The sequence below is a fragment of the Afipia sp. P52-10 genome (assembly GCF_000516555.1).
In the GTDB taxonomy this organism is placed as follows: Bacteria; Pseudomonadota; Alphaproteobacteria; order Rhizobiales; family Xanthobacteraceae; genus P52-10.
Map to the genome: position 1 here is coordinate 514,046 of NZ_AZSJ01000007.1, position 57,671 is coordinate 571,716.

Sequence of the window (57,671 nt, forward strand, 5' to 3'; positions counted from 1 at the left end):
GACGCCGTTAGCCTTTTGCACGCGCAGAGGGCCGATCTCGGTGGGCTTGAACACGCCCATGCCGCCGCCCTCAATCATCGCAGGGCCCGCCATGCCGATGTTGGAGTCCTTGGTCGCGATCAGGATCTCCGACATGCCGGCGATCGATGCATTGCCGGCGAAGCAGTAGCGAGACACGACGGCGATCTTCGGGACCTCGCCGGACAACCGTGCATAAGCTGAAAAGCTATGCGTGCCGCCGAACCGTCCCGGCTGTTCGCCGGGTCGTCCGCCGCCACCTTCGCAGAACCAGACGATCGGCAGCTTCTGCTCGTAGGCGATGTTGAGGATGCGGTCGGTCTTTAGGTGATTGACGTTGCCCTGGGTACCCGCGAACACCGTATAATCATAGGAGACGGCCACGCAGGCAGCCTTCTCGGGAGCAAACAGCGCACCGTTGACGCTGCCGACGCCACAGATCATGCCATCGGCCGGACTCATCGCTTTCAATTCGTCCAGTGTGCGGCGGTGCCGCTGGTTGGCCAATGCAAACGCGCCGTATTCGATGAACGACCCGGGATCGACCAGATCGTCGATGTTCTCCCGCGCGGTCCGTTGATTGGTCTTGCGGCGGATGGCGACCGCTTGCGGCCGCGCTTCGTCGCGGGTGATGCGCCAGCGCTCGAGGACTTCCGCCAGATCCGGTCGGATATAATCGAGATCGACATCCTCGCCGGCGGTGGTGTCCGCGCCGCTGACGTCCTCGGGAGCGATGAACACCAACGGCTGGTCCGTCAACACCACGTCGCCGGTCGTCGCGCTGATCTTGACCACGCGTCCCGATTCCGTTGCCGTGACGACATGCTCCATTTTCATTGCTTCAAGGATCAGGAGCTGCTGACCGGCTCGGACCAGGTCGCCTACTTTGACGTCGACCGGACCGACCGTCGATTGCAGCGGGGCCACGACGGCAACCGCGCCCTCGACCGTCTCGACCGGTTGCGACACTGCCGCCGCAGCGTCGCCGTCGACCGCGCGGGATGGCAGAGTCTTGGCGACATCGAGCAGTTCGGCCGTGTTGCTCTCGATGAATCGGGTCGTTGCCGTGCCGTCGATCACCGCCGGGTTGACGAGGATCGCCCGCAGCAGGCCGGCATTGGTATCGACGCCGACAATGCGGAATTCAGCCAAGGCGCGGTTGGTGCGCGCGCAGGCTTCCGGGAACGTCGCGCCACGGGCAATCACCTTGGCGAGCAGGGAGTCGTAGTTCGGACTGGTCGTATAGCCGGAATAGCCATAGCCATCGACGCGAAGGCCGGGGCCGGTCGGCGGCTCGTAGGTCACGATGACGCCGCCCGACGGCAGCACTTTGCCATCCGCCGACAGCTTCTCCAGGCAGACGCGAGCCTGCACGGCAAAGCCGCGCGCCGGCGGCGTTTGCGTCAGGCCAAACGCAGACAGCGTCTTGCCTGCTGCAAGTTCAAACTGCGTGCGAACGAGATCAACCCCCGTCACCTCTTCAGTAATCGTGTGCTCCACTTGCAAACGGGCATTGGTCTCGATGAACGCGAAGTCGCCGCTCGCGGCATCCAGCAGGAACTCCACCGTGCCGACGCTGCGATAGGCGACCGCCTCACACAGCTTGACCGACGCGGCATGCAGCTGCTTCCGCACGGCCTCGTCGAGGTTCGGAGCAGGCGCAATCTCGACAATCTTCTGGTTGCGCCGCTGCAGGCTGCAATCGCGCTCGCCGACGGCCACTACATGGCTGCCGTCACCTGCGACCTGCACCTCGATATGCCGCGCCTTCTCGATCAGTCGTTCCGCATAGACCGCGTTGTTGCCGAACGCCGCCTGTGCCTCGCGCTGGCAGGCCGCGAACGCAGCCTCGATCTCGCCGGCGTCGCGGACGATGCGCATGCCGCGGCCGCCGCCGCCGGCGATCGCCTTGATCATCATCGCCGCGCCCTTCGGCAGCCCGCCGAAGAACGCCTTGATGTGATCGAGATCGGCGACGCCGCCGGTGCCGGTGACGATCGGTATACCGACGGCCTCGGCTAGCGTCCGTGCCTTGCCCTTATCACCAAAAGTTTCCAGCACCTCCGGCGATGGGCCGATGAAGACGAGGCCTGCATCCACGCAGGCGCGGGCGAAGGCGGCGTTCTCGCTGAGGAAGCCGTAGCCTGGATGCACACAGTCGCAGCCGCTATCCTTCGCGGCCTTTACCACAGCGGCGATATCGAGATAGGCCCGCGCGCCTGAACCCGGCAGCAACACGGCCTGATCGGCGCCACGCACATGCGCCGACTTGACGTCGTCCTGTGGGTAGACCGCCACGGTCGCGATGCCGAGATCGGCGGCGGTGCGGGCGATGCGGATCGCAATCTCGCCGCGGTTGGCGATCAGAACGCGTGCAAACATCTCGTTTCTCATCCCTTCTTTCGCGCCGGTCCGCGATGACCGAACGTGCTGCCGGCACAGCTTGCCGGTTCTTCCGATCAGGGAAGATGCCGCAAGATGCTGCTGCGGGAGAAGGGGGCCAGACGAATACGGCCGCGCGCGGCGCGCAAGGCGAATGCGCTTGCCTTGACCGCGCGCTTACGTGTTGCTGTCGCTGCTGCGCGTCAAGTCTTTGACCAAATCGGACAGGGCTGGACGCGGCAGTGTCGAGAACGGAAGCGGGCGGATCACGTCCACGGCGGCAAGGCCGAGCCGCGCCGTCAGGAAGCCGTTCAGAATGCCTTCGCCGAGCTTGGACGATAGCCGCGCGGCGAGGCCATGCCCTAGCACCTGCGATATCAGGCTGTCACCGATGGCGACGCTGCCGGTAACGGCGAGATGGGTGATGGCCTGACGGAACAGCCGGACCAGACCGAGCCAGCCGGGGCGACCGCCATAGAGCCTGGCGATCTGCCTGATCAGGCGCAAAGTGGACACGAGTACGAACAGCATGTCGACGGCCGCGCGCGGGCTGACGGCCGTGACGACCGAGACCCGCTGCGCCGCCTGCGAGATCAGGCGCCGCGCTTCGTCGTCGAGCGGCGCCATCAACTCACGTTCGGCAAGACGGATCAGATCGGCGCCGTCGATGATATCGCCGACATGGCTGGTGAGGGCGGTCCGGCCGCGGGCGAGCTTCGGATTCTCCTGTGCGAGCTTCAAGAGGTCCGCGACTACGGCACGCGCCTCGTCACGATCATCGTTGGCAAGCACGGCCGCTGCGCGGGTGTGCAGTTTCTCGATCGCCGCAAGCCGGAATAGTGCGAACAGTTCCCGTCCGACGATGATCAGTAGGGCGAATGCCGCGAGACCCGCAAGCACGGCGCCGATGATGCCGAGCGCCTGCGAGCGCGCGAACAGGTCCTCGATCATGCGCGTAACGGCAAGGCCCGCCGCGAGCGAGACGAAACCGGTGAGCGCCGACCAGAACAGCGTGCCCCAGCGAAATCCCCTTCGCGCTGGCGGCAGTGCATCGACCGGGACCGGCGCTGCGAAGACATCAACCTCCGGCTGCACGCGCACGCTCTTCGGGGACGACAGCGGCGGCGCATTGTCCGCAGGCGAAGCGGTCACGATCACGCCCGGATCGTCCAGCCGGAAGGCCGCTGGCTTGCGCCGCTCGTTGTCAGCACTCATTCGAGCTTGTCTCCGATCAGGAATTGCAACGCGCGATCCATCCGGATGTGCGGGAAGGCAGGCTCGCCGTCAGGCCCGCGTTCGAGCGGCGGCGGCCGGAAGCGCAGGAAGCGATAGTCTGCGTCGTCATGCCCAGTGTGCGACAGTCCCTTGAAGGCGCTGCCTGGCGCGAACAGGGCGGCCGGATCGTCGGGAAGATCGCCGGGGAATGTGGCCACCTCGGTCTTGCCGTCGAACACCGTGCCGTTCGAGGTCTCGCCAGCGGCGGGCGTGCCGATGATCGAGGGCAGGTCCTCACGGCCGCGCTGCACCCGCGCCTCGCGCGTGGCGCGGATCGCCGCCAGCGCCACCACGTCGATGGCCGCACCGGCGGATTGCGAGCGCTCGGTCGCCTGCCTCACCATATGCGCGACGATCGCCTCCATCCGGTCGTGATTGAGGTGATGCAGATGATCCGCCTTGGTGGCCGCAAACAGGATCCGGTCGATGCGCGGCCGGAACAGCGCGCTCAGAAACGAACGTTGGCCGACGCGAAAGCAGTCGTGGATCGCATTCAGCGCCGCCTGCAGATCATGCAGCGCGTCGGGACCAGCATTGAGCGCTCCCAGCGCATCCACCAGCACGATCTGCCGGTCGAGCCTTGCAAAGTGATCGCGGAAAAACGGTCGGACGAGGGCGGAGACATACGCGTCGTAGCGCCGTTGCATCATCGCCCAGAGTGAGCCCGATGGCGCGGAGCCGTCCACCGGGACATCGAGCGGGGCAAACGTCAGCGCAGGCGAGCCGGCAACGCTGCCGGGCAGGAGAAAGCGGCCCGGCGGCAAGAGGCTCATTGCATACTGTTCGTCGCGGCAGGCCTTGAGATAGGCGGTGAACAGCTTTGCCGCCGTGAGTGTGGCTTGCTCGTCGGCGGGGCCGGTCGGCGTCAGCGTTGCCAGATGCGCGTGCCAGTCGGCGGCGATCCGCTTGCGCGGGCCTTCGCGCGACAGCGCCAGGCTTTCCGCCGACCATTGCTCGTAGTTCTTGTCGAGCAGCGGCAGGTCGAGCAGCCACTCGCCGGGATAGTCAGAGATATCCAGTGTCAGCGTTCGCATCGCGCCGCTCCGCCGCTGATAGTCGATCACGAGCCGCAACTCGCTGATATCGACGGTGGAGGCGGGCCAGCGGCGCTCCTCGATCAGGGCCGCGAGATGGTTCTCGTAGTCGAAGCGGGGGATGGTGTCGTCCGGCTGCGGCTCTAGCCGTGTGCTGCCGATCCGGCCGCTCGACAGCGCCTCGAACACGGGAAAGCGGCCGCCGCGCAGCAGGCCATGCACCAGCGCGGTGATGAACACGGTCTTACCGGCGCGCGACAGGCCGGTGACGCCAAGGCGGACGGTCGGATTGATCAGGCTGCCGCTGTAGTCGAGCAGCGCGCTGGCGGCGAGTTTGGTTTCCTCGATCAGGTCGGACAGGCCTGGCGGCATCAAAATCTCAGTTCCACGGGCGCGACAGAGTCGCAGGATTCGGAGAACATAGGCGCTCCCGGGTTCCGGCGCTAACGGCGCTGCCGCTCACAGGACCCTACCGGCGGATACAATCTGCGGAGCCGTGGGTCTGCCGCAACAGCTGGACGCCACCGGCACTCTTGGTACACATCTCGACGTCATTGGCACGGGCCGGCACCGTGTGGGCGCAAATGATCTGCGCCTCGCCGCCCCAGAGCGGGGTTGCGAACTGGCAGGCGACCAGGCACGACCGCGCGACCCGTGCCGGATTGCTGACGGTGATCCGCACCGAGCCGCCGTCTTCCTGGATCGTGCATGTGAATGGGACCGACTCGGCTTCGGCGGTCGCGGGCAGGAAGCCCGAGGCCGGAATCGCGCCCAGCATGGCCATCGCCAGCACGAAGCATCGGAAGCGGAACATGGGCGAACTCCATGCAGGATTCGCAGTGACCGGCTGACACCGGCCAGCGGGCTCACATCGAACCGGGCAAGTATAGGCGCTTGCCTTTGGAATTGCAGCCGAATCGCGTTTCAGAATTTTTCAGGATGCCGGCTGAGGGTTGTTGCGTAAGTCTCTGACACCTTGTAACAACTCTGCTTCCGTGGGGCCACGTGGCGGAGTGGTTACGCAGCGGTCTGCAAAACCGTTTACACCAGTTCAATTCTGGTCGTGGCCTCCATTTTTCCTTCCTCTTTGTTGTTTGCATAGGCTTTTTTGGACATTTCGTCCTTTGCAATCCTCGGGCGCTTTGTTATACGCGGCGCATTGCTGAGGCTGCTTCGCACCGTTCCCCGGTAGCTCAGTGGTAGAGCAACCGGCTGTTAACCGGTTGGTCGCTGGTTCGAATCCGGCCCGGGGAGCCACTCAAGCGCGATTATTCGTGCGCAGCCATTCGAGCTCCACCCTCCAAATGCAATTGTCGAAATGCAATTGTCGGGTCCGCATCTTCAAGCGTGATCACTCGCGCGATCCGCATCGTTGAAGCTGAAGTTGTAGCGACTGTCCGACAGGACGTAGGTAGGCTTTCCCGTCGTCCACAATCGGCTTTCAATGCGGCCGCTCTGTCCGGGAATCTGTCCCTCGCAACTGGCGATATGTCGGAAGTGATCGAACGGCGCAGCGCTTCGCAGCATGAAAATACTCCTAGTCGATCGAATTCGTTTGCGAAGGCCACACAGAGTGCACCTGTGCGTGATCAGCATGACTGACGGTCGGCAAGGCTGTCGCAAACATCATGTCGAGCAATGAAGTTCCATGTTCAATTGCGTATCTGGTCTGACGACGCTGATCATCGCGAGGTGCTACTCGCACCTGCGCAAGCTACGGCTGCAATTATCGGCGAAGTGGAATGGTCTGATATCGAACAATCGATCACAAGACGATGAGTGCGCCACTTCGCCACAACTTCAATGCGGGAAGGCGACTCTAAAACACCCGCGCGAAACGGAATCGCTCGCACTCTTCCACACATTGATCGAGTGCATCGGCGAAACAAAACGGTGAAACCGTGGAGACAAGTGAATGCTCAAGGTGAACAACGCAGCGACAGATTTCCAAACCTCGAGCATTGTTCGGAATATGATTTTGGCGACACTGCCGGAAGTCGAGTTCGAACAGCTTCGGCCGTTTCTGACGCCGGTGGAGTTGAAGCGGAATTCGGTGATCTATGACGCCAACAAGCCGGTCGATGCGGTCTACTTCGTTGAGAGCGGCGTGATCTCGCGCGTGGCCCGCACGCAGCAGGACGGGCCGGTGGAAGTCGCGATGGTCGGCCACTTCGGCTTTGTCGGTGTGTCGGTCGTGCTCGGCACCAACTGCGCGCTTCAGCGCACGATCGTGCAGATTCCGGGCACAGCGCTACGCATCGAGGCGAGCGATCTGCAGCGGATCATGCAGGAGACGCCGTCGATCAAGGATCATCTGCTGCGCTATGTGCAGCTCCTGATGACGCTGAAGGCGCAGGTCTCGTTCTGCAATGCCAAGCACGAGATCGACAAGCGCGTCGCGCGCTGGTTGCTCGCGGCGCAGGATCGAATCGGCGAAGATGAGCTGCCGGTCACGCACAGCCTTGTCGCATCGATGCTCGGCGTGCGCCGTCCCGGCGTCTCCGAGGCGCTGGCTCAACTGGAGGGCCGTGGCGTTCTGGAGCGGCAGCGCGGCTCACTGCGGATCGTCAGCACCGCAGCGCTGCGCGAGCATGCCTGCGAGTGTCACAAGATCATCGACGACAGATTTTCCATGCTGCGTGAGCTGCCGCGTTTCGAGCATCATCTGCAGCGTCGATAAGCGCGCTGCGGCGGCGGGGTCTAACGCCAACCATTCTTCACGCAACATATCTGGACGAACGGGCCGGTGAGGGAGACCTCATCGGCCGTTTGCTTTCGGCCGTCGTGCGAGGCTGGCGCTATCGACTGACGCTGAGGCCGCGCATAAAAAAATCCCCGGCAGGTTGCCTGCCGGGGATCGGAGCTCGTCAGATCGTATCGATCAGAAGAAGCGGCGAACCGAGAACATGCCCGAGAACACGTCCTGATCCTTGACCTCGTAGACGCCCGCCGGCTTGTAGTTGGTGGCGGTCGGCAGGGTGTAGGTCGCGCCCTTGTTGCCGGAGTGGTGGTTGGTCCACATCACTTCCAGGCCGATCGTCAGATCGCGGACCGGGGTCCAGTAGGTGCGGCTGCCGACACCGTAGATGCGGTAGTCCATGTTACAGGTCGTCGCTGCGTTCGACAGCGTGCCCACCGAACGCGAGCAGAGGATCGCATTGGCGGTCGCGTTGTAGTCGATGACCTCAGCGCCACCGAACACCGAGGTCCGCCACTGGGCGTTCCAGCCGTGCTCGAAGGCGATCGTGCCGCCATAGGTCGTGGTCAGCTGCTGACCGGTGCCGGTACGGGTGTCGTACACCGAGTCGAACACGTAACCGCCAACCATGCTGCCATAGGCAAGGTTGCTGTTGCCGAAGATGCCGAAGCCCGAGCCCTGGCCGATGTTGGCGAACGTGTTCGTCGTCGCACCAACGCCGTAGGTACCAGCGATGTACAGAGCGTCGTTGACGCCGGTCGGCAGGTTGAACTTGAACGCCGCGCTGACGCCGCCGCCGATCTTGTCGGACGGTGTCGTGCCGGAGATCTCGGTGCAGCCCGCGATGCCCGCGCAGCCATAGGCGACGTGGTTGTTCACGAGGTTACCGGCGAGGTGGAAGCCACCCCAGGCCTGGTCGATGCGGAGTTGACCGACGATCTCGGGCCAGGTGTTGCCGCCGCGCGAGTCGGTGCCCGGAGTACCGGAGCCCCATGCGGTGAGCGGAGCAGCGCCGTTGTAATTGCCGCGCTTACGCTCCTTGTTGTCTTCGAGCGACAGGGTCGCCGAGATGCCGTTGCCGAACTGATGGGTGTAAGCGGCAACGTAACGGCCACCGGCGGTGTCCGGATTGCCGAGCCAGCCGTTCTGGCCCCACTTGAATGCGTAGGTCCACGGGTTGTCGAAGTACGACGTGCCCGCGCGACCGATCGTGAAGCCACCCCACTGGATGATGCCGGTGTCGATCGCGATCACGCCCGGGTTGCTGGTCGCAGCGCCAACCGGCGTGTTCACTTCAGCGCGAACCACCGAGAACGTGCGCAGCGTGCCGAACGCGGTCTGCGTGCGGGTATCCATGTTCAGGAACACGCGCGAGCGGGTGAAGAACACGTCGCGATCGCGGGTGTTGGTGGAGTTGCCGTTGCCGGTATTCCACGACTGCAGACCCGTGGCACGTGCATTGAAGTTCACTTCGGCGCGGATGTGACCGCCGATGCGAATGCAGGTGTCGGTGCCAGGAATGTAATAAAAGCCCGCGCCATAGAGCGAGCAGATCTTCACGTATTCGACCGGCTTCGCCTTCAAGGGCAGGTCAGCTGCCTGAGCGCCCGTCAGTGCAGCGAGACCCGCCGCAGAGCCGAGCAGCAGGCTCTTAACCATCTTCATATCAAACCTCCAGTTTGTTCGTTCCCGTCGCTTCGCGCTTCTTGGACACCCCCGCGACCTGCGAAAGCGGCTTCAGCGATCCCCCAGACGGGGCGGCTTGGGATGCCCCCCGAGCCGCAGGAACACCATTAAGTCGCCATGGAGAAAGCGCACTCGGCATCACGGTCTGACATCAGACCGATCCCGGTGTTTGGCCTGGAGTGAGGCATGGAAAGCGCATGCTATCGGACCAAAGCCGCGACAGCCTGCGACATCCTGTCAACATTTCGCACACTGATATGCGATCAACGATGCGGTTGCGGCTGCGAGGGCAAGGCCTGCGAATCAGAGCGCGTGAAGGGGCCTTCCATCGCTTGCGGATCGTCTAACGACCCGCGCGGCGCAGTGCCCGGCAGGCCGAGGCGCGCTTCTGCTTCCGGCGGCAAGGTCGATCATGGGGCTAAGACGTCTGGGGATTTGATCTTAGGATCTAAATCCGAGCAGGCGAACTCAAAAAGCAAAAGGCGCTCTCTTGCAAGGACGCGCTTGCAAGAGATGGCGCGCAAGATCATGCACAAACGACGCGCGCTTTGGCTCGTCTGGCGCTCAGGCTGCAGCGCGGCGCAACAACGGATTGTCGATCGCGACGACGGTCCCCGGGAAACGGATCGGCTGGCCGTCGCGATCATAGATCACCTGGCCTGTCGCGCGCACGCGCTGCACGCCACCGGCATCATCGACGAGACGATACTCGATGCTCAACAGCGTGTGCTGTTCGATCGCGACCGTGATCGCCTGTTCGAGACGCTTGCGATCGTCGCGATGAACGCCACGGATGTAGTGTTCGAGCGGCGTGCCGTCGTGGGCGTTGGAAGGGTTGACGCCGAAGGCTCTTGCAAAAGCGGCATCAGCATAGACGCGATCGTTGGGAATATCCCAATCGAAAAAGCCGATCGTCCTGTAGAGCAGATCGCCGGCTTCAGACGGCGGGCTCATCGCTGGGTGATTGTCGCGCGGGGCGGATGGCATCTCGAGCGCCTCGAGGAAGGCCATCCGAAGTACTGTGGAAAGGAAGGGGCGGTTGATCTCCTTGGCAAGATCAGCGAGCTGGTGGGCCATCGCCGCGATGTACTCGGTGTATTCAGTGTTGTTCTTCTTTTTGGTCATGGCGTCTCCTCACGATGTCTGAGTCGCGCCACAATTCTGACACGCGCTCCACAGCTTTGCCACTCTCAGTAGAAGGTTGCCGCCGGTTCAGCTTGGGGAAGGTTGCGGCATAATGCGCGCCGGTGTTGGCTGGGATTCCGGTCGGGCAATAACGATGTCCAAGAAGCCAACAACACCGCATAACGAAACTTATTCCGATCCGTTGAGCGCTGAAGAAGGCCTGCGTTTGCAGCGGGCGTTTGAACGCATTGCCAGCCGGAGAATTCGCGAACAGGTCATCGAGTTCGTCGAGCGGATCGCCAACGACCCCAACCTCAAGGACAGTTGAGCGGTCGGGTGCTCGGCACCTCGGGCGTCTTGTCCTCGCTGTGACCGTTTCCGACCGAGAGCAGTGCGAACTGAGGCGCCCGCATGGCTTGCGCGCGAAACCGCGCTGCGGCACACCCTGGCACCCAGATGTAAGGAGGGCAGGGATGGAAATTGTCAGAACGTGGGGCGGCAAATACTTCGGCTGGATCGAAGAGGGAGGGCTGTTTTCCCGCGACGGGCGCCATGTCGGCGAGTTTCGCAAAGAGAACGTGTTCTCGGAAAACGGTCACTACCTCGGCGAGCTGCGTGAAGGCCGCCTGATCACCAACGAGATCAAGCGCGAGACCCATAGCTCCGTGGGTTTCTGGCCGAACCACCAGGAGGGCGCAGGCCCGACGCCGATCCCTGGCGACGAAGCGGCGAGGGACCTGCCTGAAGGCTACATCGATTTTGCGGTTTGATCCCGACTTGGCGCGCGGCTGAGAGCCTCAGGCAAAAGCCAGCCAAGGAGATAAGCCTGCGTTGCTGCGCCGCACTGTTGATAATGTCTGGGTGCATTCGCCGCCGAGTCGGCGCTGCTGTGTGATGCCCCTCACAGAGCGGGCCCCCAGGAAGCCTTAGCTCAGGGTGCATGACACATGACCACAACCCTCGCTTCCACACCTTCGGCCTCGACGCCTTCGGCAATCGCGTCAGGATCGGTCTGACCTTCGCCGAAACGCTTGAGTTCGAGTATCTCGACTCCCACGAGCCGGTCGATGCCGATGGCAATCCGTTGCCTTGGGAGCTGCAAAGCGACGCGATGCGGCGGGCGGAAGATCGCTGGTTCGAGCTCTATCGCAAGCATGAGGCGGCGTGTCTGGCTCTGGTCGAGGTGCGTCGTCCGCACCTTGCACGCTCGCCCTCGCTGTCAGCGCGGCGCACCCCCACCGCGGGTGCGATCCGCTAATTCACTGTTTCGCTCCGCCGTATCAATCGAAGCTCGCGAAGCATTTAGTGTGCTTCTGCGAATGATGTGTGCGTAGCTGTTTTCTAACCCGACGATCTGCCTCTGAGCTGAGAAAATTATCTCGTATTTTTAAAAAGATACGAGCATCTTCTCGCCGGATGGTGCAGCAGTGGCCCCGCTTCCACTGTGGCTCCAATGTCTCAAGCAGCCAAGTTTCGGTTGGAAGTGGTGGCGAGGGGTTTCGCCGCCTTGCAGCGATGCTTATGGTAAATCGCGCTAGGCCTTGAGTCGGGGCGTTGACCGGCACCCAGCATGGGATAACCGGCCAGCGGAGTTGATGGGGATGTGTCGGGTGGAAGGTTTTAAAGCGATCGTTGGCGTCGCGGCGGTTGCACTTGGGGTTGGACTGTCCAACGTCGGCCACGCAGACACGCTCGAGGCCGCGCTTGTGCGCGCCTATCAGAACAACCCGCAATTGAATGCGCAGCGGGCGTCAGTCCGCGCCACCGACGAGACGGTTCCGCAGGCGTTGTCCGGTTACCGGCCGCGCGTTTCGATCACTGCCAGCGTCGGCACTCAGTACACGGACTCGCTGACCAAGACACAGAGCGCGCTCACCGGCGGCACTGCCGTCTATACCGATGCCCATGGTATCAATGCGCCGCGCAGTGTCGGCGCGACCGTGACGCAGAACGTTTTCAACGGCTTCCAGACCGCGAACCGTACGCGGGCGGCCGAAAGCCAGGTCTCTGCGGCGCGCGAAGGCTTGCGCGTGCTGGAGCAGACGGTGCTGTTGGCGGCCGCCACCATTTACATGGACTACCTGCGCGATGCGGCGATCGTCGAGGTTCAGCGCAGCAACACCCGCGTCCTGGAGCAGACGCTGAAGCAGGTGCGTGACCGCTTCAGCGTCGGCGAAGTGACGCGAACCGACGTGGCGCAGTCCGAAGCGCAACTCGCGGCCGGCCGTTCTCAGTTGCTTGCCGCTGAATCCAATCTGACGACAACCCGCGCCAACTTCCGTCGCATCATCGGCAATGAGCCGGGCCAGCTCGCGCCGGGCACCCCGGTTGACCGTTTCTTCCCCGGATCGCTGCCGTCGGCGGTCGAGATGGGGCTGATCCAGAACCCGAACGTGACGGCGGCGATGCATGGCATCGACGTGTCGTTCCTGAACGTGAAGGTCGCCGAGGGCGCGCTGTTTCCGACCGTGAACCTGGTCGCATCGGTGCAGCAGTCCTATGAAACGACGTTGCCGATCCTGCGCAGCTTCGGTGCGTCGGCCGCAGCGCAGATTTCGGTTCCCGTCTATCAGGGCGGCTCGGAATATTCGCTAATCCGGCAGAACAAGGAAACCTTGGCGCAGCAGCGTCTTGTGCTCGATCAGGTTCGCGACCAGACCCGTGCGACGGTGGTTCAGTCGTGGGGCCAGCTCCAAGCGGCAAAGGCGCAGGTCACCTCGGCCGCGGCCCAGGTCACCGCATCGGAAACCGCATTGAACGGCGTGCGAGAAGAGGCACGGGTCGGTCAACGGACGACCCTCGACGTGCTGAACGCGCAACAGGCATTGGTCAACGCCCGCGTCGCCATGGTGACGGCGCAGCACGACCGCATCGTCGCATCCTACTCGACGCTGGCTGCCGTGGGCCGCCTGTCGCCGTCGATCCTCGGTCTCTCGACCACGATCTACGATCCGAGCGTCCATTATCATCAGGTCCGCGATGCGTGGACCGGTGTGCGGACGCCGGACGGTCGCTAACCGCGGTTCCGGCTGAGTCGAATCTGCTTCCGATAGTGTTGAGCGTTTCACGGTCGTTTGCTTGCAATCGATTGTCGGCGTGAGCTAGCCTTTTCGCTGGCATCGTTGCGATTCGAATTCGATTCGCGAAGCGCTGTGCATCGGGTGGGCTGCTTGGGGATGGGTGGCCGTGGATGGCGTCGATGAAGTGGGTCTCAGCATGACGCAACCGGCGAAAACGCAGGAACCCTCGATGGAGGAAATCCTTGCGTCGATCAGACGTATTATCGCCGACGACGAGGCGAAGCCGGATGCGGCGGCTGCGCCACAGCCGTCCGCGCCGCGCGCGCAAGCGGCACCAGAGCCGGTCACGAGGATCCAGCCACAGCCGGTGGCGCCGCCGCCGGCCGTGGTCGCGCCAGCGAAACCAGTAGCTGCAGCTAAGTCCGCGGCGCCCCCGCCGCCAGCAGCCAGCAACAGTCAGGACGATATCGATGCAATGCTGGCCGGTCTCGATGCTGAGACGGCGGAGGAGGATGTCCGGGCTGCGGCTGCTGCATCGGCGGAGCCCGACGACGTATTCGATCTGACCGAGCAGATGGCCGTCTCGCCGCCGTCGCCGCCTGAGTTCCGCAAGATCGAGCCGCAGAACGACGTCGAATTCTCCGAACCTGCGCCGCGACCGGTCCGCAACTTCGAAGAACAGGTTCGGGAGCGGGTGGTCGAGGAGGTGGCGGCGCCAGCGGCGCGGCCATTGATGTCGCAGTCCACGTTTGCGGCGGTCGATTCCGCCTTCAACACGCTGGCGCAGACCGTGCTCAGCAACAATGCCCGCACGCTGGAAGATCTCGTGAAGGAGATGCTGCGACCACTCCTGAAGACCTGGTTGGACGATAATCTTCCGAGCCTGGTCGAAAAGATTGTGCGTGCGGAAATCGAGCGGGTATCCCGCGGCCGCTGAGTCCCCGACCACCACCTCACGCTCACCGCATCGCCGGCGGCAGCTTGGTTTCATGGGCACAACCATGCCGAACTTGTTGATTTCGCTCGCCTTGACTCGGCACGCGGTCAGGGCTTTCTAGGAAGCCGATTCCGATAGTCGCATGCCTCCTCGGCTGATGTGATGTGAATGTTGGAATCCAACGACCACGCACAAATATAAGTTTCTGATGGCGTTTTGGATTTGATCGTCGCGTGATGCGTGCCCGCCGCGGCTCGCCAAACGACGATCGGACCAACTCCACCAGCCCGTTCCCAAAAATCGGTGCTTGTCCCGGATATGATCGAAAAGAATTACCAGCCCGCGGATATCGAGAGCCGCATGTCCCGTCTGTGGGAAGACGCCAACGCCTTCAAGGCGGGGCGGCCCGCCGTCGCCGGCGCCGAGCCCTTCACAATCGTCATTCCGCCGCCGAATGTCACCGGCTCGCTGCATATGGGGCACGCGCTCAACAACACGTTGCAGGACATCCTGTGCCGGTTCGAGCGGATGCGCGGCCGCGACGTGCTCTGGCAGCCGGGGACCGACCATGCCGGCATCGCCACCCAGATGGTGGTGGAGCGGCAGTTGATGGAGCGGCAGGAGCCGGGCCGGCGGGCGATGGGACGCGAGAGATTCCTGGAACGCGTCTGGCAGTGGAAGGCGGAGAGCGGCGGTACCATCGTCAACCAGCTCAAGCGTCTCGGCGCGTCGTGCGATTGGTCGCGCGAGCGCTTCACCATGGACGAGGGGCTGTCGCGGGCGGTGCTCAAGGTGTTCGTCGAGCTTTACCGTGCCGGCCTGATCTACAAGGACAAGCGGCTGGTCAACTGGGACCCGGCGCTGCTGACGGCGATCTCCGATCTCGAGGTGCAGCAGATCGAGGTCAAGGGCAGCCTCTGGCATCTGCGCTATCCGCTCGAAGGCGTCGCCTTCGATCCGGAGGATCGCTCGACCTATATCGTCGTCGCCACCACGCGGCCCGAGACGATGCTGGGCGACACCGGCGTCGCGGTGCATCCGGACGATGAACGCTACAAGCATCTGATCGGCCAGCATGTGATCCTGCCGCTGGTCGGCCGCCGGATTCCCATTGTCGCCGACACCTATTCCGATCCGGAGAAGGGTTCCGGTGCGGTCAAGGTGACGCCGGCCCACGACTTCAACGACTTCGAGGTCGGTCGCCGCCACGGGCTGCCGCAGATCAATATCCTCGATATCGAGGGCAACCTCGCGCTCAAGGGCAACGAGGATTATCTGCGCGGGCTGCCGGAAGGCGCTTCCGAGTTTGCCGGCGAATTGCATGGCGTCGAGCGCTTCGCGGCGCGCAAGCGGATCGTCGAGCGGCTGGAGAACTTCGGCTTCCTGGACAAGATCGAGCCGCACACGCACATGGTGCCACATGGCGATCGCTCCAACGTGGTGATCGAGCCGTTCCTCACGGACCAGTGGTACGTGGACGCCAAGACCATGGCGCAGCCGGCGATCGAGGCCGTGCGCAATGGCAGCACGACCTTCGTCCCGAAGAATTGGGAGAAGACCTACTTCGAGTGGATGGAGAACATCCAGCCCTGGTGCATCTCGCGCCAGCTCTGGTGGGGCCACCAGATTCCAGCGTGGTACGGCCCGGACGACAAGGTGTTCGTCGCCGAGACCGAGGAGGAGGCCGTCGCCAACGCGCTTGCCTATTACGTCGAGAAGGAAGTCATCACCCCGGAGCAGGGGCACGACATGGCGGTTGACCCTGCCAAGCGCGCAGGCTTCATCACCCGCGACGAGGACGTGCTCGACACCTGGTTTTCGTCCGCGCTGTGGCCGTTCTCGACCTTGGGCTGGCCCGACGACGTGCCGGAGGTGAAGCGGCACTATCCGACCGACGTGCTGGTGACCGGCTTTGACATCATCTTCTTCTGGGTCGCCCGGATGATGATGATGGGCCTGCACTTCATGAAGGACGTGCCGTTCCCGACCGTCTACATCCATGCGCTCGTCCGTGACGAGAAGGGTGCGAAGATGTCGAAGTCGAAGGGCAACGTCATCGACCCGCTGCACCTGATCGACGAGCTCGGCGCCGACGCGCTGCGCTTCACGCTGTCGGCGATGGCGGCGCAGGGCCGCGACATCAAGCTGTCGAAGCAGCGCGTCGAGGGGTATCGCAACTTCGCCACCAAGCTTTGGAACGCGGCGCGGTTCGCCGAGATGAATGCCTGCGCCCTGGAGCCGGGCTTCGATCCGTCGCAGGCCACGCAGACACTCAACCGCTGGATCGCGCATGAGACCGCACGCGCCACCCGCGAGGTGACGGAAGCGATCGAGGCCTATCGCTTCAACGAGGCGGCGAACGCCGTCTACCGCTTCGTGTGGAACATTTATTGCGACTGGTATCTAGAGCTGGCGAAGCCGGTTCTCACTGGCCCCGATGGGCCGGCGAAGACCGAAACCCGGACGATGGTCGCATGGGCGCGCGATGAGATCCTCAAGCTGCTGCACCCGTTCATGCCTTTCATCACCGAGGAACTGTGGGCGGTCGCCGCAACCTCGAAGCGCGACACGATCCTGACGCTCGCCGCCTGGCCAGCCCAAAAGGGGCTGGAGGATGCGCAGGCCGAGGCCGAAATCGGTTGGGTGGTCGATCTGATCACGGCCGTTCGTTCGCTCCGGGCGGAAATGAACGTCGCGCCGGCGACGCTCACCCCATTGGCTCTGGTCAATGCGCCGAAGGAGACGCGCGAGCGTGCCGAACGTTGGAGCGAGGTGATCAAGCGCCTCGCGCGGCTGTCCGAGATCACGATCGCGACAGAGATGCCGCAGGGCGCGGTGCAGCTCTTGGTGCGCGGCGAGGTCGCAGCGTTGCCGCTGAAGGGCGTGATCGATTTCGACGCCGAACGTACGCGCCTGCAGAAGGAGATGAGCAAGGCGGAAGCCGACATCAAGCGCGTCGACGCCAAGCTCGGCAACACCGATTTCATGGCGCGGGCGCCGGAAGAGGTCGTCGAGGAGCAGCGCGAGCGACGGGAGGAGGCCGAGGCCCGCCGCGTGAAGATCGTCGAGGCGCTGGAACGGCTGAAGGGCATTTGACCGGGGCGGACCCGGACCCTTGTCCGGTTCGGTCGTAATCTCCGTCAGCGCGCGGGAAACCGCTTGCTGACGAAGCGCGATCCTTTCAAGCCATAGCGCCAGGGCAGATCGGCAGCTTTGCTGATGCCGATCCGGACGTCGGTGATCACCTCCGGCTTGCTGGTCCGGGCATGGATGGCCAACGGTGCGGCATCGAGCGGCAGCGTGTTGTGCCTGTTCGTGATGCCGAGGGCTTCGCAGAGCTTGCCCGGCCCCGAACACAGCGCCCGCTCGTCCTCCAGCCCACGCCTGAGTCGCATGGCGGCGATGCCGTGCGTCGGCTCGAGCGCGCGCAGCAGCACGGCGCTGGCGGAACCCGCTTCCTCACAGACGAAGTTCGCGCACCAATGGATACCGTAGGAGCGGTACACGTAGAGGAACCCGGCAGGACCGAACATGATGCGGTTGCGCGGGGTCGGTCCGTTATAGGAATGAGCGGCCGGATCGGTGTGGTGATAGGCCTCGACCTCGACGATGATGCCGCCGACCCCGTCCACCAGCAGCGTGGCCCCGATCAGCTCGGGCGCGACCTCGTGCACGCTGCGATCAAAAAACCGTTTGGTCAGGCGTTTGCCCAATTTCGGGGCGGGGGTATGCTGGAGCATCGCGGGCGAATATCGATTATAAGGGCGTCAGGGCAGGTTGCGGCTTGGAGCGCGGCGGATTACCTAAAGGTAACACGAACGGGTCGCCATGGTCGTCGTCATCGATACAGTTTCTGCGCAGCCGCTGCGCCCCCGCCATCCGGAAAAGGCGCATCGGCCGGACATGCCGTCGCCGCCGAAACCGGACTGGATTCGCGTACGTGCGCCGACCAGCCGTGGCTATGCCGATACCCGCAAGATCGTCCGCGACAACGGCCTCGTCACCGTCTGCGAGGAGGCCGGCTGCCCCAACATCGGTGAGTGCTGGGACAAGAAGCACGCCACCTTCATGATTATGGGCGACACCTGCACGCGTGCCTGCTCGTTCTGCAACGTCAAGACCGGTATCCCGGAGGCGCTCGAGGCCGCCGAGCCGCAGCGCGTCGCGGACGCCGTCGCCAAGCTCGGCCTCGCCCATGTGGTCATCACCTCAGTCGATCGCGACGATCTCGCCGACGGCGGCGCCGATCATATCGCCCAGACCGTGCGGGCGATCCGCGCGAGCTGTCCGACTACGACCATCGAGATCCTGACGCCGGACTTCCTGCGCAAGGATGGTGCGCTGGAAGTCGTCGTTGCATCAAAGCCCGATGTCTTCAACCACAACCTGGAAACGGTGCCATCGCGCTATCTGTCGGTGCGGCCGGGCGCCCGCTACTTCCATTCGGTGCGCCTGCTGCAACGGGTGAAGGAGATCGATCCCACCATCTTCACCAAATCCGGCATTATGGTCGGGCTTGGCGAGGAGCGGCACGAGGTGCTGCAGGTGATGGACGACTTGCGTTCGGCAGATGTCGATTTCATCACCATTGGTCAGTACCTGCAGCCGACCCGCAAGCATCACGGTGTCGCGCGCTTCGTCACGCCGGACGAATTCGCGGCATACGAGAAGGTCGCCTACACCAAAGGCTTTCTGATGGTGTCGGCGAGCCCGCTGACGCGCTCGTCCCATCACGCGGGCGACGACTTCGCCAAGCTGCAGGCGGCGAGGGCGGCCACCGCCCGTTGACGCGATGCAACGGGTCCTCGTTCTCGGCTCGTCGGGTGCGGGCAAATCGACCTTTGCGCGCCGACTGGGCGCGATTACCGGCCTGCCTGTCGTCCACATCGATCAGTTGTTCTGGCTGCCCGGCTGGGTCCAGGCCGAGAAAGAAATCTATCGTCCGCGTCTTGCGCAGGCCGCAGCGGAGCCGCGCTGGATCATCGACGGCAACTATCTCTCGACTATCGACGAGCGGTTACCGCGGGCAGATCACGTGATCCTGCTCGACCGCACGCGCTTCGCCTGCCTCGCACGGGTCGCGAGACGGATTGCACGCTCCTATGGCCAGGTGCGCCCGGACATGGCGGAAGGATGTCCCGAGCAAATCGACTGGGCGTTTCTGAAATACATCTGGGATTTTCCGAACACGCAATGGCCGCAGATCATCGCCGCGATCGGCCGCCACAAAGCCTGGGATCGCACCACGACGCTTAAAAGCGATCGCGCGGCGGAAGCCTTCCTACGCAACGTCAGCGTCACGCGGATGAGAAGCTGAATACGGCCTGAACAGTGAAGCCATTGGGGCAACGCTTCCGCGTTGCGAAGGCGCATCCGCTTGGTTAGCTTCGCGCCGTCCAGCAGGGACGGGACGGTGGGTATGAATCGCCATGAGTAGCGAAACCAAAGTGGCGCTCGATCCGCCGGGCCTGCGTTCGCTGTCCACCATCGCCGTCTATACGGCCGCCATCTTCCTCAGCGCGGCACTGCTGTTCGCCGTGCAGCCGATGTTCACCAAGATCGTGCTGCCGCGGTTCGGCGGCGCGCCGTCGGTGTGGGCCGTCGCGATGGTGTTCTTTCAGGGCGTGCTGCTGCTCGGCTATGCCTACGCCGATCTGCTGACGCGCTTGGGCGGCCCGCGTGTCGCCTTGCCGCTCCACCTCGGCGTCATGGTGGCCGGAGCGATGGCGCTGCCGCTGGCGATCCCTGCGGGATGGGGTATGCCGCCGTCAGGACACGAGGCGCTGTTCTTGATCGGCTTGTTTACAACATCGATCGGTGTACCGTTCTTCGCGCTGTCGGCGAATGGACCGCTGCTGCAGGCGTGGTTCGCACGCTCCGGTCACCCCGATGCAAGTAACCCGTACTTCCTCTATGCGGCAAGCAATGTCGGCAGCCTGCTAGCTTTGTTTGCCTATCCGTTTATCGCCGAACCACTCTCGACGCTGAGCCTGCAGGGCGAGATCTGGCGCGTCGGCTATCTCGTGCTGATTGCGCTGATTGGAGGCTGCGGCGCGCTGGCGGTTTTCGCGCGCGGCACCAACGAAACCGCGCGGTCGGAACATGCGGAGGCAGCGCCGACGTTGCCGCGCATGGCCTTATGGGTGGCGCTCGCCTTCGTTCCGTCGGCGCTGATGGTGGCAGTCACGACCCACATCACCACTGACATCGCAGCCGCGCCGTTCCTGTGGGTGCTGCCGCTGGCGCTGTATCTGGTCACCTTCATTCTGGTGTTCAGCGACCGGACTTGGATTCCGCAACGCTGGTTGCTCGCGAGCCAACCGGTGTTGACGGCGCTGGTCGTGCTCAATCTCGCCCTCGACATCCGCAGTTGGCTGACGATCGACGTTACCCTGCACATGCTGTTCTTCTTCGTCACGGCGATGATCTGCCACGGCCAGCTCTCGACCACTCGTCCAGCGGCGGCTCATCTGACGCGTTTCTATTTCTGCCTGTCGCTCGGCGGCGTTCTGGGCGGCACCTTCTCGGGGCTGGTGGCTCCGAACGTCTTCGCATGGATCGCGGAGTACCCGATCCTGATCGTCGCGGCGATGCTGGCGCGGCCGGGTTTGATGCGGCCGCGGCTGCTGGAGGGGGCTCTCTATACAGCGCTCGCTCTGCTGATCGTGCTGGTGGTCGCTCCGGGAATACGCGAAGCGGTGCCGGTGGTGCCGCCCTACAATGCGCTTGTCTGGGCGTGCGCCATCGTCTTGACGATCGCTGCGGCATTACTGCTGCGCTGGCGTCCGCTCGGTGCCGCGCTGTTGATCGCCGCGGTCTTTCTCGTCACCCGCGTCTATCCGCCGAATGTGCGCCAGCTCGAAACCGTGCGCAGCTTCTTCGGCGTCCACAAGATCGAGGTGACGCCGGACGGACATTACCGCACGCTGCGCCACGGCATGGAATTACACGGCGCCCAGCGGATCACGACCGATGACGGCAAGCCCGTCACCGGCGCGCCGGAACTGACGACCTACTACCATCGCAAGTCGCCGATCGCCGAAGTGATCCGCGCCGTGCAAGCGAGGACTGGCGGCTCGATCGACATGGCGGTGATCGGCCTCGGCGCCGGGCTGATGGCCTGCCTTGCCCGCCCGGAGGACCGGCTCGACTACTATGAGATCGACGCCGACATCGTCACCATTGCCCGCGACCCGAAGCGCTTCCGCTTCCTGCACGATTGCAAGCCCGATGCGAACATCATCCTCGGCGACGCACGGCTCACGCTCGCGGCCAACGCGCGGGCCCGCTACGATGTGATCCACATGGATGCGTTCTCGTCCGACTCGATTCCGGTGCATCTGCTGACACGGGAGGCGCTGCGCGTGTATCTGTCCCGCCTCAAGCCCGGCGGCATCATTCTGACCCACATCTCCAACAACCACCTCGATCTTAGCGGCGTGGTAGCGGCGACGGCGGCGGCTGAAGGGCTGGTTTGGCGCATCTGGGACGAAGACGAGGTTCCCGGCGCCGATTCGATGATCCGGTTCTCGACGGTGATGATCCTGGCAAGGTCCACCGCCGATTTTGGAACCCTCAACGACTGGGACACGCTGGCGCTGCAACCGGGACAGAGAGCCTGGACCGACGATGAGTCGAGCCTGCTCGGGCCGTTGATCAGGAAATTCAGACAGGGTGACTGAAACTGGCGCCCGGCATATCCCCAACGCTGGAATCCCCGGTTGCGCCGCAGCGCCCGCATGTCTATGTGGGGCGCATCGTTTTCGAACCCCGATCAGGCCTAATGCCCAGTTTCTCCAACAAGCGGCGCGTCAGCCACACGGCCTCCGAGATGTTCGACCTCGTCGCCGATGTCGAGCGATACCCCGAATTCGTGCCGATGTGCCAGTCGCTGAAGGTGCGGCAACGCACGGCCAAGCCCGACGGTACCGAAGTCATCGTCGCCGATATGACCGTGTCGTTCAAATTGATCCGCGAAACCTTCACAAGCCGCGTGACGCTGGACCGGACGAACCTGACGATACTGGTCGAATACCTGCGCGGCCCGTTCTCCAGTCTGGAGAATCGCTGGACATTCGAGCCGCGTGGCGAGAACGCTTGCGAGGTCGGCTTCTTTATCGCCTACGAGTTTAAGAGCCGGATGCTGGCGATGCTCATGGGCGCGATGTTCGACGCCGCGTTCCAGCGGTTTGCCGGGGCTTTCGAGCGGCGCGCGGACGCAATCTACCCGCGGCGGGCGCCGGCCGCTTGACCGCTTTGGCGGAACGGGCCGGCCCGCGCGCCAGCTCCGTCAGCAGCTTCAATGCTTCCACCACCGAACGCGTGCGCACCGCCGTCCGGCCGATCGCACCGAAGCGCTTCTCGCGGGTGATAACGCGGCCGTCGCGGGCGGCGGCTGCGAAATGGACGAGCCCCACCGGCTTGCCCGGCGTCGCGCCGCCAGGACCCGCAATTCCGGTCACTGACACAGCAAGGTCTGCCTTACCCTTCTTCAGCGCGCCCTTGGCCATGCCAATGGCGGCTTCCTTGCTGACCGCGCCGAAAGTCGCGAGCGTTTCGGAACTGACGCCGAGCAGGTCGTGCTTGGCTTCGTTGGAGTAGGTGATGAAGCCGCTCGCCACCACGGCGGAGGAGCCGGGGATATCGACGAGCGCGGCGCAGACGAGGCCGCCGGTGCAGGATTCGGCGGTCGCCACCATCAACTTGCGCATCTTGCACAGATCGAGCAGCGAGCGCGCCAGGGAACGGATTTCACTGGCACTCACGTTATCGGCCCCACATAAGTCATCGGCTGCCCCAAGCCTTGTTCCAGTGTTCTTGCGCTGCGTGCGCTACACATCACCCCACGGCAGGCGGATAGTCGCGCTCGCCGTCGCGGCCATGCCTTCCTCTCGGCCGGTGAAGCCGAGACGTTCGCTGGTGGTTGCCTTCACCGATACACGCGAAACCGGCACGTTCGCAATCTCCGCGATGCGCGTGCGCATAGCGTCGCGCCATGGGCCGATCTTCGGTCGCTCGCAGATCAACGTCACCTCAAGGCTGGCGACCCGGCCGCCGCGCTCGCGCACGCGCCGCACCGCATCCTCCAGGAAGCGGTCGGACGATGCGCCCTTCCACTTCGGATCGCTCGGCGGAAAGTGCGCGCCGATATCGCCGTCAGCCAGCGCGCCGAGAATCGCATCCACCAATGCATGCAGGCCGACATCGCCGTCGGAATGCGCCAGGAAGCCGCGCGTGTGCGGCACGCGCACGCCGCAGATCATCAGGTGATCGCCCTCACCGAAGGCGTGCACGTCGTAGCCGGTGCCGGTGCGGATATCGCCGAGCGCTGCGCCAAGGCGCGCTTCCTCGCGCGCGAAATCTTCCGGAGTGGTCAGTTTCATGTTCAGATGATCGCCTTCAAAAGTCGCCACCGTCAATCCAGCCCATTCGGCCAGCGCGGCATCGTCGGTGAAATCGTCGCGGCCCTCGCGCGCTGCGCGCTCGTGAGCGGCCAGAATCTTGTCGAAGCGGAACGACTGCGGCGTCTGCGCGATCCGCAGGTTGGCCCGTACCGGCGTTCCGACCACGGCACCTGCGCCATCGACCTCCTTGATGGTGTCGGCCACCGCAACGGTTGGAATCGCCGCGCCCGTCATGCTGGCCGCAGCGATCGCACGGTCGATCACCGCGGACGAGACGAACGGGCGGGCAGCATCGTGAATCAGCACCACGTCGGGAGCGATACCGGCTAGGGCCTTCAGTCCGGCAAACACGGAAGCCTGCCGGGTCGCACCACCGGCGACCGGCGTGAGATAAGTTAGTCCCTGCGTCGCTTCGGCGAATGGTACGCTGTCGTCGGCATGGCAGACCGGCTGGACCCAGGTGACGTCCGGATGCTGACAGAAGGCTTCGAGCGCGTGGGCGACCACGGTGCGGCCGCCGATCGAGCGAAATTGCTTGGGACCGCCGGGGCCGGCGCGAAGACCGCGACCGGCGGCGACGATAATAGCTGCTGTACGAAGAGACATTCGATTCTTGAGACGGAGCGGGAGGGAGCCGGTTCAACCGGAGGTTCAATTGTTCAATGCCATGAGCATGATGGATCGTGCAAATGCATGATTCTGAAACGCTGTGGGCGCATAGCAACTTTTGCTGCACTGCACTTGCAATGACGAAAAAATTGGCTAATGTGTAGGCAGATGGTTCCTGTGCCTAAAAAATGCGCGAAATCAACTGCAATGGCGCAGTTGATTGGAATCAAAGCGGACGTCCAGTGACCAATTCGGTGTCGCCACAGCTGAAGCCCTTGTCCATCGACGGTATCGCCGTGAGCGTGCCGGTTGTGCTCGCGCCGATGTCCGGCATCACCGATGCGCCGTTCCGTAAGCTCGCCGCTGAACTCGGCGCCGGTCTCGTCGTTTCGGAGATGACCGCCAGTGACGATCTCGCCCAGGGACGGCCAGTGGCGCAGTTGCGCTGTGAGGCGTCTGGGGTCGGACCGCATGTGGTGCAGCTTGCCGGATGCGAAACCCGCTGGATGGCGGAGGGGGCACGGATCGCCGAGGCCGCCGGCGCCGACATCATCGACATCAACATGGGCTGTCCCGCGCGCCACGTCACCAGCGGCGAAGCCGGTTCGGCGCTGATGCGCGATCTTGATCACGCGCTGACGCTGATCGAGGCAACAGTGAATGCCGTCTCGGTACCGGTCACGCTGAAGATGCGGCTTGGCTGGGACCACAATTCCATCAATGCGCCCGAACTTGCGCGACGAGCGGAGGCCGCCGGTGTTCGCCTCATCACCGTGCACGGCCGCACCCGCTGCCAGTTCTACAAGGGGCGCGCCGACTGGAGCGCCATTCGCGCGGTGAAAGAGGCGATCGGCATTCCGCTCGTCGTCAATGGTGACATTCTATCGTTCGATGATGCACGCGCAGCGCTGGAAAAGTCCGGGGCCGATGCGGTCATGATCGGTCGCGGCGCCCAAGGCCAACCATGGCTGCCGGGGCAGATCGGCCGACGCTTCGTCTCCGGCAAGATCGAGGCCGTGCCCTCACTCGACCGGCAACTCGACTACGTCCGCATGCTCTATGAAGGCGTGCTCGCGCATTACGGCATACGGGTGGGGCTCCGTCATGCCCGCAAGCACCTGAGCTGGTCGCTGAACGTCGCCGCCGAAACCAGCGGCGCATTGCCGGAGACGCTGACGCGCTGGCGGCAGACCGTGCTGACCTCCGAACAGCCCGCTGAAGTGCACCGTTCGCTTGCCGATGCATTCGACGATTTCGCCGAGAGGGCCGCCGCATGAACCTGCATGCCGAACCGCGTCCGCAGCCTGCGGCCGACAGCGACGCGATCCTCAACGCGCTGCCCAATCCCGTGCTGCTGGTCGGGCCTGACGGCAAGATCGTCGATGCCAACATCGCCGCCGAATCGTTCTTCGAAATCTCCGTGCATCTGCTGCAACGGCATTTCCTCAAGGAACTGATTCCGTTCGGCAGCCCGTTGCTGGCGCTGGTCGAGCAGGTGCGCACCAACGGCTCACCGGTAAACGAGTACAAGGTCGATCTCGGCACGCCGCGGATCGGCAGCGATCGCCAGGTGGATCTGCACGTTGCGCCGCTGTCGGAGCGGCCCGGCCATATCGTCGTGATGCTGCAGGAGCGCACCATCGCCGACAAGATGGACCGGCAGCTCACCCATCGCAGCGCCGCCCGCTCGGTGATCGCGCTCGCGGCCATGCTCGCTCACGAGATCAAGAATCCGTTGTCCGGCATTCGCGGGGCGGCGCAGCTGCTCGAACAGTCGGCGCCGCCCGAAGATCGCCAGCTCACACGACTCATCTGCGACGAAGCCGACCGCATCGTCACGCTGGTCGATCGCATGGAAGTGTTCGGCGACGAGCGGCCAGTGGCGCGCGGGCCGGTCAACATCCACTCGGTGCTGGATCATGTGAAGCGGCTGGCGCAGTCGGGCTTTGCCCGCAACATCAAGATCGTCGAGGATTACGATCCGTCCTTGCCGCCGGTGCTCGCCAATCAGGATCAGTTGATCCAGGTGTTTCTCAACCTCGTGAAGAACGCCGCGGAAGCGACGGCCGACATGGATCAGGACGCCGAGATCCAGCTCACCACCGCATTCCGGCCCGGCGTCCGATTGTCGCTGCCGGGCACCAAATCCCGCGTTTCGCTGCCGCTTGAATTCTGCGTCAAGGACAACGGTCCCGGCGTGCCGGACGATCTGCTTCCCAATCTTTTCGATCCATTCGTCACCACCAAGCCGACCGGCAGCGGCCTCGGGCTCGCGCTCGTCGCCAAGATCGTCGGCGATCACGGTGGGATCATCGAATGCGAATCGCAGCCACGCAAAACAGTCTTTCGGGTTCTGATGCCGATCTACAGTGCGGCCAAGGACCAGAACAGGGGCGTCAGCGAACCGGGAACGCTGCCGCAGGCCTCACAGGTGAAGCGATGAGGAAGTAAAAAAATGCCCGCAGGAAGTATTTTGGTCGCTGACGACGACACGGCGATCCGCACGGTTCTCAATCAGGCGCTGTCGCGCGCAGGCTATGAGGTCCGCCTCACCGGTAACGCCGCAACGCTCTGGCGCTGGGTCAGCCAGGGGGAGGGCGATCTCGTCATCACCGATGTCGTCATGCCGGACGAGAACGCATTCGATTTGTTGCCTCGCATCAAGAAGATGCGTCCCAACCTTCCCGTCATCGTCATGAGCGCGCAGAACACGTTCATGACTGCGATCCGCGCATCCGAACGCGGCGCCTACGAATATCTGCCGAAGCCGTTCGACCTGAAAGAGCTGATCGCGATCGTCGGCCGCGCGCTGTCCGAACCGAAAGAGCGTCAGTCACGTTCGGCGGACGAGACGGAGTTCGATGCCATTCCGCTGGTCGGCCGCTCGCCGGCGATGCAGGAAATCTACCGCGTGCTGGCGCGGCTGATGCAGACCGATCTGACCGTGATGATCTCGGGCGAGTCGGGCACCGGCAAGGAGTTGGTGGCGCGGGCGCTGCACGATTACGGCAAGCGCCGCAACGGCCCGTTCGTCGCCGTCAACATGGCGGCCATCCCGCGCGACCTGATCGAGTCCGAGCTGTTCGGCCACGAGCGCGGCGCCTTCACCGGTGCCAACAACCGCGCGTCGGGACGGTTCGAGCAGGCCGAAGGCGGCACGCTGTTTCTCGACGAGATCGGCGATATGCCGATGGAGGCCCAGACCCGCCTGCTGCGCGTGCTGCAGCAGGGCGAGTATACCACCGTCGGCGGCCGCACCCCGATCAAGACCGATGTCCGCATCATCGCCGCGACCAACAAGGACCTGCGCATTCTGATCCAGCAGGGCCTGTTCCGCGAAGACCTGTTCTTCCGCCTTAATGTCGTGCCGCTGCGGCTGCCGCCGCTGCGCGAGCGGATCGAGGATCTGCCCGATCTGATCCGTCATTTCTTCTCGCTGGCGGAAAAGGACGGACTGCCACCGAAGAAGCTGGACGCGCAGGCGCTGGAGCGGATGAAGCAGCACCGCTGGCCCGGCAACGTGCGCGAGCTGGAGAATCTCGCACGCCGGCTGGCCGCACTTTATCCGCAGGAAGTCATCACCGGTTCGGTGATCGAGGGCGAACTGGCGCCACCGGCGGTGATGGCGAGCAGCAGCGCGCCGCAGACCATCGACAATCTGGGCGGCGCAGTCGAACTCTACCTATCATCGCATTTCGCCGGTTTCCCGAACGGCCTGCCGCCGCCAGGGCTGTATCACCGGATCCTGAAGGAGATCGAGATTCCGCTCTTGACGGCGGCGCTCGCCGCCACCCGCGGCAACCAGATCCGGGCCGCGGACCTTTTGGGCGTCAACCGCAACACGCTGCGCAAGAAGATTCGTGACCTCGACATTCAAGTCTTCAGGTCAGGAGGCTGAAGGTCTGGCGGCTGAGCGGTTTCCGATGGCGCCATTGGGTGCCGCCGGTGCGCGAGGGCATTGAGAATCACCGTTGCGGCGATGTCACAACGCTGCAACGTGTCCGCCTTCGTACCAGACAGCCGAAAATGACTACGTGACGCACTAAAATCTGGGTAATCGACAGGCTCGCAGCAGGTTGTGCCGCGGAATTGTCGTAATTGGGCAACAATTGTTGTACGATTGCATCAGTGCAGTCGTGCCAAACGATTAGTGCCGTCGACGGTCGTTATATCCAGCCTAGTGCCCAGCCTATGACCACCGCAGACGCGGCCACCGCCACGTTGGAAACCCCAGCAGAACCCACAAGCTGGTCGCGCCGCCGCCTTCTGGCCGGCGTGGCGGTCGTGCTCGCGCTGATTTCCGCGTTCCTGACCTTCGTGGTGCTGAACGGCCTGTCGCCGATCGTGCCTACCCATGAAATGGTCATCACCTTCCTGATGATCAACACGGCGACGATCCTGGTGCTGCTCAGCATCATCGGCGCCGAGGTCTGGCAGGTGATCCAGGCGCGCAGGCGGGGCCGGGCGGCGGCGCGTCTGCATGTGCAGATCGCCGCACTGTTCTCGATCATCGCGGTGCTGCCGTCGGTGCTCGTCGCCGTCGTCGCCAGCGTGACGCTCGATCGCGGCCTCGATCGACTGTTCTCGACCCGCACCAAGGCGGTGATCGAGAATTCGGTCGTCGTTGCCCATGCCTATCTGGAGGAAAATGCCCGCCAGATCGGTGGCGACATCATCGGCATGGCGAGCGATCTGGCTCGGGCGCGGCCGCTGTATGACCAGGACCGCGACAGCTTCCGCCGCTATCTGACGTCGGGTGCGCAGGCCCGCAACCTGCCGGGTGCGATGCTGATCGACAAGGATCGGCATGTACTGGAAACGGCCGAGACCGGCATCCGCCAGACCTTCACGGCGCCGGAGCCGGAATTCCTGAGCAACGTCACCGAGGACAAGCCGGAAATCGCCGTCTTCATCGAACAGAATTACGTCGCCGCCGTGATCCGGCTGCGCGCCTATCAGGACACGTTCCTCTACGTCGCCCGGCTGCTCGATCCGCGCGTCGTCAATCGCGTGCAGATGACCCAGGAGGGCGCCACTGAGTTCGCCGAACTGGAATCGCGCCGGCTCGGCATCCAGGTCGCATTCGCGCTGATGTTCACGGTCATCGCACTGACCGTGCTGATGTCGTCGGTGCTGATTGGCCTCAATTTCGCCAACTGGCTGGTAGCGCCGATCCGCCGCCTGATGGCAGCCGCAAACCTGGTCTCGACTGGCGATCTAAAGGTGCAGGTGCCGGTCAACAAGTCGGAGGGCGACCTTGCCAATCTTGGCGAGACCTTCAACAAGATGACCAGCGAACTGCGCACCCAGCGTGACGATCTGGTGCGCGCCAGCGACATGATCGACAGCCGGCGCCGCTTCATCGAAGCGGTGTTGTCGTCGGCCAGCGCCGGCATCATCGGCGTGGACGAGGAGGGCAAGATCGGCATCCTGAACCGCTCGGCAGAAAAGCTGATCGGTCATCCGGAATCGGAGGCGCTCGGCCATCCGCTGGCGGAGATCGTGCCGGAGCTGAACGAGATGATGGACGCTGCCCGCGAGGGCATGCAACGCCTCGTTCAAGGACAGATCAGCGTCAGCCGCGGCGGTAAGGACCGTACGCTGTCGGTACGCGTCAGCGCCGAACAGAGCGGCCACACCCAGGACAGCTACATCATCACGCTCGACGACATCACCGAGCTCGTGTCCGCGCAGCGTACGTCCGCATGGGCCGATGTCGCCCGCCGCATCGCCCATGAGATCAAGAACCCGCTGACGCCGATCCAGCTGTCGGCGGAGCGCATCCGCCGCAAGTATGGCAAGGTGATTACTGAGGATCGCGCCGTGTTCGACCAATGTACGGACACAATCGTCCGTCAGGTCGATGACATCCGACGCATGGTCGATGAGTTCTCCCGCTTCGCGCGCATGCCAAAACCCGTGATCGAAAACGAAGATGTTGCCGATATGGTGCGTCAGGTCGTGTTCCTGATGCGGGTCGGGCATCCGGACATCGATATCGAGACCAATATCGCTGAAGATCCGATGCCCGCACGGTTCGACCGCCGGCTGATCTCGCAAGGGCTGCAGAACATCATCAAGAACGCCTCTGAAGCGATCGGCGCGGTGCCGCCGGATACGCTTGGCAAGGGACGGATCGATGTGCGCGCATCGCGCGACGGCGACGAGATCGTCATCGATGTCATCGACAACGGCATAGGCTTGCCCAAGGAAAGCCGTTCTCGCCTGCTTGAGCCATATGTGACGACGCGCGAGAAGGGGACCGGACTTGGTCTCGCGATCGTCGGCCGCATTCTCGAAGATCACGGCGGCCGGATCGAACTCAACGATGCGTCGCAGGCCGTTCCGGGCCAGCGCGGCGCCTGGATGCGACTGAGATTTTCCGCCGCCGGACACACGGAATCCGCGGCATCCGAAGCCAACGAACCGACACCAGCATCTGCGAACGCACAGTGAACCACGACCATGCCGTATGACATTCTGATCGTCGATGATGAGGCTGATATCCGCGATCTCGTCGCCGGGATTTTGGAAGACGAGGGGTTCGGGACCCGCACGGCGCGCGACAGCGACACCGCGATCGCGGAAATCTCCAACCGACGTCCGAGCATGGTGTTCCTGGACATCTGGATGCAGGGCAGCAAGCTCGACGGCCTGCAGCTGCTCGAGGTGATCAAACAGGACCACGCCGACGTCCCGGTGGTGATGATCTCCGGCCACGGCAACATCGAGACCGCGGTCGCGGCGATCAAGAAGGGGGCCTACGACTTCATCGAAAAGCCGTTCAAGGCCGACCGGCTGATCCTCGTCGCCAACCGCGCGCTCGAAACCTCCCGCCTGAAACGCGAGGTGAAGGAGCTGAAGCAGCTCGCGCCGGTCTCCTCCACCATGGTCGGCCGCTCGCCGAGCATGAACCAGTTGCGCCAGACGGTTGAACGGGCCGCCAAGGCCAACAGCCGCATCATGATCGTCGGCCCCTCTGGCGGCGGCAAGGAACTCGCCGCGCGTACGCTGCACGGCATGTCGTCCAGGGCCGACGGGCCGTTCGTGGTTATTAACGCCGCCGCCATCGTGCCTGAGCGGATGGAAGTCGAGCTGTTCGGCGTCGAGCAATCGAACGGCGAATATCAGCGCAAGGCCGGCGCGCTGGAGGAGGCGCACGGCGGAACGCTGTTCATCGACGAAGTCGCCGACATGCCGAAGGAGACGCAGAGCAAGATCCTGCGGGTGCTGGTCGATCAAACCTTCCAGCGCGTCGGCGGTTCGACCAAGGTCAGCGTCGATGTGCGGATCGTGTCGTCCACCACGCGCAACCTCGAAACCGAGATCGCCGAGGGCCGATTCCGCGAAGACCTCTATCACCGCCTGTCGGTGGTGCCGATCCGGGTGCCGCCGTTGTCCGACCGCCGCGAGGACATCCCGGAGCTGGTCGAATACTTCATGGACCAGATCTCGCATGCCACCGGCCTGCCACGACGGAAGATCGGCGACGACGCCATGGCGGTGTTACAGTCGCATATCTGGCCCGGCAACGTTCGCCAGCTCCGCAACAACGTCGAACGGCTGATGATCCTCGCCGGCGGTGATCCGGATGCGATCATCACCGCCGACATGCTGCCGCAGGATGTCGGCTCGATGGTGCCGGCTATGCCGACCGGCCACAACGGCGAGCACATCATGGGACTGCCGCTGCGCGAGGCGCGCGAGGTGTTCGAGCGCGATTACCTGATCGCGCAGATCAGCCGCTTTTCCGGCAACATCTCGCGGACCGCCGAATTCGTCGGCATGGAGCGCTCGGCGCTGCATCGCAAGCTCAAGGCGCTCGGCGTCGGCTAACTATGGGGTCAAGGGGCGACCAGCATGTCTCGATTTGCCTATGTCAACGGACGCTATCTTCCGTCGCGCGACGCTTGCGTGAATGTCGAGGATCGCGGCTACCAGTTCGCCGATGGTGTCTATGAGGTGTGCGAGGTCCGCGGCGGCCGGCTGGTCGATGCGCCGCGTCATCTGGCGCGGCTGCAGCGATCGCTCAGCGAGCTGCGGATCGCGATGCCGATGCCGCTCGTTTCGATCGAATTCATCATGCACGAGACTGTGCGCCGCAACCGGGTCGACTACGGATTGGTCTATCTGCAGATCACGCGCGGCGTTGCCCGCCGCGACCACGCGTTTCCGGTTACGGCGGTCAAGCCGAGCATCGTCGTAACGGCCAAGAACCTCAGCTACGAGAAGAACCAGGCCGCGGCCAAGTCCGGCATCGCCGTCATCACCACGCCGGAGAATCGCTGGCCGCGTGTCGATATCAAATCAGTGTCGCTGCTGCCCAATGTGCTTGCCAAGCAGCAAGCAAAGGAAAAGGGGGCCTCGGAAGCATGGTTCGTCGATCGTGACGGATGCGTCACCGAAGGCTCCTCCAGCAACGCCTGGATCATCACCCGCGACGGACGCGTGGTGACCCGTCCCGCCGACAACTACATCCTGTCGGGGATCACGCGCGCCGTGCTGATGAATGTGCTGGAGGCGTTGCAGCTCCGCCTCGAGGAGCGCGCCTTCACGCCCGAAGAGTCCTATGACGCTGCGGAAGCCTTCATCACCTCGGCGAGTCAGATCGTGATGCCGGTGATCAAGATAGACGATCGCATAATAGGCGATGGCAAGCCGGGTTCCGTTTCGCAGCGGCTGCGCGATGAATTCCATCGCTTTGCGTATTTTTCCTGACTTCGCACCAATTATTCGGCCCTCCCCACAACAGTAGTCTTGCCTAAGTGGGCGGCCTGCCATCTAATCGGACGGTCGGACCGCCGGACGGGACATTCGGAGGTGCGGCGGCACGTGGTTTCGACGTGCGAAATTTGGAAATCACGGGTCAAAACGAAAAAAGACAAAAGGCAATCACGGGACAATAACAATGGCCGCTGAACGCGCACAAAACCTCCAGGACACATTCCTCAATCACGTTCGAAAAACCAAGACGCCACTCACCATCTTCCTGGTCAACGGAGTGAAGCTGCAGGGCATCGTCACCTGGTTCGATAACTTCTGCCTGCTGCTGCGGCGCGACGGACATTCCCAGCTCGTCTACAAGCATGCGATCTCGACCATCATGCCAGGCGCTCCGATCCAGCTGTTCGAAGGCAGTGAGGACGCTCCAGCTTGAGATACATCTGATTGGAACCCCGACAACGACACGAACGCGAAGCCGACCGTCCAGGTTCGGCAGGGGGCAAGGCGGCGGGGCGGGTGCTGGTCATCGGCCCTTACCTAAGACAACGGCCGGGCGAGGGCGGTAGCGCGGGGGATGCGGTCTCCTCACGCAGCGCGTCCGCGCGCCTCGATGAAGCGACCGGCCTCGCCCGCGCGATCGATCTCGATGTCTGCGAAGCGCTGATCGCGCCGATCAGCCAAATTCGTCCAGCGACCTATCTCGGTAAGGGCAAGGTTGAGGAAATCGTCGGCCTCGTCACAACGCACAAAGCCGATCTCGTGGTGATGGACTGCGCGCTGTCGCCGGTGCAGCAGCGTAACCTTGAGAAGGCCTGGAATACCAAGGTGCTCGATCGCACCGGGCTTATCCTCGAGATCTTCGGGCGTCGCGCCCGCACCCGCGAGGGCACGCTACAGGTCGAGCTTGCGCATCTGACCTATCAGCGCAGCCGTCTCGTGCGCTCATGGACTCACCTTGAGCGCCAGCGCGGCGGCTTCGGCTTCCTTGGCGGGCCAGGCGAAACACAGATCGAAGCCGACCGGCGCATGATCGGCGAGCGCATCGTGCGGATCGAGAACGAATTGAAAAAAGTGCAGGCCGCGCGGCGGCTGCATCGTGCTGGTCGCCAGCGCGTTCCATACCGGATCGCAGCACTCGTCGGCTACACCAACGCCGGAAAATCGACCCTGTTCAACCGATTGACCCGGGCCAACGTGCAATCCGCCGACATGCTGTTTGCGACGTTGGATCCCACCTTGCGCGCGCTGACGCTGCCGCACGGCGGCAAGGCGATGCTGTCGGATACGGTCGGATTCATCTCCGACCTGCCGACCATGCTGGTCGCGGCCTTCCGCGCGACGCTCGAGGAGGTGCTGGAGGCCGATGTCATCGTCCATGTGCGCGACATCTCGCAAGGCGACAGCGAGGCGCAGAAGCGCGACGTCGAAACGGTGCTGCGTCAGCTCGGTATCGAGGAGGACGGCGGCGGCCGCATCATCGAGGTCTGGAACAAGATCGACCGGCTCGATGAAGCCGGCCGCGAGCGGCTCGCCAACATCGCCGCACGCCAGCCCACGGGCAGAGCGTGCTACCTGGTCTCGGCCGAAACCGGCGAAGGGCTCGACGCATTGCTGGCGGCCATTGAGGAACGCCTGGCCGCGGCGAAAGTGACACTGCAACTCGACGTCGATGCCGCGGACGGCGCCGGCATGAGCTGGCTACACCGCCACACCGAAGTTCTGGAAAAGCATCTCGACGAAGGCCGCTATCGCGTCACCGTACGCGTCGATGGCGATCGCAGCGAGGGCGTTCTGCGCAAATTCGCTGATGATCCGCAAAGCCGCCGACACTGATATGACGGCGTGGCTGCCTCAGCCTGCATGAAATCCTTGACCGAACCGCCATCGAGACGGTTTCATCGCACCGCCCACCAACCAAGAACTCAAGAACCCTCAAGGAGCTTCCCGTGACCTATTCGGACGTTCTCTTGCATATCGATGGCACCTGGCGCGGCAGCCGTTCCGGCAAAACCATCCCGATCCTCAATCCGGCCACGGAGGATACGATCGCCACAGTCGCGCATGCTGACGAGAGCGACCTCGACGAGGCCCTTGCTGCTGCCGAAAGGGGCTTCAAGGTCTGGCGCGCGGTTGCGCCGTTCGAACGCGCCAAGCTGATGCGCAAGGCCGCCGACATCCTGCGCGAGCGCGCCGACATCATCGCGCCGCTGATGGTGCAGGAGCAGGGCAAGACGCTGGTGGAGGCGAAGATGGAAACGCTCGCCGGCGCCGACGTGATCGACTGGATGGCGGAGGAGGGTAAGCGCACCTATGGCCGCGTGATCCCGCCGCGCATGCCAGGTGTCTATCAGATGTCGCTGCGCGAGCCGGTTGGCCCGGTCGCAGCCTTCACGCCCTGGAATTTCCCGATCAACCAGGTGGTGCGCAAGCTGTCGGCCGCGCTCGCCTCCGGCTGTTCGATCATCGTCAAGGCGCCGGAAGAAACCCCCGCATCGCCCGCCGAACTGATCCGCGCCTTCATCGACGCAGGGATTCCGAAGGGTGTGATCAATCTCGTCTACGGCGTACCGGCCGAGATTTCCGAGTACCTCATTCCTCATCCGTCCATCCGCAAGATTTCGTTCACGGGCTCCACCAGCGTCGGCAAGCAGTTGGCCGCGCTTGCGGGATTGCACATGAAGCGCGCGACCATGGAGCTTGGCGGCCATGCGCCGGCGATCGTGTTCAACGATGCCGACGTGGCAAAGGCCGCAGCGGTGCTGTCGGGTTCGAAGTATCGCAACGCCGGTCAGGTTTGCGTATCGCCGACGCGGCTGTTGGTGCAGGACAAGGTCTACAGCGAGTTCGTTGAGAAGTTCGTCGAGGGCACCAAGGGCGTGAAGGTCGGCAACGGCCTCGATCCGGATTCAAAGATGGGCGCGCTCGCCAATCCGCGCCGCATCACCGCGATCGAAGGGATGGTGCAGGATGCGGTCGCCAAGGGCGCCAAGCTGAAGACCGGCGGTCACCGCATCGGCAACAAGGGCTACTTCTTCGAGCCGACCGTCATCACCGACGTTCCGAAGGACGCGCGGGCAATGAACGAGGAGCCGTTCGGACCGCTGGCGCTGATCTCGCCGTTCTCGACCTTCGAGGAGGTCGCCGAAGAAGCGAACCGCCTGCCGTATGGCCTGGCATCCTATGCCTTCACCAGCTCGACTAAGACGGCGACGGCGCTGGGCTCTGCGATCGAAAGCGGCATGGTGGCGATCAACGGCGCGCCGCTGGCGCTGCCCGAGGTGCCGTTCGGCGGCATCAAGGATTCCGGCTACGGCTCGGAAGGCGGTACCGAGGCGCTCGAGGGCTACCTCAACATCAAGTACATCACCCAGGCGTCGGTCTGATCGTACTCCGCTTGCAGCCATGACCATGCGGGCGGCCCACACGGCCGCCCGTCTTTATTTCGCGTCTTTGGTCTTCTCTTGCATCTTGGCCTCGTTCCAGAGCCCGTCCATCTCCTCCAGCGACGACTGCGCCAGCGTGCGGCCGCGCGCGCTCAGCGTCTGCTCGATATAGCCGAAGCGGCGCTCGAACTTGGCGTTCGCCGCGCGCAGTGCCGCTTCCGGATCGACGTTCGCGTGCCTTGCGAGATTGGCGACGACGAACATCAGATCACCGATCTCCTCGGCCACATGGTCTGCGTCGCTTGTGTCGAGTGCCGCTTCGATCTCGTCGGTCTCCTCGCGCATCTTGGCGAGCACCGCATGAGCGTCATTCCAGTCGAAGCCGACCGTGGAAGCCTTCTTCTGCAGCGCGACGGCGCGGGCGAGAGCAGGGGCGCCTGCCTTGACCGAGCTGAGCAGGGAGGAGTCCCGTTGCGCGGTCGCGGGCCTGCGTGCGGCGCGCTCGGCCTTCTCCTGCTGTTTGATGATGTCCCAGGTGCCCTTGATCTGGTCGTGGGTCGTGGAACCCGCGTTCTCGCCGAACACATGCGGGTGGCGGCGGATCAGCTTGGTCGTGATCGCCTCCACCACGTCGCCGAAGTCGAACGCGTTCTCCTCCTCCGCCATCCGCGCATGGAACACGACCTGCAGCAGCAGATCGCCGAGTTCGTCGCACAGGTCGCCGAGATCGTTGCGGGCGATGGCATCGGCAACCTCGTAGGCCTCCTCGATGGTGTAGGGCGCAATCGTGGCGTAGGTCTGCTCTACGTCCCAGGGACAGCCTGTCACCGGGGTCCGCAAGGCGGCCATGATCTCGATCAAGCGGGCGATATCGCGGGAAGGGGTCATAGGCACCTCAAACCGGGTTCGGGTTGGGCCTGCTTATGCCCGAATGGACGGGCTCGGCCCAGCCGGGTCGGGGCCATTGGCCCGATTGCGCACAGGTGCTAAGCCCGCTCTGCAAAGGAGAGTTGCGTGGACCAGCAAAGCGCCCTCGTGTTGTTTTCCGGAGGCCAGGATTCCGCCACATGCCTGGCCTGGGCGCTGGACCGCTTCGGCCGCGTCGAGACCGTCGGCTACAGCTACGGCCAGCGGCACACGATCGAACTCGACTGCCGCGCGCCGCTGACCGCCGGAATCTCCGCGCTGAAGCCGGACTGGGCCGTCCGGCTCGGCGAGCATCACACGTTGGACATTCCGACCCTCGGCGCGGTATCAGACACCGCGCTGACCCGCGACGTGGCGATTGCGATGGGCGACAACGGCTTGCCGAACACCTTCGTCCCCGGTCGGAACCTGATCTTCCTCACCTTCGCCGCTGCGCTGGCCTATCGGCGCGGCATCAAGAACCTGGTCACCGGCGTCTGCGAGACTGACTATTCCGGTTATCCGGATTGCCGCGACGACACCATCAAGGCGCTGCAGGTAGCCCTCAACCTCGGGATGGAACGCCGTTTCGTACTGCATACGCCGCTGATGTGGCGTGACAAGGCCGAGACCTGGGCGCTGGCCCATGATCTCGGCGGACCGGCGCTGGTGGACCTGATCCGCGAACAGTCGCATTCCTGCTATATCGGCGACCGGACCCATCGGCACGATTGGGGCTATGGCTGCGGCGAATGCCCCGCCTGCCGCTTGCGTGCGGATGGCTGGAGCCGCTATGCACCGCGGGCACCGAAACAGGACTGATCATGACCGCTCAGGATGGCCGCGAGGCCGAAGGATTCGTGTTCCTCGCCGCCTATATTGCCAGCATTCCGGTCGCCAACTGGCTGATCGGCAATGTCGGCACCGTCTGCGTGCCGCAGGGGCCGTGCCTCATTCCGGTGGCGCCGGGGCTGATGGCGCCGTCGGGCGTGCTGATGGTGGGACTGGCGCTGGTGCTGCGCGATCTGGTGCAGCGCCGGCTCGGCATCGGCTTCGGGCTCGGTGCGATCGTCGCTGGAACCGCGCTGTCCGGCATGCTGGCGCCGCTGCCGCTGGTGGTGGCCTCGACCACCGCATTCCTGCTGTCGGAGCTCGCCGACTTCGCCGTCTACACGCCGCTGCAGAAGCGCGGCCTCGTGCTCGCGGTTTTGCTGAGCGGAATTGCCGGATTGATCGCTGACTCGCTGATCTTCCTGTGGCTCGCGTTCGGAAGCCTGGATTTCCTGGCCGGACAGATCGTCGGCAAGCTTTGGACCGTGCTGCTGGCGCTGCCGGTGATTGCATGGCTGCGGCGGCGAGATCAGCGTTTGGGTTTGGCCTAACGCTTCCGCATGATGCTAGCTTCGCATGATCAAAACGATCATCGGGAGGCAGCAATGAGCGAGCAGGCGCAGGTCCTTGTCGAACGCGATGGCCCCGTCACCATCATTTCCATCAACCGCCACGAGCGCCGGAACGCCGTCGACGGCCATACCGCGCGGCTGCTGTACGACGCCTTTCTCGTCTTCGACGCCGACGACAGCGCCTCCGTTGCCGTGTTCACCGGCGCCAACAATGCGTTCTGTGCCGGCGCCGACCTGAAGAAAGTCGCAACAGGCGATCCGGAAAAGAAGCGCGAGCCGGGCGGGCTCAACACCCTGGCGCCGATGGGGCCGAGCCGGTTGCGTCTGAGCAAGCCGGTGATCGCCGCGGTCGAAGGGCACGCGGTCGCGGGTGGTATGGAGCTCGCACTATGGGCCGATATGCGCGTGGTCGGCGAGGGCGCGGTGTTCGGCATCTTCTGCCGCCGCTTCGGCGTACCGCTGATCGATCTCGGCACGATCCGTCTGCCACGCCTGATCGGCCACTCACGGGCGATGGACCTGATCCTCACCGGCCGGCCGGTCGAAGCGCAGGAGGCCTTCGCCATCGGTCTCGCCAACCGCCTGGTGCCGAGGGGTGAGGCGCTGGCACATGCCGTCGCCCTCGCCAAGGATCTCGCCGCATTTCCCCAGGCCTGCCTGCGCAACGACAAGCGTTCGGCGCTGGCGCAATGGGACCTCGACGAGGAGGCGGCGATCATCGACGAGATGAACGGCGGCCTGAAGGTGATCGCGTCCGGCGAAACGGTGGCCGGCGCCACCCGCTTTGCCAGCGGCGCCGGCCGTCACGGCCGCTTCCGGGAGTGATCAAGCCGGTTCAATGAATCGACGCAGATGCCTGCTGCTGTTCTGGAATCTTCGGGTCCACCTCCGGCAAGCCTTGGCTACTGAATTCGGCTCTGAGTGCTTGGATGTTAAACAATCGCCGTTCAAGATGAGGCCACGCACGCGCAACGAATCCGGGGCGCTGAACGAACCAACAACAACGAAGGGCAGGACCTTTGGCGGACTTTGTAACGATAGAGAGGGGCCTTGGGCCGGACGGCCGGGTTGCGGTGGTCCGCTTCGACCGTGGCGATGGTATCAATGCGCTGTCGCCGCAGGCGATGCGCGAATTGACCGACGCCGCACGCAGCTTCGAGGATGACACCAAGACTACCGCGGTCGTGCTGACCGGGACGGCAAAGGCGTTCAGCGCCGGGTTCGACCTGAAGAACGAGGAGCTGCGTGCCCGCAACACCATGGACACCGGTACGCTTCGCCACCATCTCAAGCTTGGGCCGCGGCTGACCAAGGCCTGGTACGACATGGAGCAGGTGACGATCGCGGCGATCGAAGGCTTCTGCGTCGGCGGCGGTATCGCGCTCGCCGTCGCGCTGGATTTCCGCATCATGGCCCGCGATGCGCATATCCGCGTGCCGGAAATCGGCCTCGGCATCAACATGAGCTGGCAGACCGTGCCACGCATGCTGCACCTGATCGGGCCGGCGCGAACCAAGCAGGCGGTGATCCTGGCCGACCAGCGGATAACGGCGGAGCGAGCTTATGAGTGGGGGCTGGTGGAGCAGGTGGCCGAACCCGGCAAGGCGTTCGACACCGCCTACAGCTTCGCCGAAAGTGTCGCCGCGCAGCCGCCGCTTCCGGTGCTGATGACGAAGCAGACGGTGAACCGGCTGACCGGCGCGCTCGATGATCTCACCAGTCACATGGAAATGGATCAGTATGCGCTCGCGTTGAAGACCGACGATCGCGTCGAAGGCGTCGCCGCGTTCCTCGAAAAGCGCAAGCCGCGCTTCAAGGGGCGGTGACCGGCGCTTGATCGGCGGGGCCGAGGTGAGACAAAGGGAGAGGCGGCATGCATGGAGGCGGCCACGGCACGGCGGCCGGCAAACACGCCGGGCGGCTCACCTGGGCGTTCATTCTGACGGCCAGCTACATGGTCGCCGAGGTGATCGGCGGTCTCATCACCGGCAGCCTCGCGTTGCTGGCGGATGCCGCGCATATGCTGACCGATGCGGGCGGGCTGCTGCTGGCGCTGATCGCCATCCGCTTCGCCCAGCGCGAGGCGACGCCGCAGCGGACCTACGGCTACCTGCGCATGGAAATTCTCTCGGCGCTGGCCAACGCCATCGTGCTGCTGCTGTTGACCGTCTATATCCTCTACGAGGCGGTGCAGCGCTTTCTCGCGCCGCCGGAGATCATGAGCCTGCCGATGCTGATCGTCGCCGTGATCGGCCTCGGCGTGAATCTCACCAGCATGTGGCTCTTGGCCGGAGGCTCATCGGAAAGCCTGAACGTGAAGGGCGCCTATTTCGAGGTGCTGAGCGACATGCTCGGCTCGGTCGGCGTCATCGTCGCAGCGCTCTTGATGATGTGGAAGGGCTGGACCATCGCCGACCCGATCATCGGTGCGGGCATCGGCCTGTTCATCGTGCCGCGCACCTGGATTCTGCTGAAGCAGGCGCTGCATATCCTGATGGAAGCCACGCCGCCGCATGTCGATATGGCGGCGCTGGAAAAGGAGCTTGCGGGCATCGACGGCGTGACCGCGGTGCATGACCTGCATGTCTGGACCATCACCTCGGGCTTCGACGCGCTGAGCTGTCATCTGGTCGTGCGGACCATGGACAACAACGTAGCGATCCTGCGCGAAGCGCGGCGGCGCATGAAGGACGGCTTCCACATCGACCACGTCACGATCCAGATCGAGGACGAAGCGCTGCGGGCGGAGGAGGCGGTGCTGCACGTCTGAAGAACGAGGAGGGCGCTGGCGCCCTCCTGACCCTCGGCCATCGCGCGTCCGGACGCCCTGCCCGGAACGCCGGAACGCGACGATCGGGCGTCAGCGGCCCTTGAAATCGGCCGGACGCTTCTCGACGAACGAACGGATGCCTTCGCGGAAATCGTCCGTGCGGAACAGCGGCAGCAGTTGCAGGTAAACGCGCTCGACGTGCTCGTTGAAGCCTTCCGACAGTCCCACGCGCATCATGCGCTTGGCTGCCTGCACGGCAAGCGGCGCGTTGGCGGCGATTTCGGCGGCGAGGGCGCGGGCACGCGGCATCAGTTCGGCGTCCGGCACCACGTCGTTGGCGAGCCCCATGGCGAGGCTTTCCTTGGCCGACAGGGTGCGGCCCGAATAGATGATCTCGGCTGCCTTGGCCCAGCCGATCATCCGCGGCAGAAACCAGGTTCCGCCGGATTCCGGCACAATGCCGCGCTTGACGAACGCCGCCGCCAGCTTGGCGCTTTCGGCCATGATGCGGATGTCGCAGCCGAGTGCCGTGTCCATGCCGTAACCGGCCGCCGCGCCGTTCAGCGCACAGATGGTCGGCTTGTCCATGTTGAACAGCACCGTCGGCGGGATCTTCTTGATGTCGATGGTGGTGCGGACGGTCTCGGTCGGCGCACCGATACCTTTGCCGCCGGAAGCGCTGACCAGATCAAGCCCGGCGCAGAACATCCGGCCCTTGGCCGTCAGGATCACCACGCGCACCGCCGGGTCGGCATCGGCCTTGAGCAGGAGCTGCGCCAGCAAGTCGAGCATCGGCCGCGAGATCGTGTTCATCCGCTCTGGACGGTTGAGCGTGATCACGGCGATACCATCATCGACCGCATACAGAACCTCGGGCTCGGTGGCGCTGGCAGCTTGAGCGTGGGCGGTCTGCGACATGGGAGTTCCTCGGGATTTCCTCGGGGATTGGTCGTTGTTTTGTGGGCGCAGCTAAGAGGGAAAGCGGCAAACGCGCAAGCGGCGCGCTGGCTGGCGGTCATGCAAGGGCACGGCCACGCTCATATCAAGAATTCGCATAAGACATATTATGGAATATTTTGTATGCCAAAGTTATGCTGACGGGCCAAGGGCTTGGCGAATAAACCTGAAGCCTGGACGCAAGCCGCGGCCGGATTTGTCTCTGGCAGATACTTCGCCCGCATGGATTGATCCAGCGCTTGGCGTCGCCAGCCGATCGCGCGTAAAGAAAGACCGGGACTACAACCAAGAAGACCGTTCGAGGACGCCATGGACAAGATCGTCAGCCAATATGACATGGGGCTCGACAAGACGCCCGCCAACTTCGTGCCGCTGTCACCGGTGAGCTTCCTGGAGCGCTCGGCGCACGTCTATCCCCGGCTCACCAGCGTCGTCCATGAGGCCCGTCGGTTCACCTGGGCTGAAACCTACGCGCGCTGCCGCCGGTTCGCGTCTTGGCTCGCCCGGCAAGGCATCGGCCAAGGCGATACCGTCGCAGCGATGCTCCCAAACATCCCGGCGATGTATGAGGCGCATTTCGCCGTGCCGATGGTCGGCGCTGTGCTGAACGCCCTGAACACCCGGCTCGACGCCGGCGCGATCGCGTTCATGCTCGAACACGGCGGCGCGAAAATCCTGCTAGTGGACCCAGAATTTTCCACCGTGATCGCCGATGCACTGGCGCGGATGACCGGGCCGAAGCCGCTGGTGATCGACGTCGATGATCCGGCGTTTGCCGGTGGCCAGCGGATTGGACAAATCGAGTACGAGGCGATGCTGGAGACGGGCGATCCAGCCTTCGCCTGGTCGCTGCCGAACGACGAATGGAACGCCATCGCGCTGAGCTATACGTCCGGCACCACCGGCAACCCGAAAGGCGTCGTTACCCATCATCGCGGCGCGTATCTGAACGCCGTCAGCAACATTCTCTCCGGCAATCTCGGCCAGCATCCAATCTATCTCTGGACGCTGCCGATGTTCCATTGCAACGGCTGGTGCTTCCCATGGACGATTGCGGCCTCAGCCGGCGTCAACGTCTGCTTACGCAAGATCGATCCGGTGAAGATCTTCGAGCTGATCGCCAAGCACGGCGTCACCCACATGTGCGGCGCGCCGATCGTTTACACGACGTTGATCAACGCGCCGTCGGCGCCGCGCGGCGAGGCGGCGAAGCAGGTGGACGGCCTGGTGGCTGGTGCTTCCCCGCCGGTCGCCATGATCCAGGGTGCGGAAGAGATCGGCATCAAGCTCACCCACGTCTACGGCCTCACCGAGGTCTACGGCCCCGCCTCCGTCTGTGCCGAGCAACCCGGCTGGGACGACCTGCCCGTTGCCGAGCGCGCCAAGCTGAAGCGGCGCCAGGGGGTTGCCTATCATCTGCAAGAAAACGTCACGGTACTCGATCCAAAGACGATGCAGGAGGTGCCGCGCGATGGTGAAACCATCGGCGAGGTCATGTTCCGCGGCAACATCGTCATGAAGGGGTACTTGAAGAACCCCGCCGCCACCCGCGAGGCCTTTGCCGGCGGCTGGTTTCACACCGGCGATCTCGGCGTGCTCGATGCCGAAGGCTACGTCATGATCAAGGACCGCTCCAAGGACATCATCATCTCCGGCGGCGAGAACGTCTCGTCGGTGGAGGTCGAGGATGTGCTGTGCCAGCATCCGGCCGTGCTGTTCGCAGCCGTGGTCGCCAAGCCCGACGCGAAATGGGGCGAAGTGCCCTGCGCGTTCCTCGAACTGAAGGACGGTGCCAGCGCAACCGAAGCCGAAATCATCGCCTTCTGCCGCGATCAGTTGCCCGGCTTCAAGACGCCGAAGGCGGTCGTGTTCGGCGTGCTGCCGAAGACTTCGACCGGCAAGATCCAGAAGTTCGAGTTGCGCAACCAGGTGAAGTCGGCGTCGGCGATCGCAAACTGACACGTGACGCGCAGTCTGCGTCTACGTGATCGCCTTCTGCATGAACACACTAAGCGGATCGGGCGCATAGTCCGCAAACGGCCCGCAGGACTCAAACCCTGCGCGTGCGTAGAGCGCGAGCGCGGCATCGTTTCTGATGCCGGTTTCGAGCCGGAGCAGGGACACGCCCTCTTCCCGCGCCCTGCTCTCCAGATCATCCAGCAAAGCTTTCGAGATGCCCTTGCCGCGTTCCGCCGGCACCACCCACATGCGCTTCACTTCCGCCCAATCGCCGAACAACACCAACGCCGCCGTACCAATGACAGCGCCCTTGTCCTTGCGCGCGACAATGAAATGGACGTTGGCCGCACGCAGCGCCTCGACCGGCCGGATGTGATTGCTTTCGGCCGGATAGAGCGAAGCACTGTAGCGCTCGCCATCCAGCAGCAGCGGCAGGATTTCGACACTGCCCGGATCGGCCCGTTCGATCGTGATCGTCATCGCCGTGGTCCAACAGCGCCGCTAATCCACGGTCAACTGCATGCCGTCATAGGCCGGCACGATGCCCGGCGGCAACTTCTGGCGCAGCACCTCGTAATCGATGTCGGTATGCATGTTGGTGATAACGCCCCGCTCTGGCTTCATCAGCGCAAGCCACGACAACGCCTGCTCGACATTGGTGTGGCTCGGATGCGGCATCCAGCGCAGGCCGTCGATGATCCAGAGCTTCAGGTTCTGTAGTTGCGCCAAGCTCGCGCGCGGAATGTCGTTCATGTCCGGCGAGTAGGCGATGTCGGCGAAGCGATAGCCCAGTGCCGGGATGTTGCCGTGGTCGACCAGAAATGGCTGCAGGGTGAGGGGACCGCCCTTTCCTTCGATCGTCCGCTCCTCGCCTGCCTCCACGAAGCGACTTTCGAGGATCGGCGGATAGTCGCTGCCCGGCGGCTGCACGAAACAGTACGAGAATCGCGATAGCACATCGCGCGCGGTCGATTGATTGAGATAAACCGGAATGCGCGAGCGCTGGTGCATCACCACCGAGCGCAGGTCATCGATGCCGTGGGTCTGGTCGGCATGCTCGTGTGTCAGGAACACGGCGTCGAGGTGATCGACATTGGCGTCGATCAACTGCTCACGCAGGTCCGGCGATGTGTCGATCAGGACGCGGGTGATGCCCGCATCGGACTTGCGCTCGATCAGGATCGAGCAGCGGCGGCGGCGGTTCTTCGGATTAGCCGGATCGCAGGCGCCCCATCCCAAAGCCGGGCGCGGCACGCCGGACGAGGACCCGCAACCGAGGATCGTGACAGTCACGCTCATGCGGCAGCCTGACCCGCGTTCGGCACTTTATCAAACAGGCGGAAGAAGTTCTCTGTCGTCTGCCGCGAAATCTCCTCCAGCGACACGCCGCGCGTGTCCGCCAACACTTTCGCGGTCTCGACCACGAAGGCCGGCTCGTTGCGCTTGCCGCGCTGCTTGCCCGGCGCCAGATACGGCGCATCGGTCTCGACCATGATGCGGTCGGCGGGCAGTTCGGCGGCGAGGTCACGCAGCGTCTGCGAATTCTTGAACGTCAGGATGCCGGTGAACGAGATCGACAGGCCGAGCTCGATCGCCCGCATCGCCAACGCGCGCCCGCCGGTGTAGCAATGCAGCACCGCCTTGAACGGTCCGTTGCTGGCGAACTCGTCCTCGAGGATACGCTTGCAGTCGTCGTCAGCTTCGCGCGTATGGATCACCAGCGGCAGCCCGGTCGCCCGCGCCGCCGCGATGTGGGCGCGAAAGCCCCTCGCCTGCGCCTCCGGCGAACCGTTGTCATAGAAGTAGTCGAGCCCCGCCTCGCCCAGCGCCACCACCTTCGGATGCTTGGTCAGTTCGATCAGTTCCTGCGCGGAGATGCCGTCTTCCTCGTCCGCGTGGTGCGGATGGGTGCCGACCGAGCAGTAGACGTTCGGAAAGCGCGTGGCGATCGCGAGCAAGCCCGCAAGCCTACGCACCCGCGTCGAGATCGTCACGATACGGCCAACGCCGGCGGCCTCGGCGCGCGCAACGATCGCGTCGAGGTCGTCCTTGAAATCCGGAAAATCCAGATGGCAGTGGCTGTCGACCAGCATCGTCACGTCGCCTCGGGTTCGACATAGCGTGGGAACACCGGCGCCGGTGGCGGCAGTTGCGTGCCAGCCTGCAGCCGCATTCCGAGCGAGGCGAAGTCTCGCGCATCCGCCGGCAGTGCCAGCAGGTCGAGCAGCTTCGCCGCGGATGCCGGCATGAACGGCTGCGCCAGGATACCGATCTGACGGATCACCTCCGCCGTCACGTACAGCACCGTCTTCTGCCGCGTCGGGTCAGTTTTCGCCAGCGCCCAGGGCGCCTCGCCCGCGAAATAGCGGTTGGCTTCCGCCACCACCGCCCAGATCACGTTCAGCGCCTGATGGAGCTGCTGCGTCTTCATCGCCTCGCGTGCGAGCGCCAGCATGGCATCGGCCTGCGCCAGGATCGCCTTGTCGGTGTCGGAGAAGTCGCTCGGCTCCGGCAGCACGCCACCGAGCTGCTTGCCGATCATCGACAACGAGCGCTGCGCCAAGTTGCCGAGATCGTTGGCGAGGTCGGCATTGGTGCGTGCGACGATCGCCTCGTGATTGTAGTTGCCGTCCTGTCCGAACGGCACCTCGCGCAGCAGGAAGTAGCGCAGCTGATCGACGCCGTACTGATCCGCCAGATTGAACGGATCGACGACATTGCCGACCGATTTCGACATCTTCTCGCCGCGGTTGAACAGGAAGCCGTGCGCATACACCCGCTTCGGCAGCGCAATGCCCGCCGACATCAGGAACGCAGGCCAGTACACCGTGTGGAAGCGGATGATGTCCTTGCCGATGATGTGCACATCGGCCGGCCAGTACGACTTCCAGCTCTCCGTGGTTTCATCCGGAAAGCCGACGCCGGTGATGTAGTTGGTCAGGGCATCGACCCACACATACATGACGTGGTCGGGATCGTTCGGTACCTTCACGCCCCAGTCGAAGGTGGTGCGCGAGATCGACAGATCCTTCAGCCCGCCTTTGACGAACGAGATGATCTCGTTCTTGCGCGAGTCCGGGCCGATGAAATCCGGCTGCTCGGCATAGAGCTTCAAAAGCCGGTCCTGATAGGCCGACAGGCGGAAGAAGTAACTGCGCTCCTCGACCCATTCGACCGGCGTGCCCTGCGGACCGCGGCGCACCTTGTCCTCGCCGACGACGGTCTCCTCCTCCGCGTAATAGGCTTCATCGCGGACCGAGTACCAACCGGAGTAGGCGTCGAGATAGATGTCGCCGTTCTGCTGCATCCGGTTCCAGATCGCCTGGCTGGCGCGGTGATGCGCCGGCTCCGACGTGCGGATGAAGCGGTCGAACGACACGTTCAGCCGCTCGTCCATCTCCTTGAAACGCGCGGCGTTGCGGGTGGCGAAATCCGCCGTCGTCATGTTCTCGCGCGCTGCCGTCTGCACCATCTTGAGCCCGTGCTCGTCGGTGCCGGTCAGGAAGAATACGTTCTTGCCATCGAGGCGCTGGAAGCGGGCCAGCGCGTCGGTGGCGAGCGCCTCATAGGCGTGGCCGATGTGCGGCGTGCCGTTCGGATACGCGATGGCGGTGGTGATGTAGTAATGCGGACGGGATGCGGTGTTTTCGGTCGTCATGACGTTCAACTGATGACTGATTGTCGGAAGGAGCACGGGCCTTTGTGGACGCAAGTCGATGCGCTGCGTTCAGCGCATGGCCTCAGCAAGCATTCCGAACACCGAAAAAACCAGCGGTTTGCGTTCCAAGTTATAGTCCTGAGCATCGCGCACGGCGCGTGTCACTTTTTCCCACACCTCGGACAGCCGCGCAAGCCGGGGCAGATCGGCCTTCGGGCTGGCGGTCGCGAGCTGGTGGCCCATCCAGCGTTCCACGGTGTCGGCGAAGGTCAAAAGCGCCACCCGATCGGTGCCTGCCAGCGCCTCGCCCAGGCCATGCAGCGCCTTCGGATCGACCTTCGGCAGGGCATTCAGCATGGTTTCGGTCCGCTGCTGCAAACCGAGCGTCGCGCCGCCGAGCAGCATCAACGCCCGCGCCACGCTCCCCTCAGCCAGCGATGCGGCCTGATGCAGCGAGGCATCGGTTGGCTCGAGATCGGCGGCATCCGCGGCCGCCCGCACCACATCGGCGGCGTCGAGCGGGCGGAGTTTGAGTTTGCGGCAGCGCGACTGGATCGTCGGCAGCACCCGCGCGGGCGCATTGCTGACCAGCAGGAACAGCGAGCGCGCGGGCGGCTCCTCCAAAACCTTCAACAGCGCGTTGGCCGAGTTGGCGTTCAGCTCCTCCACCGTATCGACGATGCAGACGCGCCAGCCCCCGGCCGCCGCCGTCGAGCCGAAGAAGGCCACGGTCTCGCGCACGTTGTCGACGGAGATTTCGGTGCGCAGCACGCCGCGGTCGTTCAGTGTCCGCTCCAGCACCAGCAGGCCGCCATGCGTCCCGGCAGCGATATGGCGTGCGACCGGATGGTCCTGATCGACCACCAGCGACATTGCGTTCTGCACCGAGGATGCCTGCGGCAGCGGCTGGGCCAGTACGAAGCGCGCCATCCGGTAGGCCAGCGTCGCCTTGCCAATCCCCTGCGCGCCACCGATCAGCCAGGCGTGCGGACATTGGCCGCCGCGATAGGCATCGAGCAGCGTGGTCTCGGCCTCGCCGTGGCCGTAAAGGGACGTGGTTTCACGCGGCGCGCGCACCAGGACGTGCGACTCTTCGGATTTCTTGCTCATGCGCCGTTGGTCTCCAGCGAGCGTGCCTTCGAACGCACTTTCGAACGCTGTTTCGAATGCGGCTTAGAATGTGCCTTGGCCAGCTCCGGAAAACGCTCCTTCACGACCTGCCAGACCGCCTGCGCGGTGGACTTGACCGTGGCCGTCGCCTCGATCAGCACACAGCGTTCCGGTTCGTCGATCGCCACCTGACGGTAGGCTTCGCGCAGCTTGCGATGGAAATCGATGTCCTCCGCCTCGAAGCGGTCGGGCGCGTCGTTGCCGCGGCGCTTGGCGGCTCGCGCCATGCCGATCTCGACCGGAACGTCGAGAATGAGAGTCAGGTCCGGCTTGAGCGAGCCGATCGTCACACGCTCGAGTGCGTGGATCAGGCTGAGATCGGCGCTGCCGAGCTTGCCCTGGTAGACGCGGGTGGAGTCGGTGAAGCGGTCGCACAGCACCCACTGCCCGGCCGTGAGTGCCGGCACGATGACGCTGTGCACATGATCGTCGCGCGCGGCTGCGAACAATAACGCCTCGCCGCTGGCGCCGAGGATCTTGCCCATGCCCGAGAGCACCAGATGCCGCACGATCTCCGCGCCCGGCGAGCCGCCCGGCTCCCGCGTCACCAGCGGACGGACGCCGCGCTTCTGTAACTGCTCCGCCAGCAGCTTGATCTGGGTCGATTTCCCGGCCCCCTCGCCGCCCTCGAAGGTGATGAAGCGGCCGCGTTTTGGTTGTCCGTCCGTCATCACGCTCATGGCTCTTTCGGCGGTTTGGGCGGCTTGCTCAGCGCCTTATCCACGCCGGCGCGCAGCAGTCCGATGACCATTTCGCCGGCAGTATCGAACGCCTTGCGCGTCATCGAGCCGCTCGCAACGCTGTTCTCCGCAAACAGTGGAGTCTCGACCGCGATGGTGTCGCCGCGCCAGACCTTGACCACTCCGACCGGCTGCCCGGCTTGCACTGGCGCCCGCACCGGGCCGAGATAGGTGATCTTTGCGACGATCTTGTCGCCACCGCTACGCTGGACCATCAGCATCACTGGAACCGGACTCTTGAGACCAACCGACGTGCTCTCGCCGCCGAACACCTTTGCCTGGCCGATCACCTGATCGGCAGCAAACAACGTGCGCACCTCGAAGTTCCGGAACCCCCAATCCAAAAGCTTCTTCATTTCCGTCAAACGGTCGTCGATATCCTCGACGCCATTGACCACGGCGATCAGGCGCGTGCCGTTCTGCACCACCGAGGCGACCATGCCGTAGCCGCCCTCCTTGGTGTAGCCGGTCTTCAATCCGTCGGCGCCCTGCATAACGTTGAGCAGCGGGTTGCGGTTGAGCTGGCGGATCTTGTTCCAGGTGAATTCGCGCTCAGAGAACAGCGGATAGAACTCGGGGCGGTTCTTGATGATGTGCATGGCGAGCCTCGCCAGTTCGCGCACGCTCATCTTGTTGTTCGGGTCCGAGATGCCGCTGGCATTGCCGAACGTCGATTGCGTCAGCCCGAGTTCGCGAGCGCGCTTGGTCATCAGTTCGACGAAGGCGGCTTCGCTGCCGGCAATTCCCTCCGCGAGGATCATGCAGGCATCGTTGGCGCTCTGAATAGCGAGCCCGCGCAGCAGATCTTCCACCGGCACCTTGCTCTTCAGCGCCGCGAACATAGTCGAGCCACCGGATGGCGCACCGCCCTTGCGCCAGGCATTCTCGCTGACCGTGTATTCGTCGGTCGGCTTGATCGTGCCCTGCTTCAAGAGCTCGAACACCACCTCCGCCGTCATCAGCTTCAGCATGCTGGACGGCGGCGCAAGCTGATCAGCGTTCTTCTCGAAGAGAACGCTGCCGCTCTCGGCCTCGATCAGGATCGCGTAAGGGGCGTCGACGTCGAAGCCGGACTCCTTCTTCGGCGCGCCCTGAATGCTGTTGTTGGCCGCGAACGCCGCGTTTAGCAACACCACCAGCCCGATCGTCGCGACGAGCACGGCGGAAAATGTCCGGAGCAAGCCGCTGGACAAGCCTTGATACACGTCTCGGCCTCGCGTAACGCGACGCCGAACCCGTGCTCGGAAACTGCGGCTGAGGTGAATCGTCTGCATGGGCCGTGATCTCGATCGGCCGGTTTTTTAGCAGTTGGGTCAAAGGCTAACAACAAACCGCAGGCTCATGGAACCAGCTTGTTCACGCCAATTCCGTCAAGCGTGCGGCAACCGCGTCTGCCTCAGTACAACCCGCGTGCGGACAGACCATCCGAGGAGACGCCACTCTGCACCGGCGCATAGGCCGAGGCCGGGCTCTGCGCGGGCGCGGTATAGCCGGTGTTATAAGATACCGCGCGCGGATTGACCGTCTGGCTTGCATCGGCGTGCCGCCGGCGCGAGGCGGTCATCTCCGAGGTCGCCGACAGCGATGCCACATCCGCCGACGTGTTGCCGAGAGAATATGGCCGCCCTTCCGGCAGCGGCACCTCGCCGCGGATCGGCTGGCCGCGCAAGGACGATCCGAGATCAGGCACGAACGGCTTGGCGGAGGCCACCATGACGGTGGACGGCGGCGGCGCCGGTTCGTTGGTGCGCAGCGTCGCGAGCAAGCGGCGATCGTCGGATCCGTCGAGTGACGCGCGCCCGACATATTCCACCCGCACCCGCGCGGTCCCCCGGCCATCAAATTCGAGCAGCTTGGCTGCGCGATGCGAGACATCGATGACGCGGTTCGCATGGAACGGACCGCGATCGTTGACACGGACGATCAGCGACTTGCCATTATGCAGATTGGTGACACGCGCATAGCTCGGCATCGGCATCGTCGGATGCGCGGCCGAGATCGAGGTCATATCGAAGACCTCGCCGTTCGCAGTCTGCCGGCCGTGGAAGTCGTCACCATACCAGGAAGCGAGCCCCTCGGCGCGGTAATTCCAGTTTTCTTCAGGAACGTAGGTGCGTCCAGCCACTACGTAGGGCCTGCCGACACGGTACGTTCCCCCACCCTTCGGCACCGGTTCGCCGGATTGCACGACGCGTGGCGATGCCGACACGCCATATTTTGGGTCGAGCTTGTTGGTGAGTTTGGTCGCCGAGCCGCATTGGGCCAGTGCGAGACACGACCCCGCAACGGCAGCGAATCGTGCCGCACGGCTAAACCGTTCGCCCGACAATGACCCCATATTCCCCAACAACCCAGTCCAAGCCTCTGGCAATTCAAGTCTTTAGCAGTCCATACCGACCTGCGAGCCGATACGATCTGGTGCCAAGCACTGCGGTTGCCAAAGCCGCAAGGCTACCCACATGCCTTACGATACACTGTTATCGTCCCGTGAAGGAGGCAGAAATGGGGCATACCCTACGGTGGTGAACGAGAGGTTGCCGAGCCCTGCCTCAGCGTCCGCCGGGCTGCTCCACGACTGCGCGACATACATAATGGGTTTTGATCATTCGGCAGTTTGATGAAACCTTTACAACGTGAGAGGGAGAGGAAGCTTGGCTTTCCGAGGCTGGTCGCCAGGCCATTCGCAGACGACGAACGTCCGGAAGCGATCGAGAGCCCGATCTTGAGGACCAGATCATGAGTATCGCTGAAGTTCTGAGTCCCACCCGCCCGCCGCTGCAGCCGCCGCGTCCCGAGCCCGCGCCACCGGAGATGTCGACGTTCCGCCGAATCCTGGCGATGCGACGCAGCACGATCGGCACCTGGGGCCCACGCGCCTACGAGGAAGAGATCCTCAAGGGCACCTTCCTCGGCAAGAGCAGCTTCACGGTCAACGCTCCCGACGTCATCAAGCATGTGCTGATCGACAACCACGAGAATTACGGCCGCACCCATGTCGGCGTTCGCGTGCTGCGGCCGATCCTTGGCGAAGACGGGCTGTTGCTGGCCCACGGAAAGTCCTGGCGGCTGCAACGTCGGACACTTGCGCCGGCCTTCTCCCCACGCGCAGTGGCGCTGCTCGTGCCGCACATGCTGGCGGCGACCGATGCGATGGTGGGCGGCGAGCTTGGCGATCATTGCGGAGAGCCGTTCGACCTGCGCGAGGCGATGCAACGGCTGGCTCTCGACATCGCCGGGCGGACGATGTTCTCATTTTCCCTGGACCGGCATGGTGCGACCTTGCGTAATTTCGTCAATGATTACGGCAACCGCCTGGCCCAGCCACACTTTTGGGACGTCATCCTGCCGCTGAACTGGCCGAGCCCGCGCGACTTCGCCCGCCGCGCCTTCCGCCGCGAATGGACCCAATTTCTGAGCGTCCTGATTGCCGAACGACGCACGCTCGGCACCAGTGACGGTGCGCCACGCGACCTGTTCGATCTGATGGTCGCGGCTCGCGATCCGGAGACCGGCGAGGCGTTCTCCGATGCGCAGCTTGCCGACCAGATCGCTACCATGATCCTGGCCGGTCACGAGACCACCGCCACCGCGTTGTTCTGGTCGCTCTATCTGCTGGCGCTCGATCCGCACACCCAGGACGACCTGGCCGACGAGGCGCGGGCGCAGGGCGCTGGCCGGCCGGGTGCACTCGAAACTGGAGCACTGACCTTCACCCGCGCGGTGCTCGACGAGACGCTGCGGCTTTATCCGCCGGCCTACCTGATCGCCCGCGAAGCGCTCGGCCCGGATACCATTGCCGGCACGCCGATCGGCGCCCGCGACGTGATCCTGATCTCGCCGTGGCTACTGCACCGGCACGAGAAACGCTGGGACAATCCGCACGCCTTCATTCCGCAGCGCTTCATGCCCGGCGCTCCCGTACCAGATCGCTTCGCCTACCTGCCGTTTGGTGTCGGACCGCGGGTCTGCATCGGCGCGCAGTTCGCGCTCACCGAAGCGACGCTGGCCCTCGCGAAGATCGTCGCGACCTATCGGGTGGAGTTGATTGACCGACAACCTGCAATTCCGATGGGGATTGTGACGACCCAGCCGGACCATTCACCAGTCTTCCGCCTGACGCGCCGCTAGCACCCGGCCCAGAACCTCCGTGGCGGCGTACCAGCGCGAGCCGCGGCGCTGCGGTCGTAAGACGCGTTGTCCAAAACCCATTGCCCAAGCTCCGTTGCCAATGACAACGCTCGTGATTGAACAGCGGGGGACTTCGCGCGGTTCCTCGGATAAGCAGGTGTTCGATGAACGCGGCGTGCGGGCCCGTCGCTTCAGGCGGCAACGCGGATAGGACGGAGAACGGTTTTCTGCCGCCGCTGCAACTGACTCATCAGCGCCGCCGGCGCCCGCGTGCTTCGGCAGATGTCGTCCGCTCGCAACCAGGCGACCTCCTCCATTGCATTGACAAGGCCTTGCAGCCATTTGTCATTGCACGAGATTTCCCTGATTACACAAGCGTCCATCGCACCTACCCTGAGCCTCGATAACGCACCATTCGGCGGCTTGTTCCGTCTCCCATGAGGGGCGGCCAGCAGCCTTATGTTGTCAGCTCTCGCAGCCGCAAGGTTCACGCGGTCTGCGACAGTTGAAGCAAAGGATCGGGAAAAAGAACCAGCGCCCGCCGCAGCCGCATTGCGGATGACGGCGGCAGAGACACCAGGGCCCCGCAGAAGCCGCATTATTGATTGGATGCGGACGTCTGCGACCCGGGTAATCGAATCAGAAGCGACGGCTCAAGGCGCGCCGCTCACTCCGTCAGGCGGCGGAGCGATTCTTGACGGCACCGATAAGCGCGGTGAGGAGCGCCCCACCCGCACCGCCACCGATCACCTGGGCGATGATGTTGCCGACGCTCAGGTTGCCGGTTGCCGCGGCGCTCGTGATCGCCGGCAGCAGCAGCGATACGATCTGTCCCAGCACACCGCCGCCGACCAGACCGGCGATCGTGTTGCCAAGCGTTCCCAGATCGAATGTCGACGAGCTCTTGCCGGCTGCGTTACCGCCCAGAGCACCTGCGACAAGATTGATTAAAATCTGTTCCATGATGTTACCCCCGGTTGCGAGATTCGCAGCTTGAGACCAGAGGTAGCGGCATACAAGCCGAAAATTGCGCAACCCACCGTTCAGTTCGCTGGATGGCTTCTAAGGCCCAGCCGTGGCCGGCTTAAAACGACTAAAAGGAGAACTGTGTTTGAACGGGCTTGATGCGAAAACATTGGTACCGAGCCCGCTTGAGACAGATGCCGTTCCGCCCGATAGCGGCCTCAGACGGTTTCCGCGTGCGGATTCGCTATGGTCGAAGGAACTGAGACAGATGCCGAGAGGCAAAGGCCCACTATGAAACCTCGCATTTCCGTTCTCACGCTCGGCGTCGCCGATCTCGAACAATCGCTGGCCTTCTACCGCGATGGCCTCGGCCTTCCGACCGAAGGCATCATCGGCCGCGAATTCGAACACGGCGCGGTCGCCTTCTTTGAGTTGTCGGGCGGGCTGAGGCTGGCGATCTGGGCGCAGGACGATATCGCCCACGACAGCGGACTACCGAAGCATCCCGTTTCCTCCACGGCCTTCACGATCGGGCATAACGTCCGGCACCGGCAGGAGGTCGACGAGACGATCGATGCCGCACGACGTGCGGGGGCGGAGATCATCAAGGTGCCGCAAGCGACGTTCTACGGCGGTTACGCCGGGTATTTCCGGGACATCAACGGACACCTGTGGGAGGTCGTCTGGAACCCTCAGATGCTGCCGCCGGAGGATTGACAGATTTCCTAACCGGCAAAATGTATCGCGGTGAAAAGTGAGAAGTGGCGCCAAGAACGACGTACCTTAATCGCTTTGGCGGAAGGGGTGGGATTCGAACCCACGGTACCCTTGCAGGTACGCCGGTTTTCAAGACCGGTGCCTTAAACCACTCGGCCACCCTTCCATGCCGGGCCCTTGTCCGGCGGCGCTGTGCCGGTCCGAAGACCCCTTGCTCCCCCAACCTAACGGCCCACGCAGGAGATGGACGCCTGTTTAGGGTGCGCAGCCTCGCATCGTCAACAGCGCTGGCGCCGATCCGGACGTCTTTGTTATCGCGACCAAAATGCCTTCGGCCGAATGCTCAGGGCCGATTCTGGATTGATATCGTCGCTCCAACGCCAGCGAACGTCATTCGGCGCTCTTCCCGCGCCGGGATCGCGATCGAGCCTTTGGCTCGCAAACCGCTGGCGAAACCTTGGCTCACCAAAATTGCCACGCGGCGCCTTGCTTCCGGAGCCTTGCCTCACGAAGAGCCTTGCCTCACGAAGAGCCCTGCCGCACGAAACCTTGGCGCCTAATTGGCAATCAGCGGCGGGCTCTCACAGTAACTGGCCATCAAAGACTTGACGACTGACGAACCGTGAAACGCAAGGCGATCGCTGGTCGCCCCCTGCGGATGGGAAGTCGCGGACAGCGTCCGCCGCGCGTTGGATGCGTTCAGCCTGGCCCCAATCCCGCCGTCAGATCACCACCACCTTGTCGGGCAGTTCGTTGGTGTCGGTCGCGCTGCGCGGAAAGTGGTTCGCTAGGAGCGGCGCACACAGCGCGATCGCGCCGGTCATGCCCGCGGCCGGCCGCCCCTCGCGCAAACCATCCGCCAGACAGGCCAGCGCCTCGCGCCAGGCGTCGTTATCCACCTTCGCGGCGATCCCGTCGTCGACCAGGATTTCGGCATAGTGCTCGGCTTCGGCGACGAAGATCAGCACACCCGAGCGCTCCTTCGTCCGCCGCAGTCCTTGCGCGAAGAACTGCTCGCGCGCCGCCTGCCGCGCGCGGCGCCGCTTCACCGGCCGCGGCACCAGACGGAAGCGCCAGGCCGAGAACGACAACACGATCGCCAGCAGCGCGAACACTACGAGCTGGGTGACGTGGATCGTGTGCGCGCTGAGCGACGTCCATGCGATCAGCGGCCACGGCCAGGCGAGCGCCAACAGCGCCGCCCACAACAGCGGCACCGAGCGATAGTCGCTCGCAGCGCGCATCACCACGCAGACGATCTCGCCCGACGTCGTGGCTTCCGCGGCGCGAATGGCCTCGGCGATCTGCCGGCGTTCGTCATCGGTGATCAGGGACATCGCGCCTCCTCCCCAGTCGCCAGAGCCGCCGCCGGACCAACCACCGCCACCACCGCCCCAGGTCGGCCCGGGAACGATGATCCAGCGGCCGTTACGAGTGCGGTGATAGGTGCGCGTGCCGCCCTGCTGGGCCGCGCGCCGCGCTGACATCATGAAGAACACGAGGATGAAGGCGATGACGATCAGCGGGACGATCATGTCCTGATACGAACCGGCATCGCTCTCCTCGCGGACCTTCGCCCGCTCCTGCCATTCGGTGTCGCCGGCGAGCGTGCCGATCACCGCGTCGGTGCCGGCCTCGATGCCGCCGGCGAAATCGCCGGCCTTGAATTTCGGCGCGATCGCCGCCGTGATGATCACCTTCGACAGCGCGTCGGTCAGCGTGCCCTCGAGGCCATAGCCGACCTCGATCCGCACCTTGCGCTCGTTCGGTGCCACCAGCAGCAGCACGCCATTGTTGGTCTTCGCCTGACCGAGCTTCCAGGCGCGAAACAGCTGATTGGCGTAGTCCTCGATGCTGGTGCCTTGCAGGCTGCGCACGGTTGCGACCACTAACTGGTTCGAGGTCAGGTCCTCATGTGCGGCAAGCTTGCTCTCGAGCTTCGTCTTGGCCTCGGGGCTGATGATCCCGGCCTCGTCCACCACCCGGCCGGTGAGTTGCGGAA

Annotated in this window: 49 protein-coding genes, 3 tRNA genes and 1 pseudogene (2 of these 53 running past the window's edge); 30 read left to right on the plus strand and 23 right to left on the minus strand. The window is 64.0% G+C overall.

What is annotated here, in order from left to right; all coding sequences use genetic code 11:
• From X566_RS19695 to X566_RS19710, 4 genes are all read right to left on the minus strand, one after another.
• On the minus strand, positions 1 to 2,400 hold the 5' portion of the coding sequence (locus X566_RS19695) for a carboxyl transferase domain-containing protein (protein WP_034472525.1). 852 nt of this gene lie to the left of the window's left edge; only the first 2,400 of its 3,252 coding nucleotides appear in the window; the start codon lies at positions 2,398 to 2,400; its stop codon lies beyond the left edge, outside the window.
• A gap of 177 nt (positions 2,401 to 2,577) precedes the next feature.
• Positions 2,578 to 3,615: a YcjF family protein gene (locus X566_RS19700; RefSeq protein ID WP_034470793.1), complete on the minus strand. Its 1,038-nt coding sequence runs from the start codon at positions 3,613 to 3,615 to the stop codon at positions 2,578 to 2,580.
• Positions 3,612 to 5,081, minus strand: a complete 1,470-nt coding sequence (locus X566_RS19705) for a YcjX family protein (protein ID WP_034470795.1) — start codon at positions 5,079 to 5,081, stop codon at positions 3,612 to 3,614. Before X566_RS19705 ends, X566_RS19700 begins: the two co-directional genes overlap by 4 nt.
• Positions 5,082 to 5,178: 97 nt before the next feature.
• On the minus strand, positions 5,179 to 5,523 hold the full coding sequence (locus X566_RS19710; protein ID WP_051444372.1) for a hypothetical protein: 345 nt from the start codon (positions 5,521 to 5,523) through the stop codon (positions 5,179 to 5,181).
• A 185-nt stretch (positions 5,524 to 5,708) separates the two neighbouring features.
• Between X566_RS19710 and X566_RS19715 the strand changes: the two genes are divergently transcribed.
• A tRNA-Cys gene (locus tag X566_RS19715) sits at positions 5,709 to 5,782 on the plus strand.
• A gap of 109 nt (positions 5,783 to 5,891) precedes the next feature.
• Positions 5,892 to 5,966, plus strand: a tRNA-Asn gene (locus tag X566_RS19720).
• Positions 5,967 to 6,050: 84 nt separating this feature from the next.
• Here X566_RS19720 and X566_RS24830 read toward each other — a convergent pair.
• Positions 6,051 to 6,236: a hypothetical protein gene (locus X566_RS24830; RefSeq protein WP_152539996.1), complete on the minus strand. Its 186-nt coding sequence runs from the start codon at positions 6,234 to 6,236 to the stop codon at positions 6,051 to 6,053.
• A 445-nt stretch (positions 6,237 to 6,681) separates the two neighbouring features.
• Between X566_RS24830 and X566_RS19725 the strand changes: the two genes are divergently transcribed.
• Positions 6,682 to 7,389, plus strand: coding sequence for a Crp/Fnr family transcriptional regulator (locus tag X566_RS19725; RefSeq protein ID WP_160170498.1), 708 nt, complete (start codon positions 6,682 to 6,684; stop codon positions 7,387 to 7,389).
• 201 nt (positions 7,390 to 7,590) lie between these two features.
• Here X566_RS19725 and X566_RS19730 read toward each other — a convergent pair whose 3' ends face one another.
• Both X566_RS19730 and X566_RS19735 read right to left on the minus strand, forming a co-directional pair.
• Complete coding sequence (locus X566_RS19730; protein ID WP_034470797.1) at positions 7,591 to 9,072, minus strand: porin; 1,482 nt, start codon at positions 9,070 to 9,072, stop codon at positions 7,591 to 7,593.
• A gap of 585 nt (positions 9,073 to 9,657) precedes the next feature.
• Positions 9,658 to 10,218 (minus strand): PAS domain-containing protein, encoded by a 561-nt coding sequence (locus X566_RS19735; RefSeq protein ID WP_034470799.1) that lies wholly within the window; start codon positions 10,216 to 10,218, stop codon positions 9,658 to 9,660.
• A 154-nt stretch (positions 10,219 to 10,372) separates the two neighbouring features.
• On the opposite strand from X566_RS19735, the gene X566_RS24835 reads away from it, so the two are divergent.
• The 6 genes from X566_RS24835 (at position 10,373) to X566_RS19760 (ending at position 17,271) form a co-directional block, all read left to right on the plus strand.
• The gene (locus X566_RS24835; RefSeq protein WP_160170499.1) at positions 10,373 to 10,546 is read left to right on the plus strand and encodes a hypothetical protein; all 174 of its coding nucleotides are present in this window, start codon (positions 10,373 to 10,375) and stop codon (positions 10,544 to 10,546) included.
• Positions 10,547 to 10,691: 145 nt separating this feature from the next.
• Positions 10,692 to 10,988 carry a 4-fold beta flower protein gene (locus X566_RS19740; RefSeq protein ID WP_034470801.1) on the plus strand — a complete coding sequence of 99 codons (297 nt, stop codon included), beginning with the start codon at positions 10,692 to 10,694 and terminating at the stop codon, positions 10,986 to 10,988.
• 170 nt (positions 10,989 to 11,158) lie between these two features.
• The gene (locus X566_RS19745) at positions 11,159 to 11,476 is read left to right on the plus strand and encodes a hypothetical protein (RefSeq protein WP_051444374.1); all 318 of its coding nucleotides are present in this window, start codon (positions 11,159 to 11,161) and stop codon (positions 11,474 to 11,476) included.
• Between the two features lie 343 nt (positions 11,477 to 11,819).
• Positions 11,820 to 13,235, plus strand: a complete 1,416-nt coding sequence (locus X566_RS19750) for a TolC family outer membrane protein (protein ID WP_081740355.1) — start codon at positions 11,820 to 11,822, stop codon at positions 13,233 to 13,235.
• A gap of 199 nt (positions 13,236 to 13,434) precedes the next feature.
• On the plus strand, positions 13,435 to 14,175 hold the full coding sequence (locus X566_RS19755) for a PopZ family protein (protein WP_034472536.1): 741 nt from the start codon (positions 13,435 to 13,437) through the stop codon (positions 14,173 to 14,175).
• 318 nt (positions 14,176 to 14,493) lie between these two features.
• Complete coding sequence (locus X566_RS19760; protein ID WP_034470806.1) at positions 14,494 to 17,271, plus strand: valine--tRNA ligase; 2,778 nt, start codon at positions 14,494 to 14,496, stop codon at positions 17,269 to 17,271.
• A 44-nt stretch (positions 17,272 to 17,315) separates the two neighbouring features.
• Here the strand turns inward: X566_RS19760 and X566_RS19765 are convergent, their stop codons facing one another.
• Positions 17,316 to 17,915, minus strand: coding sequence for a DNA-3-methyladenine glycosylase (locus X566_RS19765; RefSeq protein WP_034470808.1), 600 nt, complete (start codon positions 17,913 to 17,915; stop codon positions 17,316 to 17,318).
• Positions 17,916 to 18,003: 88 nt separating this feature from the next.
• Between X566_RS19765 and lipA the strand changes: the two genes are divergently transcribed.
• The 4 genes from lipA to X566_RS19785 all read left to right on the plus strand — a co-directional run bounded on the left by lipA (position 18,004) and on the right by X566_RS19785 (position 22,426).
• A complete protein-coding gene (gene lipA / locus X566_RS19770) occupies positions 18,004 to 18,963 on the plus strand; it encodes a lipoyl synthase (protein ID WP_034470810.1) in 960 nt (319 codons plus the stop codon).
• Positions 18,964 to 18,967: 4 nt separating this feature from the next.
• Positions 18,968 to 19,492 (plus strand): hypothetical protein, encoded by a 525-nt coding sequence (locus X566_RS19775; RefSeq protein ID WP_034470812.1) that lies wholly within the window; start codon positions 18,968 to 18,970, stop codon positions 19,490 to 19,492.
• Between the two features lie 112 nt (positions 19,493 to 19,604).
• On the plus strand, positions 19,605 to 21,857 hold the full coding sequence (locus tag X566_RS19780) for a fused MFS/spermidine synthase (RefSeq protein ID WP_034470815.1): 2,253 nt from the start codon (positions 19,605 to 19,607) through the stop codon (positions 21,855 to 21,857).
• Positions 21,858 to 21,958: 101 nt separating this feature from the next.
• Positions 21,959 to 22,426: a type II toxin-antitoxin system RatA family toxin gene (locus tag X566_RS19785; protein WP_034470817.1), complete on the plus strand. Its 468-nt coding sequence runs from the start codon at positions 21,959 to 21,961 to the stop codon at positions 22,424 to 22,426.
• Here the strand turns inward: X566_RS19785 and X566_RS19790 are convergent.
• Positions 22,329 to 22,940 carry a CinA family protein gene (locus X566_RS19790; RefSeq protein ID WP_034470820.1) on the minus strand — a complete coding sequence of 204 codons (612 nt, stop codon included), beginning with the start codon at positions 22,938 to 22,940 and terminating at the stop codon, positions 22,329 to 22,331. The two genes, X566_RS19785 and X566_RS19790, sit on opposite strands and share 98 nt — an antisense overlap.
• 66 nt (positions 22,941 to 23,006) lie before the next feature.
• On the minus strand, positions 23,007 to 24,185 hold the full coding sequence (locus tag X566_RS19795) for a bifunctional 2-C-methyl-D-erythritol 4-phosphate cytidylyltransferase/2-C-methyl-D-erythritol 2,4-cyclodiphosphate synthase (protein WP_034470823.1): 1,179 nt from the start codon (positions 24,183 to 24,185) through the stop codon (positions 23,007 to 23,009).
• A 245-nt stretch (positions 24,186 to 24,430) separates the two neighbouring features.
• On the opposite strand from X566_RS19795, the gene dusB reads away from it, so the two are divergent.
• From dusB to X566_RS19840, 9 genes are all read left to right on the plus strand, one after another.
• Positions 24,431 to 25,465 carry a tRNA dihydrouridine synthase DusB gene (gene dusB, locus X566_RS19800; RefSeq protein ID WP_409337839.1) on the plus strand — a complete coding sequence of 345 codons (1,035 nt, stop codon included), beginning with the start codon at positions 24,431 to 24,433 and terminating at the stop codon, positions 25,463 to 25,465.
• Entirely contained in the window at positions 25,462 to 26,631 is a 1,170-nt protein-coding gene (locus tag X566_RS19805) for a nitrogen regulation protein NR(II) (RefSeq protein WP_034470825.1), read from the plus strand. Before dusB ends, X566_RS19805 begins: the two co-directional genes overlap by 4 nt.
• A gap of 12 nt (positions 26,632 to 26,643) precedes the next feature.
• On the plus strand, positions 26,644 to 28,086 hold the full coding sequence (gene ntrC / locus X566_RS19810; protein ID WP_034470828.1) for a nitrogen regulation protein NR(I): 1,443 nt from the start codon (positions 26,644 to 26,646) through the stop codon (positions 28,084 to 28,086).
• A gap of 293 nt (positions 28,087 to 28,379) precedes the next feature.
• Complete coding sequence (locus X566_RS19815; protein ID WP_034470831.1) at positions 28,380 to 30,644, plus strand: PAS domain-containing sensor histidine kinase; 2,265 nt, start codon at positions 28,380 to 28,382, stop codon at positions 30,642 to 30,644.
• Between the two features lie 9 nt (positions 30,645 to 30,653).
• Positions 30,654 to 32,024 carry a sigma-54 dependent transcriptional regulator gene (locus X566_RS19820; RefSeq protein WP_034470833.1) on the plus strand — a complete coding sequence of 457 codons (1,371 nt, stop codon included), beginning with the start codon at positions 30,654 to 30,656 and terminating at the stop codon, positions 32,022 to 32,024.
• Between the two features lie 24 nt (positions 32,025 to 32,048).
• Positions 32,049 to 32,906 carry a D-amino-acid transaminase gene (locus tag X566_RS19825; protein WP_034470834.1) on the plus strand — a complete coding sequence of 286 codons (858 nt, stop codon included), beginning with the start codon at positions 32,049 to 32,051 and terminating at the stop codon, positions 32,904 to 32,906.
• A 190-nt stretch (positions 32,907 to 33,096) separates the two neighbouring features.
• Positions 33,097 to 33,345, plus strand: coding sequence for an RNA chaperone Hfq (gene hfq / locus X566_RS19830; protein ID WP_034470836.1), 249 nt, complete (start codon positions 33,097 to 33,099; stop codon positions 33,343 to 33,345).
• An 11-nt stretch (positions 33,346 to 33,356) separates the two neighbouring features.
• A complete protein-coding gene (gene hflX / locus X566_RS19835; protein ID WP_034470838.1) occupies positions 33,357 to 34,745 on the plus strand; it encodes a GTPase HflX in 1,389 nt (462 codons plus the stop codon).
• Between the two features lie 113 nt (positions 34,746 to 34,858).
• Entirely contained in the window at positions 34,859 to 36,295 is a 1,437-nt protein-coding gene (locus X566_RS19840) for an NAD-dependent succinate-semialdehyde dehydrogenase (protein ID WP_034470840.1), read from the plus strand.
• A gap of 54 nt (positions 36,296 to 36,349) precedes the next feature.
• Here X566_RS19840 and mazG read toward each other — a convergent pair whose 3' ends face one another.
• Complete coding sequence (gene mazG / locus X566_RS19845) at positions 36,350 to 37,183, minus strand: nucleoside triphosphate pyrophosphohydrolase (RefSeq protein WP_034470842.1); 834 nt, start codon at positions 37,181 to 37,183, stop codon at positions 36,350 to 36,352.
• 126 nt (positions 37,184 to 37,309) lie between these two features.
• On the opposite strand from mazG, the gene queC reads away from it, so the two are divergent.
• The 5 genes from queC (at position 37,310) to X566_RS19870 (ending at position 41,374) form a co-directional block, all read left to right on the plus strand.
• On the plus strand, positions 37,310 to 38,023 hold the full coding sequence (queC, locus tag X566_RS19850) for a 7-cyano-7-deazaguanine synthase QueC (RefSeq protein WP_034470844.1): 714 nt from the start codon (positions 37,310 to 37,312) through the stop codon (positions 38,021 to 38,023).
• Between the two features lie 2 nt (positions 38,024 to 38,025).
• The gene (locus tag X566_RS19855; protein WP_034470846.1) at positions 38,026 to 38,583 is read left to right on the plus strand and encodes a VUT family protein; all 558 of its coding nucleotides are present in this window, start codon (positions 38,026 to 38,028) and stop codon (positions 38,581 to 38,583) included.
• Positions 38,584 to 38,637: 54 nt separating this feature from the next.
• On the plus strand, positions 38,638 to 39,429 hold the full coding sequence (locus tag X566_RS19860; RefSeq protein WP_034470850.1) for a crotonase/enoyl-CoA hydratase family protein: 792 nt from the start codon (positions 38,638 to 38,640) through the stop codon (positions 39,427 to 39,429).
• A 194-nt stretch (positions 39,430 to 39,623) separates the two neighbouring features.
• On the plus strand, positions 39,624 to 40,430 hold the full coding sequence (locus X566_RS19865; protein ID WP_034470852.1) for an enoyl-CoA hydratase/isomerase family protein: 807 nt from the start codon (positions 39,624 to 39,626) through the stop codon (positions 40,428 to 40,430).
• Between the two features lie 47 nt (positions 40,431 to 40,477).
• Positions 40,478 to 41,374 carry a cation diffusion facilitator family transporter gene (locus X566_RS19870; RefSeq protein WP_034470854.1) on the plus strand — a complete coding sequence of 299 codons (897 nt, stop codon included), beginning with the start codon at positions 40,478 to 40,480 and terminating at the stop codon, positions 41,372 to 41,374.
• 90 nt (positions 41,375 to 41,464) lie between these two features.
• Here X566_RS19870 and X566_RS19875 read toward each other — a convergent pair whose 3' ends face one another.
• Positions 41,465 to 42,292, minus strand: coding sequence for an enoyl-CoA hydratase/isomerase family protein (locus X566_RS19875; protein ID WP_034470856.1), 828 nt, complete (start codon positions 42,290 to 42,292; stop codon positions 41,465 to 41,467).
• Between the two features lie 348 nt (positions 42,293 to 42,640).
• On the opposite strand from X566_RS19875, the gene X566_RS19880 reads away from it, so the two are divergent.
• Positions 42,641 to 44,290 (plus strand): acyl-CoA synthetase, encoded by a 1,650-nt coding sequence (locus X566_RS19880; protein WP_034470858.1) that lies wholly within the window; start codon positions 42,641 to 42,643, stop codon positions 44,288 to 44,290.
• A 21-nt stretch (positions 44,291 to 44,311) separates the two neighbouring features.
• On the opposite strand, the gene X566_RS19885 is transcribed toward X566_RS19880, so the two are convergent.
• From X566_RS19885 to X566_RS19920, 8 genes are all read right to left on the minus strand, one after another.
• Entirely contained in the window at positions 44,312 to 44,770 is a 459-nt protein-coding gene (locus X566_RS19885; RefSeq protein WP_034470860.1) for a GNAT family N-acetyltransferase, read from the minus strand.
• A gap of 21 nt (positions 44,771 to 44,791) precedes the next feature.
• Positions 44,792 to 45,589 carry an MBL fold metallo-hydrolase gene (locus X566_RS19890; protein WP_034470861.1) on the minus strand — a complete coding sequence of 266 codons (798 nt, stop codon included), beginning with the start codon at positions 45,587 to 45,589 and terminating at the stop codon, positions 44,792 to 44,794.
• A complete protein-coding gene (locus X566_RS19895) occupies positions 45,586 to 46,383 on the minus strand; it encodes a TatD family hydrolase (protein ID WP_034470863.1) in 798 nt (265 codons plus the stop codon). Before X566_RS19895 ends, X566_RS19890 begins: the two co-directional genes overlap by 4 nt.
• A 2-nt stretch (positions 46,384 to 46,385) precedes the next feature.
• Positions 46,386 to 47,948, minus strand: a complete 1,563-nt coding sequence (metG, locus tag X566_RS19900; RefSeq protein ID WP_034470865.1) for a methionine--tRNA ligase — start codon at positions 47,946 to 47,948, stop codon at positions 46,386 to 46,388.
• A 69-nt stretch (positions 47,949 to 48,017) separates the two neighbouring features.
• A complete protein-coding gene (locus X566_RS19905) occupies positions 48,018 to 49,058 on the minus strand; it encodes a DNA polymerase III subunit delta' (protein ID WP_034470867.1) in 1,041 nt (346 codons plus the stop codon).
• Positions 49,055 to 49,798 carry a dTMP kinase gene (tmk, locus tag X566_RS19910; RefSeq protein ID WP_244434844.1) on the minus strand — a complete coding sequence of 248 codons (744 nt, stop codon included), beginning with the start codon at positions 49,796 to 49,798 and terminating at the stop codon, positions 49,055 to 49,057. Before tmk ends, X566_RS19905 begins: the two co-directional genes overlap by 4 nt.
• Entirely contained in the window at positions 49,795 to 51,132 is a 1,338-nt protein-coding gene (locus X566_RS19915; RefSeq protein ID WP_081740360.1) for a D-alanyl-D-alanine carboxypeptidase family protein, read from the minus strand. Before X566_RS19915 ends, tmk begins: the two co-directional genes overlap by 4 nt.
• Positions 51,133 to 51,254: 122 nt before the next feature.
• On the minus strand, positions 51,255 to 52,196 hold the full coding sequence (locus X566_RS19920; RefSeq protein WP_034470869.1) for a septal ring lytic transglycosylase RlpA family protein: 942 nt from the start codon (positions 52,194 to 52,196) through the stop codon (positions 51,255 to 51,257).
• A 398-nt stretch (positions 52,197 to 52,594) separates the two neighbouring features.
• Here X566_RS19920 and X566_RS19925 point away from each other — a divergent pair, with 398 nt between their 5' ends.
• A complete protein-coding gene (locus tag X566_RS19925) occupies positions 52,595 to 53,986 on the plus strand; it encodes a cytochrome P450 (protein WP_034470871.1) in 1,392 nt (463 codons plus the stop codon).
• A gap of 675 nt (positions 53,987 to 54,661) precedes the next feature.
• Here X566_RS19925 and X566_RS19935 read toward each other — a convergent pair.
• Positions 54,662 to 54,949, minus strand: a complete 288-nt coding sequence (locus tag X566_RS19935; RefSeq protein WP_034470875.1) for a hypothetical protein — start codon at positions 54,947 to 54,949, stop codon at positions 54,662 to 54,664.
• 294 nt (positions 54,950 to 55,243) lie between these two features.
• Between X566_RS19935 and X566_RS19940 the strand changes: the two genes are divergently transcribed.
• A complete protein-coding gene (locus tag X566_RS19940) occupies positions 55,244 to 55,669 on the plus strand; it encodes a VOC family protein (RefSeq protein WP_034470879.1) in 426 nt (141 codons plus the stop codon).
• 76 nt (positions 55,670 to 55,745) lie between these two features.
• Here the strand turns inward: X566_RS19940 and X566_RS19945 are convergent.
• A tRNA-Ser gene (locus X566_RS19945) sits at positions 55,746 to 55,835 on the minus strand.
• A 1,171-nt stretch (positions 55,836 to 57,006) separates the two neighbouring features.
• Positions 57,007 to 57,671: pseudogene (locus X566_RS19950) on the minus strand (TPM domain-containing protein) (its annotated part continues 73 nt past the right edge of the window); the annotation flags it as partial.

Excerpts from the sequence above, each read along its gene's own strand:
- X566_RS19700 (WP_034470793.1), bottom strand. The coding sequence starts at position 3,615 with ATGAGTGCTGACAACGAGCGGCGCAAGCCAGCGGCCTTCCGGCTGGAC.
- X566_RS19705 (WP_034470795.1), bottom strand. The coding sequence starts at position 5,081 with ATGCCGCCAGGCCTGTCCGACCTGATCGAGGAAACCAAACTCGCCGCC.
- X566_RS19710 (WP_051444372.1), bottom strand. The coding sequence starts at position 5,523 with ATGTTCCGCTTCCGATGCTTCGTGCTGGCGATGGCCATGCTGGGCGCG.
- X566_RS24830 (WP_152539996.1), bottom strand. The coding sequence starts at position 6,236 with ATGCTGCGAAGCGCTGCGCCGTTCGATCACTTCCGACATATCGCCAGT.
- X566_RS19725 (WP_160170498.1), top strand. The coding sequence starts at position 6,682 with ATGATTTTGGCGACACTGCCGGAAGTCGAGTTCGAACAGCTTCGGCCG.
- X566_RS19730 (WP_034470797.1), bottom strand. The coding sequence starts at position 9,072 with ATGAAGATGGTTAAGAGCCTGCTGCTCGGCTCTGCGGCGGGTCTCGCT.
- X566_RS19735 (WP_034470799.1), bottom strand. The coding sequence starts at position 10,218 with ATGACCAAAAAGAAGAACAACACTGAATACACCGAGTACATCGCGGCG.
- X566_RS24835 (WP_160170499.1), top strand. The coding sequence starts at position 10,373 with ATGTCCAAGAAGCCAACAACACCGCATAACGAAACTTATTCCGATCCG.
- X566_RS19740 (WP_034470801.1), top strand. The coding sequence starts at position 10,692 with ATGGAAATTGTCAGAACGTGGGGCGGCAAATACTTCGGCTGGATCGAA.
- X566_RS19745 (WP_051444374.1), top strand. The coding sequence starts at position 11,159 with ATGACACATGACCACAACCCTCGCTTCCACACCTTCGGCCTCGACGCC.
- X566_RS19750 (WP_081740355.1), top strand. The coding sequence starts at position 11,820 with ATGTGTCGGGTGGAAGGTTTTAAAGCGATCGTTGGCGTCGCGGCGGTT.
- X566_RS19755 (WP_034472536.1), top strand. The coding sequence starts at position 13,435 with ATGACGCAACCGGCGAAAACGCAGGAACCCTCGATGGAGGAAATCCTT.
- X566_RS19760 (WP_034470806.1), top strand. The coding sequence starts at position 14,494 with ATGATCGAAAAGAATTACCAGCCCGCGGATATCGAGAGCCGCATGTCC.
- X566_RS19765 (WP_034470808.1), bottom strand. The coding sequence starts at position 17,915 with ATGCTCCAGCATACCCCCGCCCCGAAATTGGGCAAACGCCTGACCAAA.
- lipA (WP_034470810.1), top strand. The coding sequence starts at position 18,004 with ATGGTCGTCGTCATCGATACAGTTTCTGCGCAGCCGCTGCGCCCCCGC.
- X566_RS19775 (WP_034470812.1), top strand. The coding sequence starts at position 18,968 with ATGCAACGGGTCCTCGTTCTCGGCTCGTCGGGTGCGGGCAAATCGACC.
- X566_RS19780 (WP_034470815.1), top strand. The coding sequence starts at position 19,605 with ATGAGTAGCGAAACCAAAGTGGCGCTCGATCCGCCGGGCCTGCGTTCG.
- X566_RS19785 (WP_034470817.1), top strand. The coding sequence starts at position 21,959 with ATGCCCAGTTTCTCCAACAAGCGGCGCGTCAGCCACACGGCCTCCGAG.
- X566_RS19795 (WP_034470823.1), bottom strand. The coding sequence starts at position 24,185 with ATGTCTCTTCGTACAGCAGCTATTATCGTCGCCGCCGGTCGCGGTCTT.
- X566_RS19805 (WP_034470825.1), top strand. The coding sequence starts at position 25,462 with ATGAACCTGCATGCCGAACCGCGTCCGCAGCCTGCGGCCGACAGCGAC.
- ntrC (WP_034470828.1), top strand. The coding sequence starts at position 26,644 with ATGCCCGCAGGAAGTATTTTGGTCGCTGACGACGACACGGCGATCCGC.
- X566_RS19815 (WP_034470831.1), top strand. The coding sequence starts at position 28,380 with ATGACCACCGCAGACGCGGCCACCGCCACGTTGGAAACCCCAGCAGAA.
- X566_RS19820 (WP_034470833.1), top strand. The coding sequence starts at position 30,654 with ATGCCGTATGACATTCTGATCGTCGATGATGAGGCTGATATCCGCGAT.
- X566_RS19825 (WP_034470834.1), top strand. The coding sequence starts at position 32,049 with ATGTCTCGATTTGCCTATGTCAACGGACGCTATCTTCCGTCGCGCGAC.
- hfq (WP_034470836.1), top strand. The coding sequence starts at position 33,097 with ATGGCCGCTGAACGCGCACAAAACCTCCAGGACACATTCCTCAATCAC.
- mazG (WP_034470842.1), bottom strand. The coding sequence starts at position 37,183 with ATGACCCCTTCCCGCGATATCGCCCGCTTGATCGAGATCATGGCCGCC.
- X566_RS19855 (WP_034470846.1), top strand. The coding sequence starts at position 38,026 with ATGACCGCTCAGGATGGCCGCGAGGCCGAAGGATTCGTGTTCCTCGCC.
- X566_RS19860 (WP_034470850.1), top strand. The coding sequence starts at position 38,638 with ATGAGCGAGCAGGCGCAGGTCCTTGTCGAACGCGATGGCCCCGTCACC.
- X566_RS19870 (WP_034470854.1), top strand. The coding sequence starts at position 40,478 with ATGCATGGAGGCGGCCACGGCACGGCGGCCGGCAAACACGCCGGGCGG.
- X566_RS19875 (WP_034470856.1), bottom strand. The coding sequence starts at position 42,292 with ATGTCGCAGACCGCCCACGCTCAAGCTGCCAGCGCCACCGAGCCCGAG.
- X566_RS19880 (WP_034470858.1), top strand. The coding sequence starts at position 42,641 with ATGGACAAGATCGTCAGCCAATATGACATGGGGCTCGACAAGACGCCC.
- X566_RS19885 (WP_034470860.1), bottom strand. The coding sequence starts at position 44,770 with ATGACGATCACGATCGAACGGGCCGATCCGGGCAGTGTCGAAATCCTG.
- X566_RS19890 (WP_034470861.1), bottom strand. The coding sequence starts at position 45,589 with ATGAGCGTGACTGTCACGATCCTCGGTTGCGGGTCCTCGTCCGGCGTG.
- X566_RS19895 (WP_034470863.1), bottom strand. The coding sequence starts at position 46,383 with ATGCTGGTCGACAGCCACTGCCATCTGGATTTTCCGGATTTCAAGGAC.
- metG (WP_034470865.1), bottom strand. The coding sequence starts at position 47,948 with ATGACGACCGAAAACACCGCATCCCGTCCGCATTACTACATCACCACC.
- X566_RS19905 (WP_034470867.1), bottom strand. The coding sequence starts at position 49,058 with ATGAGCAAGAAATCCGAAGAGTCGCACGTCCTGGTGCGCGCGCCGCGT.
- tmk (WP_244434844.1), bottom strand. The coding sequence starts at position 49,798 with ATGAGCGTGATGACGGACGGACAACCAAAACGCGGCCGCTTCATCACC.
- X566_RS19915 (WP_081740360.1), bottom strand. The coding sequence starts at position 51,132 with ATGCAGACGATTCACCTCAGCCGCAGTTTCCGAGCACGGGTTCGGCGT.
- X566_RS19920 (WP_034470869.1), bottom strand. The coding sequence starts at position 52,196 with ATGGGGTCATTGTCGGGCGAACGGTTTAGCCGTGCGGCACGATTCGCT.
- X566_RS19925 (WP_034470871.1), top strand. The coding sequence starts at position 52,595 with ATGAGTATCGCTGAAGTTCTGAGTCCCACCCGCCCGCCGCTGCAGCCG.
- X566_RS19935 (WP_034470875.1), bottom strand. The coding sequence starts at position 54,949 with ATGGAACAGATTTTAATCAATCTTGTCGCAGGTGCTCTGGGCGGTAAC.
- X566_RS19940 (WP_034470879.1), top strand. The coding sequence starts at position 55,244 with ATGAAACCTCGCATTTCCGTTCTCACGCTCGGCGTCGCCGATCTCGAA.